Below are 57,671 nucleotides of genomic sequence, written 5' to 3'. Positions count from 1 at the left end.
GTCGTCAATTGCATAATGCAATTGTTTTTTAAGATTAAAGTCAGAGAAAGATTCCATTTATAATATTTTGGACAAAGTTACAAGTTATTTTCTAGTCGTAGAGTGGTGACTATAAAATTAGATTTAAAAAAAACGGTCATATTAACTATGACCGTTTTGCATACAATATGTTAGTATTGTATTATATTCTTTTTACACGAACAGCATTCATACCTTTCATACCTCTTTCTAGTTCATAACTTACTTTATCATTTTCAGATATTTCATCTATTAAACCACTAACGTGTACAAAATACTTTTCGTTATTTTCTGCGTCTATAATAAAGCCGAAACCTTTAGAAGTATCAAAGAAAGAAACTTTACCGTTTCTTACTGGATCTTCTTCTTCCATTTCTTCTTTCTTAGGAATACCTATAACAATACTTTCTGCGTCAACTTTAACTTTTTTAGTTGGATCTGGAGGCGTATCGGTAAGGTGTCCATTTTCATCAACATACGCAATCATATCTTCAAACTCTCCACCTTTAGAGTTTGCTTTTCTTTCTATTTTACGCTTTGCTTTTTCTTCACGTTTTTTTAAACGTTTCTTTTCTTTTTCTTTTTTACCGAATGTCTGTTGCGATCTCGCCATTAAAATTAACTATTTTTTAGAATTGTACTTAGCCTGTATAGCTCTTTAAAAAGGAATGGAGTAAATACGTAGATGGGCGACTTTTGTTTAAGAACCTGTCTAAAAAGATCTAGAATCAGGATTTATAGGGACCACTTGTTGTGTATTTACACTTTCTTTTAGGCTACAAATATACAAAATTTAAAATATAAATTAGTATTTAGGTGTATTTTCAAAGTTAATTTTTTGATACCTAATGGTTTTAAAGCAATTACTTATTACTCTAGTATTGCTTTTACTTGCAATTTTAGTTCTGGTAACACATCTGTAACAAACCATTTATTTTTTGCTTGCCATATATTATTTCTGGGTGAAGGATGCGGTAATACCATATAATTAGGTAAATATGTATGGTAATTTTTAACTGTTTCTGTAAGTGTTCTTTCTTTTTTATTACCTAAATAATAAGCTTGTGCATAGGCTCCTATTAAAAGTGTTAAACTAACATCTTCTATACCTTCTAAAATTTGTTTGTGCCATAATGGTGCACATTCTTTTGTTGGGGGTAAATCTCCAGATTTTCCTTTTCCAGGATAACAAAAACCCATAGGTAGTATGGCTACCTTGTCTTTATTGTAAAAATCATCGGTAGAAATACCCATCCATTTTCTTAAATTTTCTCCGCTTTTGTCATCCCAAGGAATTCCTGTATTATGTACTACACTACCAGGAGCCTGACCAATAATTACTATTTTACTTTTTGGTGAAGCACTTACTATAGGCCTTGGCCCTAAAGGCAATTTTGCACTACAAACTGTACAATTTTTTATTTCTGATAATAATTTTTTCAATTACACATAAATTTATAGCATTAAAACTAATACAAAATATAATTGATGTACTGTAATAGTGTAATAATTATACTTTTTTTATGGTATTAAATTAGAGGTTACACATATAAATATTTAATTTTGTTTTTATAAAATTGAGAAAACACACCTAACAAAACATAAAAATGAGTTTACTTTCTGATAACGTAATACCTGGAAACCACGGAAAAATTTTTACAACTAATGCTAAAGAGCAAGCAGAAATAGCTAAAACTGTAGCGGCAATACTAACTGTTGAAGGTATTAAAGATGTATTAATAAATGCTGATGTTTTTCCTGCAGAACTTACAGTACATACTACAGCAATTGTAGAAATTGAAAAAATTGAAAATGCTGTTAAAACTACAGGATTTCATGCAATTCCTAAAGGTGGTTTGTTTCAACTATAAACAACAATCTTTTATAAAGACTAAAGCAGCCAATATTGGCTGCTTTTTTTATATTATTAATTAATCTGTAACTTCTTCTAACTCTTTTAACAAGGCTTCTGCCGAATTTGTTATCTTTTTATAACAGTTGTATCCCCATTTAGACACAAAAATCATTAATGTTATTAATACTGGTAATAACCAATACCAAATAGTATTTGTTGTTACAAAAACATCTTTGTCTTTAAATAACTTAGAAAAAACAGGAATTACTAACAATATTGCAGCAAAATTTAAATAAATACCTAATTGTTGCGCAAGCATTAATTTATTTTTAGCTTTTACATATTTTTTTAAAGTTGAAGCAAAACTAGCTACATCAATTTTTATTGCTTTTATAGCGTATAAAGACTTTAAAACAAACGCTGGCAATGCAACAAAATAAGTAGTTAAAAGTATTCCGCATAAAATTAAGTACCAAGTATCTAATTTATTAAAGTTTAGTACAATTACAAATGCTGCTATAAAACAAATAAGTGCTCCCAGAGTTTCATAAGTAGCTAATTTGCTAAATTTATTAGTAAAACGCTCTTGTGTCATTTTTAAAATTAATGTGTTTGTTAATTTTTTTTGATGTTCTAAATCTTGTCCCATTTTTTCCCAAACGTTTTGCATATCTTCAATATTCATAGTTATTGTTTTAAAATGTTATTCTTTAACTTTTGCTTAATTCTAGAAATTTTAGTTCCTACATTACTTGCTGTAATACCAATAATTTCTGCTATTTCATCATATTTTTTTCCTTCTAACAATAACAACATTAATGCTTTTTCTAAAACATTTAGTTGCTGTATTTGTGCATAAACTAGTTTTAGTTGTTCTTCATAATTATAATCATAATTTTCTGTTTGCTGCAATACAACCTTTTCTATAGGTATACTTTTAGGTCTTTTAGTATTCTTTTTAAGTTTAGTTAACGCAGTATTTAAAGCAACTCTATACATCCAAGTACTAATTTTAGATTCGTTTCTAAAACCATCAAAAGACTTCCAAAGTTGATACACAATATCCTGGTATAAGTCTTGCTGGTCTATTTTATTATTTGTGTATACTGTTGTTACCTTAAAAATTAATCCTTGGTGATCTTGTATTAACTGTACAAATTGTTCTTCCTTGCTCATAAGCAATATTCATTTATAACATTAGTATAATTTACTATAAAAAAATCACACTTTAGCGTATAAAAAAACCTCTAAAATTTTAGAGGTTCTATAAATACAAGTATTTAAAACAGTATTAATGTGCTATACTATTGTAATCTTGCTGTGTATCTACATCAATTTCTTTACCGTTTGGCTCTACCATTACTATTTCACTTGCGTGTTTAATAAGAATTTCTTTAGCTCCAAAATCCTCATTTAAACCTCTAAGTTCTGCAAAATATTCAGAATCAAAAATTGCAGGTACTCCTACTCTTTCTCCATAATTAGTAGCTACTATTGTACTAACTGATGTTGAAAACAGACTTACCATTTTAGTTAAGTAAGCACTGTCTATAAGTGGCTGATCTGCTAACGATATTAAAACTGCATTGTATTCTTCGTCTAATTTTTGCAGCTCAATAATTCCGTGAGCAATAGAACTCCCAAGTCCTTTTTTCCAATTGTGGTTATTAAAAACTTGTTCTTCTTTAACGTTAATTTGTTTTTTAATTTCATCTGCATTTGCTCCTAAAACTAAATAAACATCTAACAGAGCTGTGCTCTCTGCTTGTTGTATTGCATTACCCAAAAGCGTTGTGTCTTTATAAGGCAATACTTGTTTAGTCTGTTGCATTCTGGTTGATGAACCTGCAGCTAAAATAAGATTTGCTATTTTCATTGTTATAGTTTAGTTGTGTATTTTTCCAATTTTATCTTTTAATCGTATAGGCTTTGTTTTTCTTATGACTGTTAATATTTCTGCTACTATTGATATAGAAATCTCTTGTGGCGTTTCTGCTCCTATATGTAAACCAGCCGGACCATGAACTACATCTAAAAATGCTTCATCTACCTCTGGATAATATTCTATAAACTCATTCAATAATTTTTCTCTTCTTGTTGCTGGGCCTAATAGACCAATGTATACAGGTTGTGTATTTTTTAAGGCTAGTAAATATTGTAAATCCTTTACATAACTATGTGTCATTAAAACAATAGCTGTTTGATTATCAATTTTAGAAACATCTAAATTCTCTGGTATAGTAGCTTGCAAACTCTCTGCACCAGGAAAATCTAAAAGTTGTTTTTCTTCATTTGGAATTACACAAACCATTACTTCCCAACCTGTAAGCGCTGCATAAGATGTAAGTTGTACAGCATCATGTTCTGCACCTATCACCATTAATTTAAAACAAGGTTCTAATTCTTGTTTAAATGTTTGTAACTCTTCATTTAATGTAAATTGACTAAAAACTGGGTTTTTATTATCAAAAAAACTAAAAACAGAGCCAAAACCAATGTTTTCTGCATCCTTTTGCTCAAAATACGATGTAATACTAAAGTTATTTCTACTTTTAATTGTATTCCAAAAATTAGTACAAAATGCTACACTAGGCTCAAAAGGCTCTATTAAAATATATAAAATACCTTCACAACCTAATCTATAACGTCCATCATAAGTCATTACTTTGGCTATACCTGTCTTAAATACAGATGATGCTTGCCTAATAACTTCTTTTTCTACACAACCACCACTAACAGCCCCAACAGTTTCTCCGTTATTTAATATTAGCATACGTACCCCAGGCCGCCTATAAGATGATCCTTTTAAAGCAACAACAGTAGCTAAAACAGTTTTAATATTTTGCTGTTTTGCATTAGTATAAGCAGTGATTATCTTTTTAAGTTCGTGCGTCATTCTAAAATAATCTTCTTGTTTGTATAAAAGGGAGCAAAGATCCTTTACTGTAAACATCTTGTTTAGGAGCAACACATATAAATCCGTCACAGTTGGCTAAACTAGTTAAATCTCCAGATCCATTCTCTACTATTCTATTGGCCAGTAATTTTCCGTTATCAAAACTAATCTTAGCGCGTAAAAATAAGGTTAAACTACCTTTATTATAAAGTTCTTCATTTAAAATAACATAATTGTTAGCTACAGTTAAACCTAAACTTTTTTGTAGCCAAGGTTTAAAGTAAATATGATAATTAGCAAAAGTAGATGCTGGGTTTCCTGGGAACGAAAAAATAACAGTGTTAGTTGCTTTGTGCACACCAAACCAAAATGGTTTCCCTGGTTTCTGTAATACTTTATGAAACACTTTTTCTACGCCCAATTCTTCTAGCACAACAGGTAAATAATCAAACTTACCTTTACTAACACCACCACTTAAAAGCAAAACATCATTAGTTTGCAAGGCAATTTCTAGTTCCCTTTTAAGATCCTCTTTACTATCTTTTAAATGTAGACTTTTAGCTATAATTTGCTCGTTTAATAATGCTGCGTATAACGAGTTTATATTAGATTTACGAATTTGATATGCTAGCGGCTTTTCTGTAACTTCTACCAGCTCATTACCTGTGGCAATAGTAGTTATTTTAGGTAGTTTTTTTACTGATACTTGTGCCTCTCCAACAGCAGATAGCACTCCTATTTCTGCAGCTGTAATTAATGTATTTTTATGTAATACAATAGCGCCTTTAAGTTTATCACTGCCTTGTATATGTATATTTTGACCTTGTACAGGTGCTTTTTGCAATTTTGCAACACCATTCTCAATATTAATATCCTCATACATTACAACAACATCTGTACTATTTGGTACAACTGCGCCTGTCATAATTTCTACACAAGAAGTTGTCTCTTGTAATTCTATAGTTGGATTACCCGCAGCAATCACAGCTTCAATTTTAAAAGAATTCTGACCTTTTTCTATAGCCTCATAAGACAATGCTATACCATCCTTAGTTGACCTATTAAATGGTGGAAAATCCCTATCAGCACTAACATCAATAGCTAAAACTCTACCAACAGCATCTTTTAAAGGTAACTGTTCTACTCCATAATCTACACTATGTTCTAAAACTTTAGTATATGCTTCTTTAAATGTAATCATTTCTAATGTGCTATTTCTAAACTTCTATAGGCGTTAATTCCGCCCTCTACGTTTATAACCATAATTTCTTTTTCTAAAAGCTGATTTTGAGCAATTCTGCTGCGTTTTCCAGACTGACAAATGACATAAACAGCCTTGTTTTTTTCTATTTTAGATTGATATTTATCTAACTCTAACAAAGGAATATGCGTAGCATTCTTTATATGATACTCATTAAATTCTGCCAATGTACGTACGTCTACCAATTGAAAATCTTTATTAGCAGAAATAAGCCCTTTAAAATCATTAATTGTTATTGATAAACCTGTAGAACAGCCATTATCTCCATAGGAATCTTCTAAACTTGTACGCTCTAAATTTTCTTTTACAACAGTAAATTTTATTTTATTATATGCCTGATGCAAACCATTAAACAAGAGTAATTCTCCAGACAATACCTCTCCTATTTCGGTTATTAATTTAACCGTTTCTAGAGCCTGTAAATTACCAATAATACCAGGCACAACACCTAGCACTCCGTTCTCATTGCAATTAGGTATTTCATTAGCAGATGGCATATTAGGAAACAAACAACGGTATGTTGGTCCGCCTTTATAATTAAATACACTTAACTGGCCTTCAAAACCTTGTATTGCACCAGAAACAAAAGGTTTCTTTAAAAGAACACAAGCATCGTTAACCAAATATCTGGTTGCAAAATTATCAGATGCATCTACAACAACATCAAAATTAGAAACTATATCTAAGACATTCTCTTTTGTTAAAAATGTATTGTATGTTTTAAATAGTGTTGTGCTATTTTGTGCTTTTAGCTTATTAACAGCAATTGCTAATTTAGAGTAACCAACCTCAGCCTCTGTATACAATACCTGACGCTGTAAATTGGTAATATCAATAGTATCTGCTTCTACCAAACCCAAAGTACCAACACCCATTGCATTTAAGTATTGCAAAACAGGAATACCTAAACCACCAACACCAATAACTAAAACCTTTGCTTTAGTCAATTTTTCTTGTGCTGCCTCTCCAAACTCTTTTAAAACGGTTTGTCTTACGTACCTCATCATAACTTATATAACTACTTAGTAAGTTGTATCTCTATTTTTTGTAATGCAACTTTATATTCTCCTTTAGAATTTGCATTAAGCAAAACTTGGTCTTGCTCTGGATAAACAAGTTTAACATTAGCATTATTAATTAAAAATTTACGTGGACAACTACCATTACCTTCATTTAAATAATCTACAGACGTTTTTAAGGCATTTGGCTCCCAAATAGCACACAAGGGCTCTGGCAATTTACTCTCTGTTGTTGCAAAAGCTGTTGCTAGTTTAGTGTTATCTCTTTCTTGTTTTAATTGTTCTAATGCAGCAATGTTAAGCAAAGGCAAGTCACAAGCAACTACCAACCATGCAACATTTTTATTGTGTTTATAAGCACTTAGCAAACCATTATAAGGACCTTTAAAGTCATTTTTATCTACAATAACATTGTCATTTGTAAATTCTGTTTGTTGATCTTCTCTTATGCTGTAAAAAGTAGCATCACATACTTGATCTAGTAAATTATATACATAATCTCTTTGTGGAATATTGTGGTAAGTTATAGCTCCCTTATCTGTACCCATTCTGGTACTTTTACCGCCAGCTAATACCAGTCCGTAAAGTTGTGTTTTTTTCAAAGTAAAATAGTTTTTTTTGATTGTAATAAGTTTACCCTCCTATAGATGTCATAGAGTTACTAAAAATACCATCGTATTTCTCTTGAGCTTCAAAACCTGTTTTTGCTCTACTACCAACAGCCTTTAAAATTTGCTCCTTAACAGATTCATCAGAATTCCCCTCTCTTAAAATAGCTCTTAAGTTAGCACTAGGCTTAGCATATAAACAAGTAATAATATCACCAGTTGCAGAAATACGAAGTCTATTGCAAGAACCACAAAAAGTTCTACTAAAAGATGGTATTAAACCAAAGGTACTCTTATGACCTTTTATTTTATAGTTGATAGAAGTTGATGTAGCAGGAGACTCTAATTTTTCAATTTTAGGAAAAGTTGTTTTTATATGATTAAAAATACTTTTGTAATTCCATTTTATGGTTGAAAACTCTTTTGAACCTCCATTAAATGGCATTTCTTCTAAAAATCTAATAGAAACGTTGTAATGCTTCATTAGCTCTAAAATAGGAATAATATCCTCTGTATTTTGGTTATCTAAAACAATAAAATTAATACGTACATTAAAGCCTTCTGTTATTAATTTTATTAAGTTACTATGTACTGTGTCATAAGTATCTCTACGTGTAATTTTATTAAACGTTTGCTTGTTAATTGCATCTAAACTTACATTAACATTTGTAACGCCTAGTTCTTTTAGTTCTGCTATATGTGGGCCAATTAGTGTTGCATTAGTAGTTATAGAAATATCGTTTAAACCATTTAAAGCAGCTAGTTTACGAAGTAAAACCATAAGATCTTTACGTACAAAAGGCTCACCACCAGTAATTCTAATTTTATCTATACCCTGCGAAACAACAATTTCGCTAAGTTTCACCAATTCTTCAATAGTAAAAAGCTTATCGTTTTTTGCAAAATTAATACCCTCAGATGGCATACAATAGTTGCAACGTAAATTACATCTATCTGTAACCGCTAAGCGCAAGTAATTTATTTTTCTATTATGATTATCTATCAGCATTATTCTCCTTTCGTTTGTCTATAATTTATCCGCCACTAACTGGTGGTATTAAAGCAATTTCATCTGTCTCTTGTAGAGTAACACTCTCTTGTGCATAACTATTATTTACAGCTATAGCTAAAGATGACAGTTTTTTTAAATCTGGATATTTTTCTTGCAAATACTGGTGTAACTGTCCAACCGTTGTATCTGCGTTGGTTGCAAAATTAGAAACATCTAATATACTAGAACCAATGATATCTTTTGTTACACCAAACAATAAAACTTTCATAAATTATCCTATTATTTCTTTATTTTTTACTCGCATATGCTCTGGGTTTTTAGCAAAAGGCTGTTGTGTAAACCTATGCCCTGTTACCGCTTTTAATGCATTTGCAACTGCTGCGCCTGCTGGTGGTAAAGTTGGCTCTCCTAAACCTGTTGGTGCTAAAGTGTTTTGCACAAAATGAGTTTCTACAACAGGAGCTTCTTTCATTCTAATTAATCTATATGTATCAAAGTTTTTAGACGATGGAACACCTTTATTAAAAGCAAAGTCCCCATACATTGCATGGCCTATACCATCTACAACTCCACCTTGAGCTTGGTTCTCCGCTCCTATTGGATTAACTACAACACCACAGTCTATAACACAAGTTACTTTTTTAACCACAGGCTCGCCATTTATCACCTCTACATTTGCAACCTCTGCAACGTGAGAGTTGTGACAATAATAAGCTGAAAAACCTTGGTATATATTATTAGGTGTTTTTCCCCAGTTAGATTTCTCTACTGCCAATTTTATAACATTCTCTAAGCGTTCTGGAGAATATTGTATTTTTTCATCTGTAGAACCTTTTACTTTTTGTAACAAATCTAATCTCATTTGCACACGGTCTACGTTTAACTCATCGGCCAACTCATCAAAAAAGCTTTGTTCTGCAAAAGCCAAAAAATTGGTATATGGTGCACGCCAAGCACCAGTGGTTATTTTACTTTGGTAATTAGCAGCATCTACCTTATAATTGGCTATAGCTCCTGCCGGAAAAAAATTAGGTATTAAACCGTACATATTACCATTTACGGCTGCCTCTCTTAAATGATAACCTGTTATTTCACCATTTTTTATAGAGGCTTTTATTTTATATTTAGATGCTGGTCTGTATATACCAGCCGTCATATCGTCCTCTCTAGAGTACACAATTTTTATTGGCTTTTTGACTAAGTTAGATATGGTTGCTGCTTCTATTGCAAAGTCGCCATACAAACGTCTACCAAAACCACCGCCCATACGTGTCATCTCTAAATGTACTTCTTCTGCCTTTCTTCCAAAATTACTTGCTATAACAGCAGCTGTACGCTGTGGTGTTTGTATAGGGCCAACTAAGTGAATTTTATCTTCTGTTACATTAGCATAGAAGTTCATAGGCTCCATACAATTGTGTGGCAAAAAAGGCGCCTCGTATGTACGTTCTAGTATTTTATCTGCTTCTGCAAAGGCTTTATTTACATTGCCATCTTCTCGTAATACCTTAGCTTCTTTATCTTGTAGTAATTCTTTAAGTATTTTATCGTGGTCTTCTGTACTCTCTAATTCTACATCAGCTTTCCATTCTGCTTTAATAGTTTTTTTTGCTTTAAAAGCAGACCAAGTATCTTTTGCTAAAACAGCAATTTTATTATCAAACTCAATTACATCTACAATATTATTAGATGCTTTAGCCTCAGAGGCATCAAAAGAAACAAGTGTTTTACCAAATGCGGGCGGACGTACAACAGCAGCATACACCATACCATCTGCCTTATAATCTATACCAAATAAGGGTTTGCCTGTTATAATTTTATCTATATCTACATTTACCGCATTTGTACCAATTATGGTAAAATCTTTTGGATCTTTTACACTTACATTCTCTGGTACTTCTAATGCAGCAGCTTCTGCTACAACCTCTCCATAACCTAGAGTCTCTCCTTTAGAATTGGTAATTACGCCATTTTTTGTAGTACAGCTACTAGGGTCTACTCCCCAACGAATAGCTGCTGCATTAATTAACATTTGACGAGCCGTTGCACCTGTTTGGCGTAGAGGTTCCCAACCCAAGCGTATAGATTGACTACCACCAGCTACTTGCCTCTGAAAATTTACAGTATCTAAATCTCCTTGCACAACATTTACATTTTTCCATTCCACATCTAACTCCTCAGCTATTAGCATTGGCATAGCAGTTTTAACACCTTGTCCTATCTCTGGATTAGGAGAAAAAATAGTTACTGCTCCGTTCTCTGCTATTTTTATGTATGCATTAAAATCCTTGTAATCTAAGTCTGCTAAATCTACAGGTGCTTTAGCATTGGGTTTACAGGAGTTAAAAAGATTAAACCCTATTAATAATCCACCACTTGCTAAAGAAGATGTTCTTATAAAATTTCTTCTACTAAATGCTATTTTTGAATTTGACATAGTTGTTGCTTTTAACTGTTATTAAACTAATTTAGTTGCAGCAACTTCTACTGCTTTATGAATTCTATTGTAAGCTGCACACCTGCAAATATTACCGTGCATTGCATTTTTAATTTCATCTGAAGAAGGACTCGTATTTTTTGATAAAAAAGCAGAAGCCGTCATAATTTGCCCGGCTTGGCAATAGCCACACTGTGGCACATCTACCTCTTTCCAGGCTTCTTGCACAGGATGTGTACCATCTGCAGACAAGCCTTCTATTGTAGTAACCTCTTTTTCTGCTATTACACTTATTGGAGTAGAACAACTGCGTACCGCATTGCCATTAATATGCACTGTACAAGCACCACATTGCCCAATACCACAACCAAACTTAGTACCTACCAAGTCTAAATGATCTCTTAATACCCATAACAATGGAGTATCTTCACTTACAATTACTTGTTGTTTTTTTCCGTTAATCTGAAGGTTATATGTTGGCATATTTTTTGATTTAAGAAGATTAGTAATAAGGGTAAATCATTAGCAATGACAATTTACTTAAAAAAAAAGTATTGAGTGGCACTATTATAACTATTAATAGCTCTGTAACTATTTAATGTAAAACCTTAACATTTTTTAACAGCGTTTGCTTTAATAGGTCTATAATTTTGTACGTTTACAGCCGTTAACATTAATGAACATAAATTATTATATATGAAATTGAATTGGAAGATTTTTTCACTTTTTTGCCTAACACTTTTATTTATTTCTTGCGGTAATGCAGACGATGATGTAAAGTTTGACTTTAACGATAAAGGTGAATTAGGAAAAGGAACAACCGTAGATGATTGCCTTGGTTTTGGCGAGAATGATCTAATATTATCTATACAAGAACAATACACAGCTAAACCCTCTAAAGTATCAGTGTTTTTTAAAGTATCTGACGCAGACGGCAACCCTGTAGTTGGCTTAGTAGAAGATGACTTTACAATATATGAACAAGGTAGAAATGATGACTGTTTTAATAGAATATCTACTACCGAGTCTTCAAAAGATATATCTCCTAACGGACAAATATTTAATAACAGCACATTACTTGTATTAGATTTAAGTAAAAGTGTATTAGATAGTAGTTTAGATGAATTAAAAGCTGCGTCTATTAGTTTTATAAATAATGTAATGCCAGAAGAAGACAAAAAAAGTGACTCTTTTAAAATGAGTATTCATTGGTTTGATGGTGAAGATAAATTACATGAACTAAACCCTTTAACTTCTTCTAGAGACGAGTTAATTGCTGCTATAGAAAGTATTACAGACAAAATTAGTTCTGATGCCTCTACAGATTTATATGGGGCAGCAATAAGATCTACAGATTTAGCTAGTAAATATTTAAAAGATAATACAGCAAAAGATGTTATTGGCGCAGCGTCTGTAGTTTTATTTACAGATGGTACAGACCAAGCGTCTAGATACACTAAAGCTGCTGCCTTAAAAAAGGTAACAGATGCAGATCCTAACATATCTTTCTTTTCTATTGGTTTGGGTAGTGAAATTGATACTGAAGTTTTAAAAGAACTTGGTAAAACATTTAGTGTATTTGCCACTAATAAAGAAGAGTTAGAAACTACATTTAACGAGATTTCTACTAAAATATCAGAAAGAGCTAATAGTTTTTACTTATTTGAGTACTGTACTCCTAAAAGAGATGGTAGTGGCACAAGTAACCTGGTAATACAAGTTAAAAAACAAAACAGAGAAGGCGCTGTACAAACCAAATTTAGCGCAGACGGTTTTACTGGTGGTTGCGGTCTATAATATTAATTTTATGAATTAAAAAGAGTTTCTAATTTAGAAGCTCTTTTTTTTTGCCTAAAAAGTAGGGTTTTCCTAGCTATAGTTGTTTTAATAATATACCAAGCAATTAGTATTTATACGAAATGCAATTGCAAACCAATTACTAACACTATAACATATAATAAAATGGGAATACTAAAAGAAATTATCCACGAAAGTGCCATTGGCAACAAACCAGCAATTTACAAAGCATTTGTAATAAGTGTATTTATTAGCATAGTATTAATTAGTTTTACAATGCTAACTGCAATACTTAGAAACCCACAACAAGTAATTACTGGATTTGGGTACTAATCATTTTTTAATACCAAACCATTTGTAAAAGTACCTTTACCTGTAGTTAAATCTATTAAATAACCATTAACAACTGCGTAAGCAATTTTACCATTTTTCTCTAAAAAGAAATTAGGATTTTTACCAGGTGTTAATCGTAACGTTTTAGGTAATACATAACCAGTATTAACTATATGTAAGGGTAATTTGGTACTTTTACCTTTACTAAGTATTGTAGCAACAGGAATATACATAAAACCTTCCTTTAAAAGAGAAAGTGCATTTAAACCTAAAAACTGATCTAAATTAGCTATTGTTTTAGGATATACTTTTGCAGGTACTATAGTATAACCTTTTGCATTAAAAGTAAAATACCCATAATAGGTAGATAAGTCTCCCTGATCTGCTATTCTACCTAAATTATAAAACTCGGTGTGTTTAGGGTTATCTATTTCTGTATGGTTAATTCCTATATCTAACTTGTATGTTTTACCTAACAAATTATAACTAACGTTAGTCATTTTTAAGTCGAACATTTTTCTATCGTTCTCAGGGATTTTATTATAATCATCTATAGGAATATTAGCATAGGACCCATTTGCAATAGTGTATATAGCAGATAATATAGATACGTAATTTAGCTTACGTACTTCTTGCTTCTCTATGTCATCATAATTACCACCAGATTCTATTAAAATAGCACTTGTACCCCATTTTTGTATATTATCACCAAAAGCACGCGGTTCAAAATCATCATTATAACGCCCTACTTGTCCTGGCGCATATTTTTGTATAATGCTATTCATAAACACAATTACCTTCATAGCATTACCACGTACGCTATTAATATCTTTTTCGTAGTTATAAGCAGGTGCTAAATAAGATATAGTTGCAGGTTTGTTTGTACGCTCTGCATTGTAGTACGTACTTTGGTCGTGTAAATTAAAGCCAAAATCTGCCTTAAGACTATCTCTAACTCTTTTTAAAACCCTACCCTCTGGAGATTGTAAATGCAAAGCATCTCTATTTATATCTATACCTAAAGTATTTCTACGAGTATAATACTCTGCTCCATCTGGATTAAGCATTGGTAAAAAGTGTAAAGTTAAGTTACTTAATATTTCTTTTTTTTCATCAGTAAAAGAATCTGCATTTAAAAAATTAAGAATATCAAAAATAGCTTGTGTAGCTGTAGGCTCATCTCCGTGCATCTGAGACCATAAAAAGACATTAATTTTACCTGTACCAATACTTACCAAAGATATACTACGTCCTTCTATAGACTCTCCTACTTTAGCAACCTTAAACTTAGTGTTGTTTGCAAACTTCTGCAATAATGGCTGTATGCTTTTATGTTTAATTCTACGCCCTTTTAAACTACCTTCTTTATATGTATCATAAGTACTATATAAACTACTAGTTATTTCTTTTTGTTGCGCATAACTATTAAATACAACACTTAAAGCAACCACAATGCTAAGGACTAAAGACTTCATACTATTATTAATTTATATTACTGCAAGATAATGAATGGTATTAAGTAAAATCCACTATTTTTGAAATAGAGATTAACCCATTCTAAAATGAAAAATTTAAAAAGAGTATTACTTGTTTTGTTAGTTGTTGTAATTGTAGCCGTTGTTTACAATTATCCAAAATTAAATATGATTTCTGGTTATGCAGTTAAAAACATGGCATCTAATGTTTTTATTGCAGATAGAACAGCTGAGGAAATTAATACCGTAGATAACAATGTACCATTAATAAAATTAGCAGACTCTAAGGTTGATAAAAATACCAAAAGTGCTACGTCTTCAGTTTTTGGATTAATGACGCGTAAAGCGGTTTACAGAGATGGTTTAGGGGCTGTTTTAATTAATGATGATTATGACCCAACTAAGTTTACGCTACAACCACATAGAAATTTTACAAAAACTAGTTTGCCTTTTCCTTATGGCGATAAAAAACAAAAAGACACTGTATTTACTACCGTAGACTATACTGCATTACAAAAAGCTATAGATATAGGTTTTTCTAACCCAGATATTCAAAAAACAAGAAGTACAATTGTTATTTACAAAGACCAGATTATTGCAGAAAATTATGCTGGCGGTTTTACGGCTGATACTAAAATTTTAGGTTGGTCTATGACAAAAAGTATTGTATCTACCTTATACGGAATATTGCAGTGTAAAGGAAAATTAAACGTTAACCAATTAGCTCCTATTCCTGAGTGGCAAAATGACGAAAGAAAAAACATCACTTACAATCATCTACTGCGTATGCAAAGTGGTTTAGAATGGGATGAAAACTACACAGAAATATCTGATGCTACTAAAATGCTTTTTTTAGAGTCTGATATGACTTTGGTTCAACAAAAAAAAGAAGCTATTGCTAAACCAACAGAAATTTGGAATTATTCTTCAGGTACATCTAACTTATTATCTGGTTTATTAAAAAAGAATTTTAAAACTCATCAAGAATATTTAGATTTTCCTTATGCTAGTTTAATAGATAAAATAGGAATGCACTCTATGTTAATTGAAGCAGATATGGAAGGTAATTACGTAGGTTCTTCTTATGGCTGGGCAACCACTAGAGATTGGGCTAAATTTGGATTACTATACTTACACAAAGGAAATTGGAATGGGGAAAGAATTTTTGATTCTGAGTGGGTAGACTATGTTTCTAAACCTACTGCACACTCAGACGGTACTTACGGTGGTCATTTTTGGTTAAATGCAGAAGGCAGGTTCCCTGATGTTCCTAAAGATATGTATTACGCTAGTGGTTACCAGGGACAGTATGTTTTTGTAATACCTTCTAAAGATTTAGTTGTTGTAAGAACCGGACTTGCAACATATCCTATTTTTGACTTAAATGGCTTTTTAGGAGCTGTTGTTAAAGCAGTAAAATAATAGAATAAGTTTAAAGTATAGATAAGCCTACAACATACTTATCTACACTAACCACATATTAGAACACGTTGACAACATAAAGTTTTACAAACCTTACAATCACTATATATTTGCTGTATAGTAAGTTAGAATAAAATTTTCATTTTCATATAGTGTTCTCGTAAAAAGAGTCTTGTTTTTGCCGACAAGACTCTTTTTCATTTTAAAAGCTTTTTATATAACACACTAATTAGCTTCAAGTTATTTTTAACTCCAAAAAAGAAACCATTTTTCTGTAGACCTAATAATTGTTTTTTATAACGAAATTAAGAGCACAAAGAGTCCCACAACATAAACTTCTATTTTGACCACAAAAAAGAGCTCTTTTACAACATAAAATTTTAAAACCTTTAAAGTCTATATATATTAGTAGTGTTATTAAAAAAGAATAAATTTTTCATTTTCATATAGTGTTCTCGTAAAAAGAGTCTTGTTTTTGCCGACAAGACTCTTTTTCATTTTAAATACTTTTTAATGAAAAAAATATCACTTAGTATATTCCTATTATTTATACCAAAAAAAAAAGTGCTCAATAATTATTGAACACTTTTAATATTAATAGATTTAGAAAATTAATCTTCTGGTGGATAACCGTGTATTTTTTCAAAATCTCTATCAAAATTCTCTCTTAAATAAGCTGTTAATCTCTTTTTGTAATCATCTTTTAACCAACTCAAAAAGTTAAATGTACTTCTGCTTATACACTTTGCGTACATTTGTATACGGTGATCTATATCACCATCTAATATTTTAGATAAAGCAAGAGCATCATAAACATCTTCACTGTTTTCTATACATATTTTTGCGTGCTGCTCTATAGAACGTTCTAAAACTACTTTAGACGATTCACCTCCAGAAACGGCACTTACATATGTTTCTTTTATATCAAAATAGACCTCTTCGGATTTTGCAAATTGCTCACGAATTTCCTCTGGCATCTCGTGCTTAAAGGTACTTTCTATATCTTCATCGTTCTTTAAACGATCCATATAAAAATTAGGGTTACTAAAGATTGTTTGCCAATCTAAATCTGCTCCCCAAGGTCCAAACCTATGGTAATTGTTACCTAAATCTATTACCGTAAATTTAGATTTATTATTTAAAATACGAGAACCACGACCAATCATCTGATAATACAATGTAAGAGATTTGGTTGCTCTGTTTAATATAATAGTGTCTATTGTAGGCTCATCAAAACCAGTAGTTAAAATACTCACAGATGTTAAAATGGCATCTGGAGTTTCTTTAAACCAGTTTAATATTTGTTTACGCTGTTTTTTTGTGGCCGTATTATCTAAATGCATTACAGGGTAGCCAGCATCTTTAAAAGTATAATATACTTGTATAGATGTGTTAATACCGTTATTAAAAATAAGTGTCTTTTTATTTTTAGAATGCTCTTTATAAGCCTCCATAAGCTTATCTAACATTGCTGTGCTAGAGTATAAATCTTCTGAAGATTTTACGGTATAATCACCATTAGAACCAATTTCTAACGATGTTAATCCCATATTATATTGGTGTACTTCTGCACGAGCCAAAAACTCGTTTTCTATAAGAGAACCAATGCTTTCACCTGTAATTAGCTCATCATAATTATCTTTCATTGGTAAGTTCTTGTTAGAACTTAAAGGTGTTGCTGTAACTCCTAAAATAAAAGATTTATCAAAAAATTTAAAAAGCTTAGTAAAAGAGTTGTAATGTGCCTCATCAATAATTACAAGACCAATGTCAGATATATCTAACATATCATCATTTAAACGATTGTTAAGGGTTTCTACCATTGCAACAAAACAACTATACCTTTCTTGGTCATCTAAATTTGCTGTACTGTTTACTACCTTACTAATTACACCAAAACTATCTAACATTTTAGACGTTTGGTTACACAGTTCTACACGGTGCGTCATAATTAACACCTTTTTTTGGTGGTGCTTAAGGTACTGTCTTACTATTTCAGAAAATATAACAGTTTTACCACCACCTGTAGGCAATTGGTATAGTAAATGATGGTCATCTGGAGCAGACTCAAAGCGCTCAAAAATCTCATTTAAAGCTCCTTTTTGGTAGTCATAAAGCTCTTTGTCTGTCTTCTTTTCTTGTAATTCGAAAGCAGTCTTCGTCATAGTATCCATTTCTATTGGGCTGCAAAAATACATTCTTTAGCGCGCTTTTAACGAATAATTAGCGAAAAAACTATTCACAAATTTCAAAAAAATATAGATATAGTAAAAATTAAGACTTTTTTCCTATTCGGTTAGAGAATCTAGAAAATATCATAATTTTTTTCTTGGTATTAATAAAATAAACTCCTGTTAAAAGTATTACTGCGGCCGCAACAGATTGTGCTGTAATAGTTTCATCTAAAAAATACCATCCTAAAAGTAATGCTATAATTGGGTTTACATAGGTAGAAGTTGCAACTTTTTCTGGTGATACAAACTTTAATAAATAATTAAAAGAGGTAAATGCAACTATACTACCAAAAACAATTAAAAGTAGCATTGCCATTTGTGTTTTTCCTTCCCATTCTGTTGGTAATGACCAAGTTTCACCAAAATAAAAACTAGCAATTAATAAAAAGAAACCACCTGATAACATTTGATAACCAGTATTTACAAAATAATTTTTAGGCAAGTCATACTTAGCAACAAACAAGCTACCACTAGACCAACTAATCATACAAATAAATATCATTATCATACCTAAAAGAGATCCTTCCTGGTTAACAACTTGTTTTTGACTTACCAATAAGTAGATACCAATAATGCCTAAAACAACACCAACAATAGACATTGGTTTTATTTTTTTACCCTGAAAAATTCTCATTAACAATAAAACCACTAGTGGTTGTGCAGATATTTCTAATGCAGCAAAACCACTATCTACATAACGTAAAGCCCACACCACTACTCCGTTTCCTAAAGCTAAAAATAAAAAGCCAGCTATTACTGTATTTAGCAATTGTTTTGCTGTTACTTTTATTTCTATTTTTAAAAATTTACTTATAATAAAAACTAGTAAACCAGCAGTAATAAAACGTATTGCCGCTAACATAAAAGGTGGCAACTCTGTTACAGCAATTTTATTTAATAAATAGGTAGATCCCCAAATTACATAAATAGAGAAAAAAGCCAGTATTATTAAGGTGGTGTTAGAGGATTTATTCATTATAAAAACAACTAGTTTAGAAAAGCACAAAAATAAGTATAACTTTTAAGTTTATAAGAGTAAAATAAAGTCTTAATATAAGTTCTTAACATACATCAATGTAAAATATAGTATAGGTACTTAAATTTGCATTATACTAACATATGGTTATGAAAACAATACTACATAAAGCAGATACAAGAGGACACGCAAACCACGGTTGGTTAAACTCTTACCACACCTTTAGCTTTGCTAATTACCAAGATACAGAACGTATGAATTTTGGTGCATTACGTGTATTAAATGATGATACCGTTACAGAAGGCAGAGGCTTTGGAACTCACCCACATAAAAATATGGAAATAATTTCTATACCATTAATGGGCGATTTACAGCACCAAGACAATATGGGTAATTCTACAGTAATTAAAGAAGGAGACATACAAGTTATGAGCGCTGGTACTGGAGTTATGCATAGTGAACATAACAAAAACCTAGATAAAGCTGTTCAGTTTTTGCAAATTTGGATTATTCCTAATACAGAAAATGTTAACCCTAGATATGATCAAATTTCTACAGCAGATCTACATAAACCTAATAAGTTATACCAAATATTGTCTCCTAATAAAGAAGATGCCGGTGTATGGATATACCAAGATGTTTGGTTTAATTTAGGTGATTTTACTAATGATACAACTACTACCTATACCATAAACAAAAAGGGCAATGGTATATATGCTTTTGTTTTAGAGGGTGATATAGAAATTGAAAATCAACAGTTAAATAAGCGTGATGGTTTTGGTCTTTGGGAAACAGACAGTATTACCATAAATGCTAGTAAAAACAGTAAATTATTACTGATGGAAGTTCCTATGTTTTTTTAATTACTGATTAGGTATACTATTCTGCTTAGCTAAATCTTTACGTATTCTACTTAAACTCTCTGGGGTTATTCCTAAGTAGGAAGCAATCATCCACTGTGGAACACGTAACAAAACATCTGGATACAATTTTACAAACTCTAAATATCTTGATTTTGCAGATGCTCCTAAAAGCAAATGTATTCTTCTGTTTAAATGACGAATGTGATTGTGTAGTAATTTTTCATTTTTTTTTCTAAATGAAGGATTTAATTTTGCTACTAACTCTATAAAATCTTCATCTAATAATACTACAGTTGTATCCTCTAAAGCATCTATAAAATAGTTTGATGGTTCTTTAAAATATACACTATCTCTATCTGTAACAAACCAATTTTCTGTACCAAATTGCAGAATATTTTCTTTGCCATTTTCATCTAATCCGTACAAGCGTAAAACACCTTTTTCTACATAAAATGTATGCAGACATACATCGCCATATTTTAGAATTTGTTCTCCCTTAAAAACAACTTTACTTTTTATGTGAGGCTCTAATTGCTTGTAGGTAGTAGTATCCACTCCCATTTTATCAAAAAGATATGTTTTAAAGTTTTGTAACATTTTGGTCTAAAATATAATTTTTAATCACGAATTGATCTTTAAAACCTAATTTTAAATATAAGTTTTTCCCCATACTTGAGGCTTGTAAAGTTATATACTCAACTTTATATTCTATACTCTTATTTATAAGTAATTTCATAATACTTTCTGCAAATCCTTTTCTTCTCATTTCTGGCGGTATACCTACAGAATGTATCCCCATTACATTGTTAGTTTTATATAACATAGCCGTACCTACAGCAACTCCGTCTTTATACGCAATATAATATATAATGTTTTTTAATGTTTCTTGTATTGTAATAGGACTAATTTTATACCCAAATGACTTAGCAAATATAGTCGACCAAAGTTTAGTATCGTTAATACTTGTAACCTGTTTTATTTTTACATTATTATTGATAACAAAGGATTTATTAACTTTTAAGAACATACCCACTTGCTCAAATTTTAACCTAAAGCCATTACGTATTAAAATAGTATCATCATCTTTATCATAAATGTTCCATAAAGGAACCGTTATATTTTTTGAAATAGTTGTTAATTTTATTTTTAACTCATCTACTATTCCCTGTGTTATATTTTGTTGTAGCCATAATCTATTTGGCCATTCAGAATCTTTAATCTCACAATACTCAAAGTTCAATTCTCTCTTATAGGAACCAAATGCAACTCCAACGGTTCTCCACAGTGATATTAAATTATTTAAGTTACTATTTATTAAGTCTTGTTCTTTTTTCATTTTATATTAATTAAAATAATTCCAAACATCATTACGAAAAACCCTAATAATCTTTTAAATGTTAAAGGTTCTAATGGTAAATTTAACCATCCAAAATGCCCTGCAATAATAGAGAATGTTAACTGTCCAAATAAGCCAAAAGATATCATTGTAGATATTCCTAATTTAGGAATAGTATAATAGTACAGGCTTATTCCTAAGACGCTAAACAAACCTCCTGAAAACCATAGATAAATAGGTATTTGCTTTAAGTCTGACGCATTAGGTAAACTTTTAGTACTAAGTAACACAAAAATTATGGCAAAAATTGTACTAGTTAAAAAAGCAATTACAGATGCTAATAATGGATTCTTTAACAAAACACTTAAAGTTGAATTTAAAGCTCCTTGAGCTGCTAAAAACACACCTCCAATTATTGCCAAAACAGAAAAAGTAGTCTGATTCATATAACCTGAAATAATTGATTAAACGATTTCCTAACTTTTAAACGATTTTGCGTATAATCTTCGCTTGAACGATAACCAATAGTTGCAATTACAGCGGCATTTAGCCCTTGTTCAGAAAGCTCTAATATGTCATTATACTTTTTAGATTCAAAACCCTCCATAGGACACGAATCAATTTTTAATTCTGCACATGCACTTAATAAAATCCCTAACCCTAAATAAGTCTGCCTAAAGGTCCAATTAAAGACTTCAGATACTGTCATTTCTTTTAATTTTTCCTTTATAAAATCTCCGTAATTATTTAAGCTTGTTGCATCAATACCTTGAGTCTCTGCAGTACGCTTTATAAAATCATTTATATTTTGGTCGCTTACGCTGGTGTAATTACAAAAAACAATCAAATGAGATGCATCTGTAACTTGGTCTTGATTCCAAGAGGCGATTTTTAATCTCTTCTTTAATTCAGCTTTTTCAATAATTATAACTTTATATAATTGTAACCCGTATGAAGATGGTGTAAGTTTTATAGCCTCTTTTAATTGATTTAAATGTTCTTGAGATACTCTTTTAGTTGAATCAAATTTTTTAGTTGCATAACGCCATTTTAAGTTTTTTATATATTCCATAATAGTTTTGTTTTAAATTATAAAGCAAAACTATTACGGAAAAAAACCTCTGGCATTTACATATGTTGATTCTAAAAATTATTTTTTAAATCTTTACGAATTCTACTAAGTTGAGTTGGAGTAATTCCTAAATGAGATGCTAAATAAGATTGTTTTATCCTTTCTTGAATGTTTGGGTGCTTTAATAGTAAGTCCAAGTATCTCTTGGTGGCATTCTCCATAACAAGAGATACTTCTCTTTCTTCTTTTTCCACAACCCAGTTATTTTCTAAATAAGCGATATACATATTTTTTAAATCACTATTTGTATCTATAAAATGTCTGTATTTTTTGTAATTAATACTAATAAGAGTAGTATTTTCTATAGCTTCTATGGTAAAACTTGAAGGTTTATTTAGTAAAAATGAAACTGTTGATCCAGCAAAATCAGTTTCTAAAAAAATATTTTTACTATACAGGTTGCCATTATAATCTGTAACATATGCCCTTAAGGCTCCTTTACATACAAAATATATGTTTTTAGCAATCTGTCCGTTTTCAAGTAAAACATCATCCTTTTGTAATTCCTTAAATGTAACTATTGACTTTATTAAATTCCAAGATTCTTCGGTGATTTGATTATAACTTTCAAATTTTAATCTTAGTTCTGAAATGTATTTATCCTCCATCAAAAGCTATTATATTTAAGCAACTCATTAATTTTATAAAAACTTAACTATTTCAACCTATTAAATTGAATTAACCTACAAATAATATTATTTTTATTTATATAATTACTAACTCTTATCATAAAAAAGATAATTTTAGAATATTATTTTTTGAAAAATTAATACTTTTTTATTCTTTTCTTTTCTATCTACAACAGGATAAAACACAATAGCATAACCATTTTCTACTGTTTTATTTACGCTAGATAAAATTAGATTAGACTCTTTTAACTCTAATACTATATTATTAACCAAGTCTTTGTAACCTTTTACATCTTTACTATAAAAAAGTTCTAAAATTTCATCATTTTTTATTGTTATCCATCCATTACCAAATTCCGTATTAAACCTAACTACAAAAGTATTTTCATTAATTTGTACAGGGTTCCAAGTATTATAAAACCTATCTTTAATATCTATTAGAGTTTTAGAGGTACAAACATTATTTGGCGTTATAGTTTCTATACTAATTTTACCTTCTTCTTCACTTAAAACGTAAGAGTTAGACTCAAAAGATAGACTAATAATTTGCCTAAAATAATTTGTAGTAGCATTTAGCTCTCTACTTCTTAACTCAACTCCTTTTTCATCTATTTGCCTATGTAACCACGTACTACCTTTGCTACTTAACAAATGTATTTCATCTCTACCTATAAATATGTTATTGTTTCTTGGGAGTGGAACCTTTTTATTATGCTTCTTTTTTAGAATACCATTTTTAAATTCTATTGCTAAAAGTTTGTCTGGCTTTTTGTCGTTCCAAATATCTACGTCATAAAATATTGAAAACTGATTATAAACTCCAATAAACTTACCTGTAAAAGGTCTATTACCTTTAGGTAGTTTAGTTTCTTCTCTATTAAAAATAGGTATACTAACTTCTAATTCTTTATTTGGATGATATGGAACAACAGATACATAGTTTTCTAAAGACGGACTAAGAAATAAGCTTGGTAAAATGCCATCATCTTCTATAAAGCTTTCTACCTTTCCATTGTCATCTATAATAGTGTATACTAAATTATATCCTCCGTCTTCATTATAAATATAATTAGCCAATAAAGTTTGTTCCTTACAACAAATACTACTTTTTACTGATATCTCGTTATTAGTTTCTAATGTAGTAACAACACCAAAACTCAACTCCTGATTAGTAATATTAAAAGGTGATGTTTTCTCTATATTTTTCATACACTAACATATTGTTTTACCACTTCATTCGTTGCAATCTAACTGCATTTAAAATTGCCAATAAAGCTACACCAACATCTGCAAAAACAGCTTCCCACATTGTTGCTAAACCACCAGCTCCTAAAAGCAAAACAATAATTTTTACTCCAAAAGCTAATGCTATGTTTTGCCATACTATTGCTCTTGTAGATTTACCAATTTTTATAGCTTGCACTATTTTATAAGGTTGATCTGTTTGAATAATAACATCTGCTGTTTCTATAGCAACATCACTACCTAAACCACCCATTGCAATACCAACATCACTAACGACAAGCACAGGAGCATCATTAATACCATCACCAACAAAAGCTACAACAGCGTTAGGGTTGGTCATAATTTCTTCAACTTCTTTAAGCTTCTGCTCTGGTAACAAACCACCTTTAGCTCTTAGAACATTAATTTCTTTTGCTACTTTTTTAGTAATAGAATCTCTATCTCCAGAAAACATATAAAAATCTTTTACGCCAACTTTATAAGCTTCAGAAATAGTCTCTTTTGCGTCTTCTTTAATTTCATCTGCGATAATAACATAACCTGCAAATTGGCCATCTATTGCTATTAAAACACTAGACTCTACAATATCCTCTATCTCTGTTAATGCATCTATTTTATAGTCTAATAATAAGGCCGCGTTACCTACCAAAACTTTTTTATTATTAACAATACCTTTTAAGCCTTTTCCTGCAATTTCTTGGGTATCTGTTGCTTTAAACGTTTCATCTAACGGATAATCTAAAAGTGCTTGTGCTATTGGGTGTGTAGATGTAGCTTCTAATGCTAGTACATACTGCATCATTTTTTTTTCTTCCATAATTAAAGTATGGATTTCCTGAATTTTAAACACACCTTTTGTTATGGTCCCCGTTTTATCCATAACCAATGTATTTACCTTTGCCATTGTATCCAAAAAGGAAGCCCCTTTAAATAGAATTCCATTTTTAGATGCTGCTCCTAATCCTCCAAAATAACCCAAAGGAATAGAAATAACCAATGCACAAGGACAAGATATAACCAAGAAAATTAGTGCTCTATACAACCAATCTTTAAACACATAATTATCTACAAAAAAATACGGAAACAAGGTTAAAGCAATAGCCAAAAACACAACAATTGGTGTGTAGACTTTTGCAAATTTTCTAATAAATAATTCGGTTTTAGATTTACGATCCGTAGCATTTTGAACCAACTCTAAAATACGCGCTATAGAGCTATCTTTAAATTCTTTAGTAGCTTTTATCTCTATTAAGTCTTGTAAATTAATACTACCTGCATACACTGCATCATTTACACCAATTGTATCTGGTTTACTTTCACCCGTTATAGCAGCTGTATTTAAAGATGCTTTAGCAGACAACAACATACCATCTACTGGTACTTTTTCTCCAGATCTTACCTGTATTGTTTCTCCTATTTTTATATCATCTGGTGAAACAGAAACATATTCGCTATCTCTAAACACTAAGGCTTCTTTAGGCCTAACATCTAACAATGCTTGTATATTGCTTTTTGCTCTTGTTACCGCTGCACTTTGGAACAGCTCACCAACAGCATAAAAAAGCATTACGGCAACACCTTCTGGATATTCTCCTATTGCAAAAGCGCCTATTGTAGCAATAGACATTAGTAAAAATTCTGTAAAATAATTTCCTTTTTTTATACTTAACCAGCCTTCTTTTACAACTGGTAAACCTACCGGTAAATAAGCAACTGTATACCAAATTACTCGTACCCATCCTTTAAAAAAGGAAACAAAGTTAAAATAGTCTGCTGCAATACCAATAAACAGCATAGCAAAACTAACTATTGCTGGTATATATACTTTTATACCAGAATTTGCATTAGAATGACTGTGATTGTGTGTATGGTTGTGTGTATTTTTTTCTAGATCTTTTAACTCTTTTCTCTCTTTCATATTCAAATTTCTATAAAATATACGTGCAACAATAGTGCATTGGACTTAACTACATTTGTTACATATTCCTTTTACTACCAAATTTGCATTTTCTGCAATAAAGCCATCTGGAACTTTTATTTGTGGAATTTTATGATCTGTTAAACAGACCGTTTCTTCACAATTATTACAATGAAAGTGTAAGTGCAAATCTGTTTCCAGTTCGCACTTACAATTTGTTTCGCATAAAGCATATTTAGTTCCTGTAGACCCATCATTTATTTGATGAACAACACCTTTACTTTCAAACGTTTTTACTGTTCTATATAAAGTAGTTCTATCTACTTTATCAAAAGCATTTTCTATATCACTAAGTGTAACAGCGCTCTTTTTTTCTGCTAAAAACTTATAAATTAAGAGTCTCATTGCTGTTACCCTAATTCCTTTTTTTGCTAAGTGTTGCTCTATAGTTTTCATATGTTTAATGACTATGTTCTGCCTCTCCTTTTTTCATTTCTGCCAATAAATAATATGCATTATTATAAGCAAATTTGGTATTAGAATCTATAGTTACTAAAAAATTTACAGCTGCCCAAGAATCTACTGTATTTCCTTTTGAAATTTCTACTGGCTTAAAAATCCAATCTTCATTTTCTTTTTCTACTGAAAACACAAAAAATCGTTCTCCGTCTTTAACAATGGCACTTTCTGGTAGTGCTATTCCCTTTTTACTATCAGTCTCTATTCTACCTTCTATATACATACCAGGTATTAAATTGTCTTTCTTATTCTCAATTTCTGCGTGTATATGTACTGCTTTAGGGTTTTCTTCAAAAGTTTTACCAACAGATATAATTTTAGCAGTTAGCTGTTCTCCTGGTACAGATTGCACACTAAAAGTTACTATTTGACCTTCTTTTACCTTATGCACATCTTTTTCAAAAACCATTAAATCTGCATGTATATGGTGTGTATCTACAACCTCAAACAACTGGGTTTGTGGGTCTACATATTGACCAGTTTTAATTGCTACTTTTTGTACATAACCCTCTATAGGACTTAATAATGGCACTTGTTTAAAAATGTTCCCTTTACGAACACTTGCAACATTTATATTTAAAATTTGCAACTGCGCACCTAATCCATTTACTAAAGATTTAGATACATTATAACTTGCTTCTGCTTGTTGGTATGTACTACCAGAACCAACACCAGCATCATACAACTTTTTTTGTCTTTCAAAATCCTGTTTTACAAAATTACTGTTACTGTATGCCTTTAAATAATCTGTTTGCAATTGAATAATATTTGGATGCGACAAATAAGCTACAACTTGCCCTTTACGAACCTTATCTCCTTCTATAACCTTTATAGAAACTACATTAGAACCTATAGTTGCTGTAATAGAAGCTTCATTTTGTGGAGGAACCTCTAATTGCCCATTTGCTTCAACAAAACCACTTATAGTACGTTTTTTTAATGTGTCAATCTCCATTTGTAAGGCTATAAATTGCCGTGCTGTTAACATCACTTCTTCTTCGTGATCATCTTCTCCCTGTTCGCTTTTTTTATGAGTATCCTCTAAATGATTTTCTTTGGTACTACTCGTATTCTTACAACTAGAAATACCAATTGCCAATACTAGAACTGTTATATAAATATATTTTTTCATCTTAATTTTGATTATAATATTGAACTTGAAACAAACTATTCATATAATTTTTAAATGCAGATTGTGCATCTAATTCTGTTTGTATAGCTGCTTTTATTAATTGTGTAAAACCGTTGTAATCCAAAGCTCCTTCTTTATATGCAAACAAAGCTCCTTTACGCTGTTCTTTAGCCAATGGCAAAACTTGATCTTTATAAAACAACCATGATGAACTCCATTTTTTATAGTTTTCTATAGTTTGATAAAATTCAGATTCCATCTGCTTTTTAGCATAAGTAGCTTTAGAAGCTGCAATTTCTTTATCAATTTTAGTTGTTTTAATTTGTGCTTTAGTTACGCCTGATAGAAACGGAATAGACAAACCTGCTTGATAACTGTAGAAACCAGAAGTACCATTTACCCGTTGCATTCCGCCTTGAAGGTTAAACTTTGGTAAATTTTGAGCTTTAGCCGCTTTATAATTAGCATCTGCTAATGATACTGCATTCTCTAACATTGTATATTGCGGGTGATTTTTAAACTCTGGTTGCTCTTCTACAACTGGTAAATTAAATTCATCTGTAACACCATAAAATAAATCACTAGGTAACCATAAGTTTAGCTGTGATAGAGCTACATTGTAATTAGCACTTGCCTTTTTGTACTCATTTTTAACCTCTAAAGCTTGACTTTTAGCTGCCAAATACTCCAATCTAGAAATAGCCTCTACCTCATAATTTAGACTTATAGCTTTATCAAATTTCACATAAATAGAGTCTAACTCTGTATACAACTGAAACCTCTTTTTAGCCTGCAAAGCATTTGCCCAGGCAAGTTTAACTTGCTTTTCTACCTCTAATAATGATAGTTTATATGCCTTTTTAGCTAGCTGTATTTGCTGCTCTTGTACTTTCTTTTTAGATGAAATTCCTAAAATATCTATATTAGATTGCCCAAACCCCACAAGAGTGTAAATCCCGGATTCATCTTTAATTTCCTCACCACCAGTAAAAACAGAAGTTATTCCTAAGTCTACTACGCTACTTTTTAACTGTACTTGTTTATCTACCTCTAAAGCATTTTGTTTTATTAACGGATAATATGTAGCTGATAAAGAAACTGCCTGTTCTAAACCAATTTCTTGTTGTACCAACTTAGCATCCTGCGCCTTTAATCCAAATGATGATAAAAAGAACAATACAAATAACGCAATAACCACAGTTGGTTTCTTTTTAAGTCTAAACTTACCTTCTTCTACCCAATGGTATAAAATTGGTAAAATAAACAAGGTTAATAATGTTGCTGTTACTAAACCTCCAATAACTACAGTTGCTAACGGACGCTGTACTTCTGCTCCTGCTCCAGATGAAATTGCCATTGGCAAAAAACCTAAAACATCTGTAAATGCAGTTAGCATAATTGGTCTAATTCTACGTTTGGTTCCCTCTATAATTCGGTCTTTTAAATTGGTAACACCTTCTTCCTTTAGTTCATTTAAACCACTAACCATAACCAAACCATTTAGCACAGCTACTCCAAAAAGAACAATAAAACCAACACCTGCAGAAATACTAAAAGGCATATCTCTAAGCCATAATGCAAATACACCACCAATGGTTGCCATTGGTATAGCCACATAAATCATTAATGTTTGTGGTAAGGACTTTAATGCAAAATAGATTAAAATAAAAATAAGTAATAGCGCTAAAGGCACTACTGTTTTTAATTTATTACTTGCGCGTTCTAAATTCTCAAAAGCACCACCATACCTTAGGTAATACCCTGGAGGTAGGCTTAATTTTTCATCTAAAATATCTTGTATATCTAATACAACCGATTTAACATCACGATCTCTAATATTAATACCTACGTAAGTTCTACGGTTGGTATTGTCTCTACTAATTTGCATTGGACCAGGCTTGTAACTTATATCTGCTACTTCGCGTAACGGAATTTGAAATCCTGAAGGCAAGTTTACAAACAAGTCTTTTACATCTGTAATATCACTTCGGTTGTCTTTATTTAACCGCACAACCAAATCAAATCGTTTCTCACCTTCAAAAATTACACCTGCTTTTTTACCTGCAAAAGCAGTTTCTACAATACCATTTAAAGTAGTTATATGCAAACCATATTGTGCTAGTTTGCTACGGTTGTAATTAATAGAAATTTGTGGTTGTCCGGTTGTTGCTTCTACTTTCATATCTGCAACACCTTCTACGCCTGCTATTAACTTTCCTATTTCTTCTGCTTTAGAGGCTAAAATACCTAAGTCGTCTCCAAATAATTTAATGGCGACATCTTCTCTAACACCTGTGAGCAACTCATTAAATCGCATTTCTATAGGTTGCGTAAACTCAAAATTAACACCAGGAACTAGACTAACTTCTTTCTTAATTTTTTTTACCAATTCTTCTTTAGATGAAGCCGATGTCCATTCTGATGGATCTTTAAGAATAGCAAAAACATCTGCAATATCCATAGGCATAGGATCCGTAGGTACATCTGCTACACCAATACGACTAACTATAGTTTTTACTTCTGGGAATTTTGCTTTTACAATTTGCTCTATTTTAGTTGTAGTTTCTATTGTTTCAGTTAAAGAACTACCTGGTTTAAGTATGGCGTGAAAAGCAATATCACCTTCATCTAATTGCGGAATAAATTCGCCTCCCATTTTTGTAAAAACAAAGACTGTTGCAACCAGTAAAGCAATAGAAACACATAAAATTAATTTTCCTTTTTTTAATGATTTTTCAAGCAATGGTTGATATCTATCTTCTACCCAATGCACAAATTTATCACCATACGAAAGCTTATCGTTCTTTGGTGCTCTTAAAAACAAAGCCGAAATCATTGGAACATAAGTTAAACACAAGATCATTGCACCAACCATTGCAAAAATAAATGTCAAAGCCATTGGTTTAAACATTTTACCTTCTACACCCTCTAACGCCAAAATAGGAATGAAAACAATTAAAATAATTAGCTGACCAAAGAAAGCTGCATTCATCATTTTTTTAGACGAAGAACGTGCTATTTCATCTCTATCCGTTGCACTAATTTTTTTTCTTTTTAGTATTTGTGATGTTATTAAAAAGACAGTACTTTCTACTATAATAACAGCGCCATCTACAATAATACCAAAATCTATAGCGCCTAAGCTCATTAAGTTAGCCCATACACCAAAAACATTCATTAATATAAAAGCAAAAAGTAGAGAAAGTGGAATAGTAGATGCTACAATTAAGCCACCACGCCAATTACCTAAAAGTAATACTAATACAAATATTACAATTAGACCACCTTCAAATAAATTTTTAGTTACAGTACTTGTTGTCTCTGTTATAAGCTCACTTCTATCTAAAAAAGGCTTTATAGATACACCTTCTGGTAACGATTTTTGTATCTGTACAATTCGGTCTTTAACATTTGTTATAACATCGTTGGTGTTTGCGCCTTTCAGCATCAAAATCATACCGCCAACAGCTTCACCTTTTCCATCCTTAGTTAAAGCTCCATAACGTACAGCACTACCAATAGTTACTGTAGCAATATCTTTAATTTTAATAGGAATGTTGTTTTCCTTTTTTACTACAATATGGGCAATATCTTCTATAGATTTTATCAAACCTTCACCTCTTATAAAGTTAGCTTGATGATTTTTTTCTATATAAGCGCCTCCTGTATTTTGATTGTTATTTTCTAAGGCTTCAAAAACATCTGAAATAGTAAGACCAATAGCCGTAAGTTCACTAGGGTTTATTGCAACCTCGTATTGTTTTATTTTACCTCCAAAGGCATTTACCTCTACAACACCTGGCACCATTGCCATTTGTCGTTTAACAATCCAATCTTGTAACGTTCTTAGTTTTGTGGCATCAAAAATTTTCTCATACCCTTCCTCTACCTCTAAGGTATATTGGTAAATTTCCCCTAAACCAGTAGATATAGGTCCCATTGAGGGTTTACCAAATCCGTCTGGAATTTGCTCTTGTATTTCTGGTAGTTTTTCAGATACCAATTGTCGTGGTAAATACGTGCCTACAGCATCATCAAAAACAATAGTAACAACAGATAAACCAAACCTAGAAATAGACCGTATTTCTTTAACATCTGGCAAATTACTCATTGCCAGTTCTACTGGGTACGTAACAAATTGTTCTATTTCTTCGGTTCCTAAATTTGGTGCTTGCGTAATTACTTGCACCTGATTATTTGTAATGTCTGGTACGGCGTCTATAGGTACTTTGGTAACACTCCAAATACCTGCACCTATAATGGCAAGTGTAAACAAGCCTATTATAAATTTATTATTGATTGAAAAATCAATGATTTTATTAATCATAAAAAAGTATTAATACAGTTAAACTTTTGACGATTTTTAGAATTAATCATCAAACAAATGACTTAAAAAAGCCTAAAACAGGATATAGTTATCCTATTAAAAAAGCTGTATTAAGCCTAGGAGGTTGTAAAAAAGAGCGAGAAATATCTTTTCCTAAACTATTAAAATGAAGGATAAGATTTGCAGAAATCTCTTGTGTAGGCAATTTTACTTCTGCCATTTTATAATATGTTGCGTTTATGTGGCAACAATGGCATTGACAAAAAGGGGAGCATATATCTATATGCCCGTGGTCATCTACCGAAGATTGTACTAACTCTGCTGTATCAGTAGGGTCTTGCACCGCACTGTCTTCACAAGGAATAAAGTTTAGTGTTAGAATATATAATGATAATATGATTGTTAGTACTTTCACACTACAAACTTATAAACTTTTACAATGCAATGTTGTTGCAAAAGCAAAAAAATCTCACGTATTAAATTCTAATTGTAAAAAAAAAGATACTATCACGACCAAAGACACGTTATAGATGCTATTATAAAACCTAAAAATTAGTATTTTTTTATGTTTATAATATGTTTATTATTAAAATGGTAATGTTAAATTTGCAAATTAAAACCTAACCAAAAGTGATTACAGAATACATTATAGCAATATTATGGAGTTTATCCCCATTTGGTGAAGCCAAAGTTGGTATCCCTTATGGTATGTACAATGGCTTAAACATCTATGTTGTTTTTGTATTGTGTTTCTCTGCTAATGTACTTGTTTTTCCTATGATGCTTTTCTTTTTACACAAAATAAACCACTACTTATTAAAGTGGCGTGTGTACAAAAAAGGAGCTATTTTTGTTGCTCGTAAAGCAAAAACAGGATCTGCAGACAAGATTAAAAAATATGGCTTTTGGGGTCTTATCTTTTTTGTAATGCTTCCTGTACCTGGCACAGGCGTCTATGCAGGTACAATTGCTACTTACTTATTTAAAATAGAAAAAAAGAAAGCTTTTTTAGCAAATACTATTGGCATCTTCTTTTCTTCTGTTATTATATGGGTGGCTACTTATTTAGCTATGCACGGTATGTCTTTGTAAACACCTGCTATTACTTTATTCTTTTTTTAAGCTCTTCCATAGATTCTTGTAATTCTTTTAACAATCCTTTTTCTGTAGTAGTATCTAAACCAAAAGAGATTTTACTATTTACTTGCCAAAGCTCTTGTATTTGATCGTTAGCTACTTGATAAGGAGGATATGTTTCATTTAAAGAAATTAAAGAAACGGAGTTACTGTTTGGTACTTTTTCTATTTTTTTAACCAATACAGCATCATACAAAACAACTACATACATTTTATTTGCACTAACATCGTCTAAACTTTCTGTAGCCTTAGCTAAAACCCACTCTCCTGGATATAAATTAGGCAACATACTATCTCCTTCTACTTGGAATCCTCTGTAGGTTGCATTTCTAAATTCTGGAATAGGCAAATCAAACGCAGGTAATTGTTTATACCAACTTGCATCTTGTATATTTTGTGGGTAACCAGCTGCTGCTTTAGCATTAACAAGCACCATATTTTCTCGATCTTCAGCATCTACCGTAACAAATTTTGGAATAACACTATTTTCTTTTGCAGATAAGTATTGCTGATCACTGTCTCCAAAAAGCCATAACGGATTTATTTTAAATTGCTTTAATAGTTCTGTAACAACTTTACCAGACAACTTTGTACGTCCACGCTCTATATCTGCCGTTGTATTTGAAATACCTAGTAATTTTGCAAACTCTGGTTGAGTAAAATTAAGGTCTTTACGCACCTCTATAAAACGCTTTATTTCTATTGTAATCTCTTTTCCCATACGCTAATATACAAATTAAGGAATAAATCCAGCACGTAAATTGGATTAAATCCAATTTAATATTATTTTATGAAGAAAATAAAACCAAGCATAATTTCATTGATAAAAAAAAGAAGAAATACCTTACGTTTTAATACTAAAATAATCCTACGTACGTTTGCAATAACTTAGAAACTTAATTAAATATAATATGAAAAAAGTTAACATTATGCTTGTGTGCTTTTTAGCACTAAATTTTTTCTCTTGTTCGTCTGATGACGATTCCTCTACAAAAAATAATGATGCTGAAATTAATGCGCAAGAAGACGAACCTTTAGAAATAAACAGTGTAACATCTGGCTTTATTATAGAAGGAGCTACTAAAAAGACAGGAACTCTTACTCCTACTGGTGGTTTAGAGTTTACTATGGATTACAGCAAACAATCTGCTTTTCAAAAAAAAGGCTTTGAAATTGAATTTAATTCTGCTTCAGATTATACAGGTGCTTACATACAGTTAAAAGATGAAAACGGAATGGCAGATTCTTATTTTGATGTTCCAAGAGATGAAATTTACGTTTCTGGTAAAGGCGAACAAACTAAGAAAAATAGAAACTTTTTAAAAGGAAAATCTGCAGGTAAAGAAAACGATGCTATTATTGAAGTAAACTTAGCTGAAACTGTTACAGCAGGTACTTTTTGCTATGTTATTTGTTTATACGATGCACAAGGCAACATTAGCGAACCTACAGAAGTTTGCGTAACTATTGAAGCTTGGGGTGGTAATAGTGATTTAGTTGGCTCTTGGGACTATACAAAACAAATTGAAAACGGAAAAGAATTTAAAGTAAAAGAAGAAGATTGTGACTCTGATACTTCTACTATCTGTAATGAAGAATATTCTGTTGATGAGTGTCATAAAATAAACTTTATAAATATAAAATTTAACAATGATGGCACTTTTGAAATGAATAATTCTCAAACTGAGAAATACTTAAACAATCAAGAAAGTCAAGCTAATTGTGGAGTTGTTTACCAAGAGTCAAGCTACACGTATAACGCTAAAGGTAAATGGGCTTACAATGAAGAAGAAAATAGAATTACCATAGTTAATTTTTCTGATGTATATGATTATGGTGATGAAATAGATGCTGAAACATATGAAAACGGAGAGTTAGGCCTAGATGGTCCTTTAGAAATTTCTGATTCTAATTTAAAAATTACAGAATCAGATTCTTATGATGGTGTAGAAATAGATGTTTACGAATATTTCTTTGAAAAAGAATAACTAACTTAAGATTAGTAGATTAAAAGCCTAAAACTAAAACATAGTTTGGGCTTTTCTATTTTAATAATGTAAATAAAAGATGGTATATCCTACATATAAATAATAAATTACTACTGCATTCGTTAATAATTACTTATAACCTTAATCAAATTATTAAATAATGAAAAAAGTTAACCTATTAATAGTATGCTTTTTAGCACTAAATTTTTTCTCTTGTTCGTCTGATGACGATTCTTCTGGAGGAAATAAGGATGCTGAAATTAATGCTCAAGAAAATGAACCATTAGAAATAAACAGTGTAAGTTCCGCTTTAATTATAGAGGGAGCCACTAAAAAAACAGGAACCCTTACTCCTACTGGTGGTTTAGAGTTTACTATGGATTACAACAAACAATCTGCTTTTCAAAAAAACGGATTTGAAATTGAATTTAATTCTGCTTCAAACTATACTGGCGTTTACATACAGTTAAAAGATGAAAACGGAATGGCAGATTCTTATTTTGATGTTCCAAGAGATGAAATTTATGTTTCTGGTAAAGGCGAACAAACTAAGAAAAATAGAAACTTTTTAAAAGGAAAATCTGCTGGTAAAGAAAATGATGCTGCTATTGAAGTAAACCTTGACGAAAGTGTTACAGCAGGTACTTTTTGCTATGTTATTTGTTTGTATGATGGTGAGGGTAACATTAGTGAACCTACAGAAGTTTGCGTAACGGTTGAAGCTTGGGGTGGTAATAGTGATTTAGTTGGTACTTGGAACTTTACAAAAGAAATTTCGGATGGTGATGAAGTAAAAGTGAATGAAGAGGATTGTTTTACTTTTGACTATACTTTATGTAATGAAGAAGTAATTGTTGACGAATGTTCTACCATAAATTTTTTAAAAATAAAATTTAATAGTGATGGAACATTTACATATAATAATTCATTTTCTGATAAAAATATAAATTGGATAGATAGTGACGAAGCTTGTGAAGTTATTTATAACAATGATGAATCTTCTTCAGATACCTCTGGAAAATGGGCGTACAATGAGGAAGAGAACCAGCTTACCTTAGTTACGTTTTCTGAAACAGAAACTTATAATGACGAAGAAGAATCTTATGTTTACGAGAATGGTGCATTAGATATTGAAGGAGTAGCTACAATTTCTGGATCTACATTAAAAATAAAAGAATTATTTGAAAATGTTGGTTTAGAAGAGGATATTTATGAATATTACTTTGAAAAAGAATAACTAATTTAATTTTAGACTCAAAAAAAGCCCAAACTAAAACATAGTTTGGGCTTTTTCTTTTCTTTAATAATAATTTCTATTTATTTGCTGCGCTCACCTACAAAATGATCTTCTTTACTTTTAAATAACACATTAAAAGAAGTTAAACTACCGTAAATACGTGTAATATATTGCTGTAAATCTATTTTTTCTTGATCATCTAGATTTTTACTTGCATTAATTTTTTGCTCCATTACTCTAATTCTGTCACGTACCATAACTATTTTATGAAAAAAAGTATCAATTGGCATTTCCTTGTTAGACGATTTACCATCTCCTGGTTCTAAGATAAGTGTTCCTTTTTTCCATTTATCAGCAATTGGCGTTACACTAGAGGCATCACTCCATTTTCTTAATATCGAAATTAAAGAAGTTTCTACATCAGAAAAACTAACACTGTCCACTTCATCTTCTACCGCTTCAATTACCTCAAAATCAGAATCTATATCTATTGTTTCTAATCCGTTTTCTATAAACGTAACCCAATAATGCTTGCTAGTTACATTGGTGACTACCCCTTTTCCTAATTCTATGTGTTGTATTCTAGATCCTATTCCTAAAACTTGCATTCTTATTTTTTTTGGTTAATATGGCTAATTTAAAATTACAAGAGGAATTAACAAAAAGTAAATAGAACCAATTATTAAATTAAATTCCAAAATCGTAACTTAGCAACTTTGCCATATTAGTAAATGATTACATACGAAGAAAACATAGAGGTTAAAGGTGCACGTGTGCACAACCTTAAAAATATAGACGTTACCATTCCTAGAGAAAAGCTTGTTGTTATAACTGGTTTATCTGGTAGTGGCAAATCGTCATTAGCTTTTGACACTATTTATGCCGAAGGCCAACGTAGATATATAGAAACTTTTTCTGCCTATGCGCGTCAGTTTTTAGGTGGTTTAGAGCGGCCAGATGTAGATAAAATAGATGGTTTATCGCCCGTAATTGCCATAGAGCAAAAGACAACTTCTAAATCTCCACGATCTACAGTAGGTACAATCACAGAAATTTACGATTTTCTAAGACTATTATTTGCGCGTGCTGCAGATGCACATAGTTACAACACAGGAGAAAAAATGGTTAGTTATAGTGATGCTCAAATAAAAGAGCTAATTATAACCGACTTTAAAAACAAGAAAATTAACGTTCTTGCTCCTGTTATTAAATCTAGAAAAGGTCATTACCGTGAGTTGTTTGAGCAAATTGCTAAACAAGGATTTGTAAAAGTGAGAGTAGACGGCGAAATTGTAGACATAGTTAAAGGTTTAAAATTAGATCGTTACAAAGTACATGATATAGAGATTGTTATAGACAGGTTAAAAATATCAGACAATGCAGATTTAGACAAACGCATTTCTGAAACCATTAACACAGCAATGTATAGTGGCGATAATGTATTAATGATCTTGGAAGAAGGTAAAAAAGAACCTCGCTATTTTAGTCGAGATTTAATGTGCCCTACCACAGGTATATCTTACCCAAAACCCGAGCCAAATACATTTTCTTTTAACTCTCCTAAAGGTATGTGCCCTAGTTGTAATGGATTAGGACATAAATACCAAGTTAATACCAATAAAATATTTCCAGACACTAAATTATCTATTAAAGAAGGTGGTATAGCTCCTTTAGGAAAATATAAAAACTCTTGGGCTTTTAAACAGTTAGATGTTATTGCGCAACGTTACAATTTTAAACTAACAGACTCTATTTCTAAAATTCCAGAAGAGGCAATAAATGTTATTTTAAATGGAGGCAATGAGAGTTTTGAAGTAGATTCTAAAACTTTAGGAATTAAAAGAAATTATAAAATTGAATATGAAGGTATTTCTAACTTTATAGAAAGTCAGTTTAACGATGCCAACTCTGCTCCTATTAAACGTTGGGCAAAAGAGTTTATGGACAAAGTAATTTGTCCTACTTGCGAAGGTTCTAGGTTACAAAAAGCTTCTTTGTATTTTAAGTTTGATGATAAAAATATTGCCGATTTAGCAACAATGGATATTGTTGACTTGGCAGATTTTTTTAGTAAGGTTGATAAAAAACTAAGTAAAAACCAGCTTAAAATAGCTGAAGAAGTCATTAAAGAAATTAAAACAAGACTACAATTTTTACTTAATGTTGGTCTAGACTACTTATCATTAAATAGAGGTTCTAAATCTTTATCTGGTGGCGAAGCGCAACGTATACGTTTGGCAACACAAATAGGTTCACAGTTAGTGGGAGTTTTATATATTTTAGATGAGCCAAGCATTGGTTTACATCAAAGAGATAACGAGCGTTTAATAGCATCGTTAGAAGCTTTAAGAGATATAGGAAATTCTGTTATTGTGGTAGAACATGATAAAGACATGATAGAGCGTGCAGATCATGTAATTGACATAGGTCCTAAAGCTGGCAAACACGGTGGAGAAATAATATCTGAGGGTAAACCAGAAGATTTAAAAAACTTTAATACACTTACAGCCGATTATATTACAGGTAAAAGAGAAATAGCTGTACCTAAAAAACGTAGAGAAGGTAATGGTAAAAAAGTAACACTTACGGGTTGTACAGGAAATAACCTTAAAAATGTATCTGTAGAGTTTCCGTTAGGTAAAATGATTGGTGTTACCGGTGTTTCTGGTAGTGGTAAATCTACCTTAATTAATGAAACCCTTTACCCCATTTTAAATGCATATTACTTTAATGGTGTTAAAAAACCAATGCCATATAAAAAAATTACGGGTTTAGAACACATAGACAAGGTAATAGACATTAATCAATCTCCTATAGGTAGAACTCCAAGATCTAACCCCGCAACATATACTGGTGTTTTTGGAGAAGTACGTGCCCTTTTTGCTAAAACACAAGAAGCAGCAATAAGAGGTTACAAACCAGGCCGCTTTAGCTTTAATGTTACTGGCGGAAGGTGCGAAACTTGTCAAGGTGGTGGTTTACGTGTTATAGAAATGAACTTTTTACCAGATGTTTACGTAGATTGTGAAACCTGTAATGGTAAACGCTTTAATAGAGAAACATTAGAAATAAGATATAAAGGAAAATCTATTTCAGATGTTTTAGAAATGACAATAGATGAAGCAGTAACGTTTTTTGAAAACATTCCTAAAATAAATAGAAAGCTAAAAACCATACAAGATGTTGGTTTAGGCTATATATCATTAGGGCAACAATCTACTACATTATCTGGTGGAGAAGCGCAACGTATTAAGTTAGCAACAGAATTATCTAAAAGAGATACAGGCAATACGTTTTATATTCTAGATGAACCTACAACAGGATTGCATTTTGAAGATATACGTGTATTAATGGAAGTTTTAAACAAATTAGTAGACAAAGGAAATACGGTTTTAGTTATAGAACATAATATGGATGTAATTAAAATGGTAGATTATATTATAGATATTGGTTACGAAGGTGGCCGTGGTGGTGGCAAGTTAGTTGCTAAAGGTACACCAGAAGAAATCATCAAAGACAAAAAAAGCTACACAGCTAAATTTCTTAAAAAAGAATTATAACATTAAAAATAATGCATACAGAGTAACGTATGCAGGTAATAAATTAGAATAGAATGAGAAGAGAAAAACACCCAAAAGGCTGGAACGAGATAAAAACAAACGATTCTTGGGCCTTATTTAAAATAATGGGAGAATTTGTACACGGATTTGAAAAAATGAGCGCCATTGGCCCTTGTGTTTCTGTATTTGGATCTGCCCGTACAAAAGAAGGTTCTAAATATTATGAACTAGCTGTAGATGTAGCAAAAAGTATTGCAGAAGCCGGTTACGGTGTTATTACTGGTGGTGGACCAGGTATAATGGAAGCAGGTAACAAAGGTGCACATTTAGCTGGTGGTACATCTGTTGGCTTAAATATAGAGTTACCTTTTGAACAGCATGACAACCCATATATAGATCACGATAAAAGTATAAACTTTGACTACTTTTTTGTTAGAAAAGTAATGTTTGTAAAATATTCTCAAGGTTTTGTTGTAATGCCAGGCGGATTTGGAACATTAGATGAGCTTTTTGAAGCTATTACTCTTATACAAACTAATAAAATTGGTAAATTTCCAATTATACTTGTAGGTACTACTTTCTGGACAGGTTTAATAGACTGGGTAAAAGATACTATGCTTAGCGAAGGTAATATTAGTGCTAAAGATTTAGATCTTATAAAAATAGTAGATACCGCAGATGAAGTTGTAGAAATAATTGATGCTTTCTACAAAGGACATGATCTAAGTCCTAACTTCTAAAGTTATATGATAGCATTAAAATTTAAAAATAATGTAATGTATACAGCAATAGGAATTCTTTTCTTTTGCTGTATACAACTACATGCACAACATACAACTGTTATTAATGCTAACTTGGATACTTCTTGCCATGAAATAACCATAGAGCAAGAGTTTAATTATAAAAACACATCAAAAGACACATTAGAAGTTTTATATTTTAATGATTGGCCTAACGCTTATTCTAGTAAAAAAACTGCATTAGCAAAACGCTTTGCCGAAGAATATAAAAAAAGTTTGCACTTAGCTAAAGCTAAAGAAAGAGGTTACACAAACATATTAAGAGCTAAAGATGGCAAAGGAAATAAATTAGCAAACAAGCATACTAAAAGTAAAGACATTTTAATGTTTATACTTAATAAGCCTCTTGCCCCAGACACTACTTTAACTTTAAAAATAAATTATAAGGTTCAATTACCGCCAAACAAATACACCAAGTTTGGATATAGTAATGATAGTACCTATTATCTAAAAGATTGGTATTTAACACCTGCTTCATACAAAGGCAAATGGCAGCTATATTCTAATAAAAACTTAGAAGATCTTCAAACAGACGCTACAACTACAAAACTTTATCTTACTATTAATAAAGACTTTTTTGTAACTACAAACCTTAACAAAACAAACGAGTATAGCGTTAATGGAAATAAAACCATCGTAATAGATGGTAAAAACAGAAAAAGTGCTGAAGTAATTTTAAGCAATCAAAAAAAGTTTGTTACACACGTTACTCCAGATTTAACTTTAGAAACAGATTTTAAATCAAAAAAATACCCAGAAATATTACAAGGAATTTCTATAAACCGAGTTACTAAATATGTAAAAGATAACTTAGGCGAATTTCCACATAAAAAACTACTTGTAAGCGAGCTAGACTACAAAAAAAATCCATTATACGGTATTAACCAACTACCATCTTTTATAGTTCCTTATTCTGAAGAATTTAATTACGAGCTTAAATTACTTAAAACATCCTTATATAACATTTTAGATGAAAGTGTACACTTAAACCCTAGAAAAGAAAAATGGGTTACAGACGCTATAGTTAATTATTTAATGATTACTTATGTTGATGAATATTATAATGGACAAAAACTATTAGGCAAATTTTCAAAAATTTGGGGAGTCAGAAGTTTTGAAATTGCTAAGTATGATTTTAATGATCAATATGCATTAATGTCTATGCTTACAAGCAGAAAAAACTTAGATCAACCACTAACTGCATCAAACGATTCTCTAATAAAATTTAATCAGCAAATAGCAAACAGCTATAAATCTGGTTTAGGTTTAACCTATTTATCTGAATACATTGGATATGATAATGTAAAAAATAGTATTAAAGATTTTTACAAGAATTACAATCAAGAAAAAGTTTCAACTAAAGATTTCGAAAATATTTTAAAAAAATCTACAGATAAAAATATCGATTGGTTTTTTAATGAATTTATATCTACTAATGATAGAATAGATTTTAAAATAAAAAATATTGAAAAAACTGAGGACTCTTTAAAAATAACTGTAAAAAACAAAACATCAACTAACTTACCTATTTCTTTATTTGGTTTAAAAAAAGATTCTATAGTATCTAAATATTGGATATCTAATATTATAAATGAAAAAAATATAACCATTCCAAGAAATGGTGAAGATAAGCTAGTATTAAATTACGACAAAAAAATACCCGAATACAACCAAAGAAACAATTGGAAGTCTTTAAAGGGCTTTTTGGGAAGTAATAAAAAATTACGTTTTCAATTTTTTAAAGATGCTGAAAATCCTTATTACAACCAAATTTTCTATAACCCAGAAATAAGATTTAATGCTTATGATGGGCTAACTCCATCTATTAAACTACATAATAGTACTTTACTAGACAGACCTTTTACTTTTTCCATAGCACCTGCATATGCTACTAAAGAAAACTCTTTGGTAGGATCTGGTAATTTTACAATTAGAGATCAACACAAAAACAAAAACTTATTTCTTACTACTTATGGGTTTAGTTATTCAACTTTTCACTTTCAAGAAAACTCTAGATACACAAAAATTACTCCTTCTTTTGGTTTAAGTTGGAGACCAAAAGATTTAAGGTCTAACAGAAGTCAAAGTTTTTTTATGCGCTACATAAGTGTTTTTAGAGATTTTGATGAAAATATTATATTAGATACCGAGTTTGAACCGGATTATAGTGTATTAAATGCCAGGTTTAGGGATACTAATAACGGATTAATAAATTATTTATCATGGTTTGCAGATGCACAATATGCAGGTAACTTCTCTAAACTATCTTTTGATCTAGAATACCGTAAACTGTTTCAAAACAACAGGCAATTAAATGTTAGGTTTTTTGCAGGTAAATTTATAAGCAATAACACCGACTCTAATTACTTTAGTTTTGCTTTAGACAGACCTACAGATTATTTATTTGATTACGCATACTTAGGAAGATCTGCTTCTACAGGTATTTATAGTCAGCAAATAATTATAGCCGAAGGAGGATTTAAATCAAAATTAGAGAATCCTTTTGCTAATGATTGGATAGCAACAACAAATGTAAGCACCAATATTTACAAGTGGATAGAAGCCTATGGAGATGCTGGCTACATAAAAAACAAAGGAGCCAAAGCTAATTTTGTTTATGACACTGGTATACGCCTAAACTTAGTAACAGATTATTTTGAGTTATTTTTTCCTATGTATTCCAACAACGGATGGGAAGTATCACAACCTAATTATGGAGAAAAGATAAGATTTATTGTAACCTTAAGTCCAAAGTCCTTAACTGGGTTATTTACAAGAAAATGGTTCTAATTAAATAACATATATTTAATTTAAACTGTATTTTTTAAGTATTTCATAATTTGAAACACCAAAATAGACCTTATTTTATTAAATATTCAATAACATATCGTTCTCAGCTATTGCAAAAACCAATCAAATTTGGTACTTTTGCAGAAATATAACTTCGTAAGCTATGAGCGTAAAACCACAAACAAAAGACGATATTTCTTTCGACGATTTTAAATCGCAAATCATTAAAGATTATGAAGTAGCCGTATTAAGTAGGGAGTGTAGCTTGTTAGGAAGACGAGAAGTCTTAACTGGTAAAGCTAAATTCGGAATATTTGGTGACGGTAAAGAGCTACCGCAATTAGCAATGGCTCGTTCTTTTAAAAATGGAGATTTTAGAAGTGGGTATTACAGAGACCAAACTTTTATGATGGCTTTAGGTTTACTAAACGCAAAGCAATTTTTTCACGGGTTATATGCAACTACAGATATCACTAAAGATCCTATGAGTGCTGGTAGACAAATGGGTGGTCATTTTGGTACACATAGTTTAAATGAAGATGGTAGTTGGAAAAATTTAACAGAACAAAAAAATAGTAGTCCAGATATTTCTCCTACAGCAGGACAAATGCCAAGGTTATTAGGTTTAGCACAGGCATCTAAAATATATAGAAATGTTTCTGGTATTGACGCCACCAATTTTTCAAACAATGGTAATGAAGTTGCTTGGGGTACAATTGGTAATGCAAGTACTAGTGAAGGTCACTTTTTTGAGACTATAAATGCTGCTGGTGTTTTACAAGTACCAATGGTAATTAGTGTTTGGGATGATGCTTATGGTATTTCTGTACACGCAAGACATCAAACTACAAAAGAAAATATTTCAGAAATTCTTAAAGGTTTTCAAAGAGATGAAGACAATAAAGGCTACGAAATTATAAAAGTTAATGGCTGGGATTATACAGCATTAATTCACGCTTACGAAAATGCTTCAGAAATTGCTAGAAACGAGCACGTTCCTGTACTTATTCACGTAAATGAATTAACACAGCCTCAAGGACACTCTACGTCTGGTTCTCATGAAAGATACAAATCTCCAGAACGTTTAGACTGGGAAAAACAAAACGATTGTAACAAACGTTTTAAAGAATGGATTTTAGAAAACAACATAGCAACAGAAGAAGAATTATCTGCTATAGATAAAGAAATAAAAAAAGAAGTACGTACTGCTAAAAAAGAAGCTTGGACAGAGTTTATTAGCCCTAATAAAGAAGCTAAAAAAACATTAGTTGTTCTTTTAGAGAATGTGGCAAGTAAAAGTCCTAACAAAAATTTTATTGCAAAAATTAAGAACGATTTAATTGCTATAGAAGAACCTATTAAAAGAGATTTAGCATCTAGCGCAAGAAAAACATTACGTTATTTAATTGGTGAAGATACAGCAGAAAAACAAGCGTTAATTAATTGGATTTCTTCATATATTGATGAAATACAACCAAAATATAGCTCTCATCTTTATAGTGACTTGCCAAACAAGGCAACCAATATAGAAGAAGTAAAACCAGTTTACTCTGATGAATCAGAGACAGTAGATGGTAGAGTTATTTTAAGAGATAATTTTGATTATATATTTGGTAACAACCCTGAAACACTAATATTTGGTGAAGATGCCGGTGCTATTGGTGATGTAAACCAAGGGCTAGAAGGTTTACAAGAAAAATATGGAGAATTTAGAGTAGCTGATACAGGAATTAGAGAAGCTACTATTATTGGTCAAGGTATTGGTATGGCACTTAGAGGCTTAAGACCTATTGCTGAAATTCAATATTTAGATTACTTAATGTATGCTTTACAAACTTTAAGTGATGATTTAGCAACTTTACTATACCGTACTGTTGGTAAACAAAAAGCTCCATTAATAATTAGAACAAGAGGTCATAGGTTAGAAGGTATTTGGCATTCTGGTTCGCAAATGGGAGGTTTTATTCATTTATTAAGAGGTATGCACATTCTTGTTCCTCGTAATATGGTAAAAGCTGCTGGTTTTTATAATACACTATTAAAGTCTGATGAGCCTGCATTGGTTATAGAATGCTTAAACGGTTACAGATTAAAAGAAGAAAAACCAACAAATTTAGGTGAACACTGTACTCCTATTGGTGTTGTAGAAACTGTTAAAGCGGGTACAGATATTACTGTACTATCATACGGATCTACTTTACGTATTGTGGAACAAGTTGCTAAAGAGTTACTAGAAGTTGGTATTGACATAGAAGTAATTGATGCACAAAGTTTACTACCTTTTGATATTAATCATGACGTTGTAAAAAGTGTACAAAAAACCAATAGGTTATTGGTTGTAGATGAAGATGTACCAGGAGGTTGCTCTGCTTATTTATTACAAGAAATAACAGAAAAACAAGGGGCTTACAAGTATCTAGATAGTATGCCACAGGCTATAACTGCTAATGCACACAGACCAGCTTATGCAACAGATGGCGATTATTTTTCTAAACCTAATGCAGAAGATATTTTCGAAAAAATATATGCTATAATGCATGAAGCTAACCCTGCTAATTTTCCAAAACTTAGGTAATTGTTGTAAATAACACTTTTTGTCTATTTTTATTTGATTATTAGTGATAATTTATCGTGTATTCAAAAAAATATTTCTAAATTTGAGATACATAGAATTTTTTTATCCCCGAGCCTAATAATGAGAGATAACATTAAGACAAATATAGGATTGGCACTACTGCGTATTGTGCCATCTGCAATGATGCTTACACACGGAATACCAAAATTACAGAACTTTTTTAGTGGTGATGAAATAAAATTTCCAGACCCTATAGGTATAGGAGCTAGTCCTTCTTTATTTTTAGCAGTCATAGGAGAAGTTTTATGCCCAATATTTATAATATTAGGTTACAAAACTAGATGGTTTGCTGTGCCAGCAGCCGTAACAATGTTAATTGCTGCTTTTGTACAACATGCTGCAGATCCTTTTAGTGTAAAAGAAATGGCTGTACTTTACCTTCTGTTTTTTATGATAATATTTTTATTAGGACCTGGTAGATTTAGTGTAGACGGTAAATAATTAAAAAACTTTTACTAAAAGTTCTTTAAGTAAATCTGCCTGAGACATATTATAAGCTCCAACTCCTTTACCTTTTAAATCTAAATCTCGTAAAGTAGATATAATTCCGCTTACTTTTTTCATTGGAAAGTTTTTTGCTGCTGTTTGGTATTCTCCAACAAAATAAGGGTTTACCCCTAAAACTCTTGCAACATTTCCTTTAGAGCGGTCTTTTAATCCGTGATATTGTAGTATTTGAGTAAAATAAGTATGTAAAACTGTTACTGTTACTAAAAACGGATTATCCTTAGGGTTTTGAGCAAAATAATTTACTATGCGCGCAGCTTTTAATGTGTTGCGTTCCCCTATTGCTTTTTTAAGTTCAAAATTATTAAAGTCTTTACTAATACCTATATGCTTCTCAATTGTAGCAGGAGTAATTTCTGTATCTTTTGTAATTACAATTTTAAGTTTTTCTAACTCATTATTTATCTTACTTAAACTAGTACCTAAATACTCTACTAATAATTGAGCAGCAATTGGAGTTATAGTATAACCACTTCCCTTAAGTACTTTTTTAATCCAATCTGCTACTTGATTTTCGTATAATTTTTTACTCTCAAATAAAACACCGCTTTTTTGTACTGCTTTATATAGTTTTTTACGCTTGTCTAATTTTGCGTACTTATAACATATTACTAAAACTGTAGTTAATTGCGGATTATTAGCATAACTAGTCAAGTTATCTATAGTTCTAGACAAATGCTGAGCCTCTTTAATTACAACAACTTGTTTTTCTGCCATCATTGGGTAACGTTTGGCATTGGACACAATATCATCTACAGTAACATCCTTACCATAAAGTACCATTTGGTTAAAACCACGCTCCTCCTCTGTTAATACCATTTTTTCAATGTACTCAGATATCTTATCTATATAGTAAGACTCCTCTCCCATTAAAAAATAAATAGGTTTTACGTTTCCGTTTTTAATATCGGAGATTAGTTTTTTTACTTCGTCCATTTAAAAAAAATCATCAAATTTGCAGTATGCAGAAGCTAAATTTTACTACACAAAACTTCCGTTTCAAAAATAGCGAAAATAAAGTCTATATTTTTGATGTGATAAGAAAAAAATTTGTGGTATTACAACCTGAAGAATGGGTAAGACAACACGTGGTACATCATCTTATTTATCAAAAAAAATACCCAATAAGCCTTATAAATGTAGAAAAACAGCTGGTAATTAACAACTTAAAAAAAAGATACGATGTTGTTGTTTTTAACACAGACGGAAGCATAAATATTTTGGTTGAGTGTAAAGCTCCCGAAATAAATATTACACAAACTACCTTTGACCAAATTGCACGTTACAATATGCAATTAGACGCTAATTATTTAATGGTGACTAACGGTTTAAATCATTTTTACTGTCAAACAAATATAACAGAAGATAATTATGAGTTTTTACGTGATATTCCTGATTTTAACCGTTAAATTTGTACAAGAACTTATAAGAAAAGTAAGATTATATTATGCTTAAAATTGCTGTTGTTATTCTAAACTGGAATGGTGTAAAACTACTAGAACGTTTTTTACCGTCGGTACTAGAGTTCTCTGACAATCATAAAATATATGTTGCAGATAACGCATCTACAGATACATCTATAGCATTTATAAAAAAAAACTACCCTACAGTACAAATTATACAAAACACCACTAATGGTGGTTATGCAAAGGGATATAATGATGCCTTAAAACATATACATGAAGATGTATTTTGCCTACTTAATTCTGATGTAGAAGTAACTCCAAACTGGTTAACACCTATAGCTAATTATTTTACAAGTGATACTGAAACAGCTATTATACAACCTAAAATATTAGACTTAAAAAAGAAAACTCATTTTGAGTATGCAGGTGCTGCCGGTGGATATATAGATAGCTTAGGCTACCCTTTTTGCAGAGGTAGAATTTTTGATACTTTAGAAGAAGACAAAGGACAATACAATGATACTGTTCCTATTTTTTGGGCAAGTGGCGCTTGTTTATTTATACGTAAATCTAATTTTACTTTGTTAGGTGGTTTTGATGAAGATTATTTTGCTCACCAAGAAGAAATAGATCTATGCTGGCGAGCACAAAATATGGGACTGAAAATTATGTATGTAGGAGCTTCAACTGTTTATCATTTAGGAGGTTCTACACTTAATGAAATGAATCCCAAAAAAACATTTTTAAACTTTAGAAATTCTCTATTTAGTATTGTAAAAAATATACCTTTTTACAAGGCATTTTTTATAGTTATGGCAAGGTTGTTGCTGGATGGTATAACAGGTTTACGTTTTATGTCACAAATGCGATTTTCTCATTGCTTAGCAATCATTAAAGCACATTTTAGTTTTTATTGGAACTTACCTAAAACGCTCAAAAAGAAACAAGTAAAGAATAAAACAAAAAAATATTATCAAATTAAATCCATTGTGTGGGCTTATTTCGTAAATGGTAATAAAGAATTTAACAATTTAGTAAAAGATTAACTAAATTAAAGTACCAATAGATAGAACATTTTATATAATTTTGAAACAAATAACAATTAATAGTAATATGAATATGAAAAAGATTTTTTTAGGAGCTTTAGGAGCTACAATATTATTATCTTCTTGCGTGTCGCAAAAGAAATATGCGGAGTTAGAAGCAAAAAATAAAGAAACTGAAGATTTATTAAACTCAGCAACTGTTAAATTAAACAGCTGTATATCAGATAAGGCAACTGCAGATGCAAGGTTAAGAACTTTAGAAGATCAGAACGATTTTCTTAAGGCAAACAACCAAGTGCTAGTTGACAATATGGGTAACCTAACAGATTTATCTGCTAAAGGTGCTGAAAACTTAGAAAAATCTTTAGAAAGCTTAAAAGAAAAAGATTTAACAATACGTAAATTAAACGATGCTATTACACGTAGAGATTCTGTTAACTTATCTTTAGTACAGAGTTTAAAAGGTGTTCTTGGTAACTTAGATGATGAGGATATTGAAATTAGCGTAGAAAAAGGTGTTGTTTTTGTTTCTATATCTGATAAATTATTATTTAGCAGCGGTAGTTACAACGTAGCAACAAGAGCTAAAGAAGTATTAGGTAAAGTTGCACAAGTAGTAAACAATAAGCCAGATTTTGAATTTATGGTAGAAGGTCATACTGATGCTGTACCTTACAGAAAAGGCGTTTTATTAGATAACTGGGATTTAAGCGTTAAGCGTGCAACTGCTGTAGTTCGTATATTACAAAAAGAGTACGGTGTAGATCCTAAGCGTATGACAGCTGCAGGTAGATCTCAATACATACCTGTATCTTCTACAGATAAAGCTAAAAACAGAAGAACAAGAATTGTAGTTCTTCCTAAAATTGATCAATTCTATAGTATGATCGAAGAAGGAATGAAAGATCCTGCAATAAACAACTAGTAATACACTTTATTACAATAGAAAAGCCTCGCATTTTGCGAGGCTTTTTTTATTAGGTAAAACTTATATTATATTTATTATTAAAATATATCTATATTTCCTTTCCCCTCTCTTATAATTTCTGGCTCACCTTCTGATAAATCTACTACAGTAGACGCTGTATTATCTCCGTAGCCACCATCTATAACAATGTCAACTAAATTATCCCACTTTTCATAAATTAACTCAGGGTCTGTAGTATACTCTAACAACTCATCTTCATCTCTAATAGATGTAGACACAATAGGGTTACCCAGTTCTTGCACCAACGCATTTGCTATAGAATTATCTGGTACACGTATACCAACAGTTTTCTTCTTTTTAAAATCTTTTGGTAAGTTATTATTACCAGGAAGTATAAATGTATAAGGACCAGGCAAAGCCCTCTTTAGTATTTTAAAAGTTGCTGTATCTATTTGTTTTACATATTCAGACAAATTACTTAAGTCTGCACAAATAAAAGAAAAATTAGCTTTAGCCAATTTTACACCTTTTATACGCGCTATTTTTTCTAAAGCTTTAGTGTTTGTTATATCACAACCTAAACCATACACTGTATCGGTTGGGTATATAACCAATCCGCCTTTTTTTAAAACATCTACAACCTTTTTAATTGCAGTGGGATTGGGGTTGTCTGGATATATCTTAATAAACTGAGCCATAACTTATTGTTTTTTAAAAACTGATTACAGTAATTTTCCTTGCTAATATTAGTCTTGTATTACTGTAAAAACTTACATAAAAACTAGTCTCTATCTACTTCGTAAATAATCTTATCTTTATATAAGCCTTTTAATTCTTCTACTGTGTAACCGTATTGTTCTTTACTGTAATTTTTAGCAATGTCTATTTCGTTAATTCCTGATTGTTTATTTGTTTCATATTCATTCACTTTAAAATAAATACTATCAGAAATTGCTGCTATTTTCATAGTTGAGAAATAACTAGCTTCTGTTTTAAATCTATATACATCATTAACTTGTGGCTGATTAATATAGTCCTCTGTATTTTTTCCATCTAAAAAAGATGAAAAACTTAAACCAGCTATTAAAATTCCTATTATAAATAATGCAGAAAAATGTTTTATAGGTGTTTTGGTTTCGCCCTTAACATTTTTGTATTCTAACTTTAAGTTATGATCCATTTGTCTTGGCTCAAAAACACTATTACAATTAGTACATACTGCTGCACCTGTTTTACCTATTGGAAATATAGGAATCCAATATAAATGGGCATACTTACCGTAGACCTCTACACTAAACTTAGCGCTTTCCTTGCAATTACTACAAGGTATTTGCCTTGTTAATTGGGATTTTAAATGTGATGAATTAGATCCGTAAAAAATCATATTTGATGGTTTTTATAGTTGTTATTTAATTAAATATACTACAAATAAAACCATTTAGTAAGAAAATTACATCCCTGTTTACAGTACTTCTAACTTAGCAAAACGTAGTAGTAATTTTTTTATATCACCTTTATCAAACCTAATCTCTGCTTTTTTGTCATTACCTACACCATCAATTTTTATAATTACACCCCTGCCAAATCTTGTATGATTTACAGCTGCACCTTCTACCAAATCAGGATCTAAGTTTGAATTATTAGCAATAGGCTGTGCTAACTCTGGCTTTAGTTTTCTTAATTTACGTAGTTGGTTTTCATTAGGTTTAGGTGCGCTTGGCGGTATACCAGATACAGGTTTAGCTTGCCTAAGCTTACTTTTATCTACTTCACCAAAAATATTCTTATCAATAAGAGATTTATATTTGTAGTTACTAACTGGTGTTAGATTTTCTATAAACTTCTCGTCTATTTCTTCAATAAACCTACTAGGTTCTGCATCTACTAATTTACCCCAACGGTACCTACTTTCTGTATACGTTAAATAGGCTTGTTTTTCTGCTCTTGTTAATGCTACATAAAATAATCTACGTTCCTCTTCAAGCTCTGTACGGGTATTCATACTCATAGCAGATGGAAACAAATCTTCTTCCATACCTACAATAAATACGTGTGGAAACTCTAGTCCCTTTGCCATATGTATTGTCATAAGCGCAACACGGTCATCATCTCCCTTATCATTATCTAAATCTGTAGCAAGTGCCACATCTTCTAAAAATTCAGCTATATTACCTGTAGCATCAGCAAGTTCCATTTGACCTTCAACAAAGTCTTTTATACCATTTAAAAGTTCTTCTATGTTTTCCATTTTGGCAATACCTTCTGGTGTACCATCTTTTTTAAACTCTAAAAGAATACCTGTTTTTTTGGCAACGTGTTCAGACAAAGAAAAAGCATCTGCTCCTTTGTTCATTATCTGAAAACCTTTGATCATATTAACAAACTCTGTTAATCTACGTTTGGTACCAGAATTTATTTTTAGTTCTATTTTGTCTATGTTCTCCATAACCTCGAACATAGAACGCCCATAATGGTTAGCTGTAACTAGTAGTTTATCTATTGTAGCTTGCCCAATTCCTCTTCCCGGAAAATTTATAACACGCTTTAGTGCCTCTTCATCTTTAGGGTTTATTACCAATCTTAAATAAGCCAAAACATCTTTAATTTCTTTACGTTGGTAAAAAGACAATCCCCCATAAATTCTATATGGTATATCTCTTTTACGCAAAGCATCTTCAATAGACCTAGATTGCGAGTTAGTACGGTAAAGTACTGCAAACTCACCGTTATGCAGCTGCTCATTCATCCTAGTTTCAAAAATAGTACCAGCAACAAACCTACCTTCTTCTGCATCAGTAATACTGCGGTGAACCTTAATTAATGGTCCGTCTTCATTAGAAGTCCAAACAACCTTTTCTAACTGATTTTTATTTTTTTCTATAATAGAGTTAGCTGCATTTACAATATTACCAGTAGAACGGTAATTCTGCTCTAACCTGTACATTGCAACATTATCGTAATCCTTTTGAAAGTTTAGAATATTACTAATGTTTGCCCCTCTAAAGGAGTAAATACTCTGTGCATCATCACCTACCACACAAATATTCTGAAATTTATCTGATAAAGCTTTAACTATTAAGTATTGTGAGTGGTTTGTATCTTGGTACTCATCTACCATTATATACTGAAACCTATTTTGGTATTTTTGAAGTACTTCTGGAAAAACGTTTAAAAGCTCATTGGTTTTTAACAATAAATCATCAAAATCCATTGCTCCTGCCTTAAAACATCTATCTACATAATTTTTATAAATTTCACCAGTACGTGGACGTTTTGCCATTGCATCTGCCTCTACTAAATCTGGATTATTAAAATACGCTTTTACTGTAATTAAACTATTTTTATAAGATGATATTCTATTTTGTATTTGTTTGTATTTATATATATCCTTGTCTAACTGCATTTCTTTAATAATAGAAGCAATTAAACGCTGAGAATCCTGAGTATCATAAATAGTAAAATTGTTAGGATACCCTAACTTATCAGCTTCAAAACGTAATAATTTAGCAAAAATGGAGTGAAAAGTACCCATCCATAAACTCTTAGTCTCTGCGCTACCAGCTATATCTGCAATACGTACTTTCATTTCTCTTGCTGCCTTGTTGGTAAACGTAAGCGACAAAATATTAAAAGGATCCACACCTTGTTGTATTAAATATGCAATACGGTAAGTTAACACCCTTGTTTTACCAGAACCAGCTCCGGCAATTACCATTAATGGTCCTTTTGTATGTAAAACAGGTGCTTTTTGAGCCTCGTTTAGTTGGGCAATAAATTCTTCCAATTGATTTTGTATTAAAAATTTTAGAGAAGTGTAAATTTAACCATAATTACTGCCAGATAAAACAAGTACTATTAATAATTATAAACAATAAAATTTACAATCAGTTTTATTTTAAATATCTTTAGAGAATACTACTTTTAAAACATACATTATATTGGAAAATATTGAAATTAGAATAGCTAAACTTGAAGATTTAGAAACACTTAAGTCTTTTGAGCAAGGAGTAATTTTAGCAGAACGTCCTTTTGATGAAACTTTAAAGCCAGACCCAATTTCTTAATACAGTATTGAAGATTTATTAAAGGATCCTAAAACAATTGTAGCTGTTGCCACATTAAACAATACGCTTATTGGCTCTGCTTATGCTACAATTAGGGAGGCTAAAAAACATTTAAAACACAGTACCTACGCCTATTTAGGTTTTATGTATGTAGATCCCAAGCAACGTGGCAAAGGTGTAAATAAAAGTATAATAGACTTTTTATTTAAATGGATAAAACAGCAAAATACCACTGAAGTTAGATTAGATGTTTATAGTGAAAATGCCGCTGCCTTACGAGCGTATGAAAAAGCAGGATTTAAAAAGCATATGGTAAATATGAGAATGAAAATCTAATTTTAAAGATTGATAAAAACCAAAATAACTGACTAATTACAACTATATGAAAACTAAAACCAATTTATTACTAGCAGTTCTGCTAAGTAGCTTTGCTTTACAAGCACAGAATTACAAATTAGATACTGATTACAAGAATATTGAAAAAAAAGTTATTGAATGGAGGCATCATTTTCATCAAAACCCAGAACTATCTAACCGAGAGTTTAAAACTGCAGAAAAAATTGCTGAGCATTTAAAATCTTTAGGAATAGAAGTACAAACAAAAGTAGCTGTAACAGGCGTTGTTGGTATTTTAAAAGGGAAACATCCAGGAAAAGTAATTGCTTTAAGAGCAGATATAGATGCATTACCTGTAACAGAACGCAATAATTTACCATTTAAGTCTAAAGTTAAAGACCAATTTTTAGGTGTAGAAACTGGTGTTATGCACGCTTGCGGACACGATACACACACGGCTATATTAATGGGCGTTGCAGAAATTTTAGCACAAAACAAAGACAAAATAAATGGTACTATTAAGTTTATTTTTCAACCTGCAGAAGAAGGTGCGCCTCCTGGAGAAGAAGGTGGTGCTGCCTTAATGATAAAAGAAGGCGTTATGCAAAACCCTAAAGTTGATGCAATTTTTGGATTACATATTAATTCTGGTACTCCTGTTGGTGTAATTAAATACAAAACGGAAGGTATAATGGCAGCTGTAGAGCGTTTTGTTATTAATGTTAAAGGCAAACAAACACACGGCTCGCAGCCTTGGTCTGGTGTAGATCCTATAGTAATATCTGCTAAAATTATTGATGGCTTGCAAACCATTATTAGTAGAGAATCTAACCTTACGGAAGAAGCTGCTGTAATAACTGTAGGTAAAATTACTAGCGGCGTACGCTTTAATATTATTCCTGAAAGTGCAGAACTTATTGGTACCATTAGAACATTAAATCCGGATATGCGTGAACTTATTTTACGCAGAATGAAAGAAATGACAGAGACTATTGCTAAAGCATATGGCGGTACAGCAACTTTAGAAGTAGAGAGTCAAACTTCTATTACCTATAATGATGTTGCTTTAGTAAACCAAATGTTACCAACTATGCAGCGTGTAGCAGGCGAAAAAAACGTTCATTTAACAAAAGCTACAACTGGTGGTGAAGACTTTTCATACTTTCAAGAGGTTGTACCTGGGTTTTATTTCTTTTTAGGCGGAATGACACCAGGTAACAAAGAAGCTTATCCTCACCACACACCAGACTTTAAAATTGATGATGCAGGAATGCTTTTAGGTGTTAAAACACTAACAGAAATGAGTTTAGATTATTTAAATAAATAACGTTAGACCAAACAATAAATGACTATAGATTTGGTTATTTTTGTAGCATAATTACAAAGTTAAATTTATATAGAGTTTAACTTTAAAAAACAAATACAGATTAAATGGATTCTTTTTTAAATTTTATATCTAGTATCTCTTGGTGGATATGGTTATTAATTGGGTTAGCACTAGTTGCTATTCGTGACATTTTCTTTCAGAAAAAACATACTATTTCTCATAACTTTCCTATCGTTGGTCATATACGCTATATGTTAGAAAGTATTGGTCCTGAGATGAGGCAGTATTTTGTTGCTAACAATAGAGAAGAACTTCCTTTTAACCGCATAGAGCGTGGATGGATTTACGCTTCTGCTAAAAGTGAAAATAATTACGAGGGTTTTGGTACAGATAGAGATGTATATGCACACCAACATATTTTTGTAAAAAACCAAATGATGGCTTACAAAGTTGCAGACAATCATCCTAATACAATTGATAAAACATTTTTACCTTGTGCTAAAGTAATAGGTGCATACAATAAACGTAAAAAGCCATTTAGACCAGCATCTGCTATAAATGTATCTGCTATGAGCTTTGGTTCTTTATCTGCAGCAGCTGTAGAAGCTATGAACAAAGGGGTGTTAAAAAGTGGCGCATACCATAACACTGGTGAAGGCGGTTTATCTCCATACCACAAACAAGGTGGTGATGTTGTTTTTCATTTTGGAACAGGTTATTTTGGAGTTAGATCTAAAGACGGAAATTTATCTATGGATAAATTAATAGCTTTAACAGAAAATAATCCTTGTATAAAAGCTATTGAAATAAAACTATCTCAGGGAGCAAAACCTGGTAAGGGAGGTGTTTTACCTGGGGCTAAAATTACTGCAGAACTTGCAGAAATACGTGGTGTAGAAATTGGCAAAGATGTTTTGTCTCCTGCAACACATAAAGCATTTAGTACGGTACAAGAATTAGTAGATTTAATTGAAGAAATAGCAGAAAAAACAGGATTACCTGTTGGTATTAAAGGCGCCATAGGTAAATTAGATCAATGGGAAGAGCTAGCAGATATTATGCTAAAAACAGGTAAAGGACCAGATTTTATTACTGTAGATGGTGGTGAAGGTGGTACGGGGGCTGCTCCACCAAGTTTTGCAGACCACGTGTCTTTACCTTGGGTTTATGGTTTCTCTAGCCTATATAAACTATTTTTAGAAAAAAAATTAACAGATAGAATTGTGTTTATTGGTAGCGGTAAATTAGGTTTCCCTGCTAAAGCTGCTATGGCATTTGCTATGGGTGTAGATTGTATTAATGTTGCCCGTGAAGCAATGATGAGTATTGGATGTATACAAGCACAAGCTTGCCACACAAATACATGTCCGGCTGGTATAGCAACACAAAACCAATGGTTACAAAGAGGTGTAAATGTTCCTCTTAAGTCAGATCGTTTAGCGCAGTACTTTAAAAGTTTTAGAAAA

Annotated in this window: 54 protein-coding genes (2 of these 54 cut by a window edge); 20 read left to right on the top strand and 34 right to left on the bottom strand. The window is 31.3% G+C overall.

Annotation, left to right across the window (positions count from 1 at the left end; genetic code table 11):
- The 3 genes from Q4487_RS02085 to Q4487_RS02075 form a co-directional block, all read right to left on the bottom strand.
- Positions 1–57: the start of a DEAD/DEAH box helicase gene (locus tag Q4487_RS02085; RefSeq protein WP_100896069.1), read on the bottom strand. Its footprint begins 1,296 nt before the window's first position; only the first 57 of its 1,353 coding nucleotides appear in the window; it begins with the start codon at positions 55–57; its stop codon lies off the left edge, out of view.
- A 124-nt stretch (positions 58–181) separates the two neighbouring features.
- On the bottom strand, positions 182–631 hold the full coding sequence (locus tag Q4487_RS02080; RefSeq protein WP_013622372.1) for a cold-shock protein: 450 nt from the start codon (positions 629–631) through the stop codon (positions 182–184).
- Positions 632–888: 257 nt separating this feature from the next.
- Positions 889–1,461: a uracil-DNA glycosylase family protein gene (locus tag Q4487_RS02075; RefSeq protein ID WP_303542796.1), complete on the bottom strand. Its 573-nt coding sequence runs from the start codon at positions 1,459–1,461 to the stop codon at positions 889–891.
- Between the two features lie 164 nt (positions 1,462–1,625).
- Between Q4487_RS02075 and Q4487_RS02070 the strand changes: the two genes are divergently transcribed.
- Positions 1,626–1,889, top strand: a complete 264-nt coding sequence (locus Q4487_RS02070; protein WP_100896071.1) for a hypothetical protein — start codon at positions 1,626–1,628, stop codon at positions 1,887–1,889.
- A gap of 60 nt (positions 1,890–1,949) precedes the next feature.
- Here the strand turns inward: Q4487_RS02070 and Q4487_RS02065 are convergent, their stop codons facing one another.
- The 11 genes from Q4487_RS02065 to Q4487_RS02015 form a co-directional block, all read right to left on the bottom strand.
- Positions 1,950–2,558 (bottom strand): hypothetical protein, encoded by a 609-nt coding sequence (locus tag Q4487_RS02065; protein WP_303542793.1) that lies wholly within the window; start codon positions 2,556–2,558, stop codon positions 1,950–1,952.
- Positions 2,559–2,560: 2 nt separating this feature from the next.
- Positions 2,561–3,049, bottom strand: a complete 489-nt coding sequence (locus tag Q4487_RS02060; RefSeq protein WP_303542791.1) for an RNA polymerase sigma factor — start codon at positions 3,047–3,049, stop codon at positions 2,561–2,563.
- A 115-nt stretch (positions 3,050–3,164) separates the two neighbouring features.
- Positions 3,165–3,749, bottom strand: coding sequence for an NTP transferase domain-containing protein (locus tag Q4487_RS02055; RefSeq protein WP_100896074.1), 585 nt, complete (start codon positions 3,747–3,749; stop codon positions 3,165–3,167).
- A gap of 9 nt (positions 3,750–3,758) precedes the next feature.
- Positions 3,759–4,826 carry an XdhC family protein gene (locus Q4487_RS02050; protein WP_336622664.1) on the bottom strand — a complete coding sequence of 356 codons (1,068 nt, stop codon included), beginning with the start codon at positions 4,824–4,826 and terminating at the stop codon, positions 3,759–3,761.
- Positions 4,771–5,970: a molybdopterin molybdotransferase MoeA gene (locus Q4487_RS02045; RefSeq protein WP_303542787.1), complete on the bottom strand. Its 1,200-nt coding sequence runs from the start codon at positions 5,968–5,970 to the stop codon at positions 4,771–4,773. Before Q4487_RS02045 ends, Q4487_RS02050 begins: the two co-directional genes overlap by 56 nt.
- Positions 5,971–5,972: 2 nt before the next feature.
- Positions 5,973–7,037: a HesA/MoeB/ThiF family protein gene (locus Q4487_RS02040; protein WP_336622663.1), complete on the bottom strand. Its 1,065-nt coding sequence runs from the start codon at positions 7,035–7,037 to the stop codon at positions 5,973–5,975.
- Positions 7,038–7,048: 11 nt separating this feature from the next.
- Entirely contained in the window at positions 7,049–7,651 is a 603-nt protein-coding gene (locus Q4487_RS02035) for an NTP transferase domain-containing protein (protein WP_303542785.1), read from the bottom strand.
- 31 nt (positions 7,652–7,682) lie between these two features.
- Complete coding sequence (gene moaA, locus Q4487_RS02030) at positions 7,683–8,666, bottom strand: GTP 3',8-cyclase MoaA (protein ID WP_303542784.1); 984 nt, start codon at positions 8,664–8,666, stop codon at positions 7,683–7,685.
- Between the two features lie 25 nt (positions 8,667–8,691).
- Entirely contained in the window at positions 8,692–8,937 is a 246-nt protein-coding gene (locus Q4487_RS02025) for a MoaD/ThiS family protein (protein WP_100896080.1), read from the bottom strand.
- Positions 8,938–8,940: 3 nt separating this feature from the next.
- Positions 8,941–11,106, bottom strand: a complete 2,166-nt coding sequence (locus Q4487_RS02020; protein WP_303542781.1) for a molybdopterin cofactor-binding domain-containing protein — start codon at positions 11,104–11,106, stop codon at positions 8,941–8,943.
- A 21-nt stretch (positions 11,107–11,127) separates the two neighbouring features.
- Positions 11,128–11,589, bottom strand: coding sequence for a (2Fe-2S)-binding protein (locus Q4487_RS02015; RefSeq protein ID WP_303542779.1), 462 nt, complete (start codon positions 11,587–11,589; stop codon positions 11,128–11,130).
- Between the two features lie 213 nt (positions 11,590–11,802).
- Here Q4487_RS02015 and Q4487_RS02010 point away from each other — a divergent pair, with 213 nt between their 5' ends.
- Together Q4487_RS02010 and Q4487_RS02005 are read left to right on the top strand one after the other, a co-directional pair.
- A complete protein-coding gene (locus Q4487_RS02010) occupies positions 11,803–12,903 on the top strand; it encodes a VWA domain-containing protein (RefSeq protein ID WP_303542777.1) in 1,101 nt (366 codons plus the stop codon).
- 165 nt (positions 12,904–13,068) lie between these two features.
- Positions 13,069–13,236 carry a hypothetical protein gene (locus Q4487_RS02005; RefSeq protein WP_157811133.1) on the top strand — a complete coding sequence of 56 codons (168 nt, stop codon included), beginning with the start codon at positions 13,069–13,071 and terminating at the stop codon, positions 13,234–13,236.
- Here the strand turns inward: Q4487_RS02005 and Q4487_RS02000 are convergent.
- Entirely contained in the window at positions 13,233–14,711 is a 1,479-nt protein-coding gene (locus Q4487_RS02000; RefSeq protein ID WP_303542775.1) for a M14 metallopeptidase family protein, read from the bottom strand. The two genes, Q4487_RS02005 and Q4487_RS02000, sit on opposite strands and share 4 nt — an antisense overlap.
- Positions 14,712–14,798: 87 nt before the next feature.
- On the opposite strand from Q4487_RS02000, the gene Q4487_RS01995 reads away from it, so the two are divergent.
- Positions 14,799–16,133: a serine hydrolase gene (locus Q4487_RS01995; RefSeq protein WP_303542773.1), complete on the top strand. Its 1,335-nt coding sequence runs from the start codon at positions 14,799–14,801 to the stop codon at positions 16,131–16,133.
- Positions 16,134–16,744: 611 nt separating this feature from the next.
- Here Q4487_RS01995 and Q4487_RS01990 read toward each other — a convergent pair.
- Together Q4487_RS01990 and Q4487_RS01985 are read right to left on the bottom strand one after the other, a co-directional pair.
- The gene (locus Q4487_RS01990; RefSeq protein ID WP_198519440.1) at positions 16,745–18,298 is read right to left on the bottom strand and encodes a DEAD/DEAH box helicase; all 1,554 of its coding nucleotides are present in this window, start codon (positions 18,296–18,298) and stop codon (positions 16,745–16,747) included.
- 109 nt (positions 18,299–18,407) lie between these two features.
- Positions 18,408–19,343, bottom strand: coding sequence for an EamA family transporter (locus tag Q4487_RS01985; RefSeq protein WP_100896087.1), 936 nt, complete (start codon positions 19,341–19,343; stop codon positions 18,408–18,410).
- 149 nt (positions 19,344–19,492) lie between these two features.
- Between Q4487_RS01985 and Q4487_RS01980 the strand changes: the two genes are divergently transcribed.
- Positions 19,493–20,206 carry a pirin family protein gene (locus tag Q4487_RS01980; protein ID WP_303542769.1) on the top strand — a complete coding sequence of 238 codons (714 nt, stop codon included), beginning with the start codon at positions 19,493–19,495 and terminating at the stop codon, positions 20,204–20,206.
- On the opposite strand, the gene Q4487_RS01975 is transcribed toward Q4487_RS01980, so the two are convergent.
- From Q4487_RS01975 to Q4487_RS01925, 11 genes are all read right to left on the bottom strand, one after another.
- Entirely contained in the window at positions 20,207–20,803 is a 597-nt protein-coding gene (locus Q4487_RS01975) for a Crp/Fnr family transcriptional regulator (RefSeq protein ID WP_303542767.1), read from the bottom strand.
- Entirely contained in the window at positions 20,787–21,542 is a 756-nt protein-coding gene (locus Q4487_RS01970; RefSeq protein WP_303542765.1) for a GNAT family N-acetyltransferase, read from the bottom strand. Before Q4487_RS01970 ends, Q4487_RS01975 begins: the two co-directional genes overlap by 17 nt.
- Complete coding sequence (locus tag Q4487_RS01965) at positions 21,539–21,988, bottom strand: DMT family transporter (protein WP_100896091.1); 450 nt, start codon at positions 21,986–21,988, stop codon at positions 21,539–21,541. The genes Q4487_RS01970 and Q4487_RS01965 overlap by 4 nt, the downstream gene beginning before the upstream one ends.
- A complete protein-coding gene (locus Q4487_RS01960; protein ID WP_100896092.1) occupies positions 21,985–22,614 on the bottom strand; it encodes an NAD(P)H-dependent oxidoreductase in 630 nt (209 codons plus the stop codon). The genes Q4487_RS01965 and Q4487_RS01960 overlap by 4 nt, the downstream gene beginning before the upstream one ends.
- 71 nt (positions 22,615–22,685) lie before the next feature.
- Positions 22,686–23,282 (bottom strand): Crp/Fnr family transcriptional regulator, encoded by a 597-nt coding sequence (locus Q4487_RS01955; RefSeq protein ID WP_303542838.1) that lies wholly within the window; start codon positions 23,280–23,282, stop codon positions 22,686–22,688.
- A gap of 135 nt (positions 23,283–23,417) precedes the next feature.
- Positions 23,418–24,512 (bottom strand): hypothetical protein, encoded by a 1,095-nt coding sequence (locus Q4487_RS01950; RefSeq protein WP_303542760.1) that lies wholly within the window; start codon positions 24,510–24,512, stop codon positions 23,418–23,420.
- Between the two features lie 16 nt (positions 24,513–24,528).
- Positions 24,529–26,466, bottom strand: coding sequence for a heavy metal translocating P-type ATPase (locus Q4487_RS01945; protein ID WP_303542758.1), 1,938 nt, complete (start codon positions 26,464–26,466; stop codon positions 24,529–24,531).
- 45 nt (positions 26,467–26,511) lie between these two features.
- Positions 26,512–26,922, bottom strand: a complete 411-nt coding sequence (locus Q4487_RS01940) for a Fur family transcriptional regulator (protein ID WP_303542756.1) — start codon at positions 26,920–26,922, stop codon at positions 26,512–26,514.
- Positions 26,923–26,926: 4 nt separating this feature from the next.
- Positions 26,927–28,117 (bottom strand): efflux RND transporter periplasmic adaptor subunit, encoded by a 1,191-nt coding sequence (locus Q4487_RS01935; RefSeq protein WP_303542754.1) that lies wholly within the window; start codon positions 28,115–28,117, stop codon positions 26,927–26,929.
- A 1-nt stretch (position 28,118) separates the two neighbouring features.
- The gene (locus Q4487_RS01930; protein WP_303542752.1) at positions 28,119–32,444 is read right to left on the bottom strand and encodes a CusA/CzcA family heavy metal efflux RND transporter; all 4,326 of its coding nucleotides are present in this window, start codon (positions 32,442–32,444) and stop codon (positions 28,119–28,121) included.
- Between the two features lie 88 nt (positions 32,445–32,532).
- Positions 32,533–32,859: a DUF6660 family protein gene (locus Q4487_RS01925; protein ID WP_303542750.1), complete on the bottom strand. Its 327-nt coding sequence runs from the start codon at positions 32,857–32,859 to the stop codon at positions 32,533–32,535.
- 215 nt (positions 32,860–33,074) lie between these two features.
- Between Q4487_RS01925 and Q4487_RS01920 the strand changes: the two genes are divergently transcribed.
- Positions 33,075–33,536: a small multi-drug export protein gene (locus Q4487_RS01920; protein WP_072302073.1), complete on the top strand. Its 462-nt coding sequence runs from the start codon at positions 33,075–33,077 to the stop codon at positions 33,534–33,536.
- Between the two features lie 10 nt (positions 33,537–33,546).
- On the opposite strand, the gene Q4487_RS01915 is transcribed toward Q4487_RS01920, so the two are convergent.
- Positions 33,547–34,302, bottom strand: a complete 756-nt coding sequence (locus tag Q4487_RS01915) for a LexA family transcriptional regulator (RefSeq protein ID WP_072302072.1) — start codon at positions 34,300–34,302, stop codon at positions 33,547–33,549.
- A 190-nt stretch (positions 34,303–34,492) separates the two neighbouring features.
- On the opposite strand from Q4487_RS01915, the gene Q4487_RS01910 reads away from it, so the two are divergent.
- Complete coding sequence (locus Q4487_RS01910) at positions 34,493–35,569, top strand: hypothetical protein (protein ID WP_303542746.1); 1,077 nt, start codon at positions 34,493–34,495, stop codon at positions 35,567–35,569.
- 160 nt (positions 35,570–35,729) lie between these two features.
- On the top strand, positions 35,730–36,806 hold the full coding sequence (locus tag Q4487_RS01905; protein WP_303542744.1) for a hypothetical protein: 1,077 nt from the start codon (positions 35,730–35,732) through the stop codon (positions 36,804–36,806).
- An 80-nt stretch (positions 36,807–36,886) separates the two neighbouring features.
- Here Q4487_RS01905 and Q4487_RS01900 read toward each other — a convergent pair whose 3' ends face one another.
- Positions 36,887–37,414: a hypothetical protein gene (locus Q4487_RS01900; RefSeq protein WP_303542742.1), complete on the bottom strand. Its 528-nt coding sequence runs from the start codon at positions 37,412–37,414 to the stop codon at positions 36,887–36,889.
- A 123-nt stretch (positions 37,415–37,537) separates the two neighbouring features.
- On the opposite strand from Q4487_RS01900, the gene uvrA reads away from it, so the two are divergent.
- From uvrA to Q4487_RS01875, 5 genes are all read left to right on the top strand, one after another.
- Positions 37,538–40,366, top strand: a complete 2,829-nt coding sequence (gene uvrA / locus Q4487_RS01895) for an excinuclease ABC subunit UvrA (RefSeq protein WP_303542740.1) — start codon at positions 37,538–37,540, stop codon at positions 40,364–40,366.
- A 53-nt stretch (positions 40,367–40,419) separates the two neighbouring features.
- Entirely contained in the window at positions 40,420–41,106 is a 687-nt protein-coding gene (locus Q4487_RS01890) for a TIGR00730 family Rossman fold protein (RefSeq protein WP_100896099.1), read from the top strand.
- A gap of 6 nt (positions 41,107–41,112) precedes the next feature.
- Positions 41,113–43,956, top strand: a complete 2,844-nt coding sequence (locus Q4487_RS01885; RefSeq protein WP_303542737.1) for a metalloprotease — start codon at positions 41,113–41,115, stop codon at positions 43,954–43,956.
- A 163-nt stretch (positions 43,957–44,119) separates the two neighbouring features.
- Positions 44,120–46,531: a thiamine pyrophosphate-dependent enzyme gene (locus Q4487_RS01880; protein WP_303542735.1), complete on the top strand. Its 2,412-nt coding sequence runs from the start codon at positions 44,120–44,122 to the stop codon at positions 46,529–46,531.
- A 120-nt stretch (positions 46,532–46,651) separates the two neighbouring features.
- Positions 46,652–47,032: a DoxX family protein gene (locus Q4487_RS01875; RefSeq protein ID WP_100896102.1), complete on the top strand. Its 381-nt coding sequence runs from the start codon at positions 46,652–46,654 to the stop codon at positions 47,030–47,032.
- Here Q4487_RS01875 and holA read toward each other — a convergent pair whose 3' ends face one another.
- Positions 47,033–48,034, bottom strand: a complete 1,002-nt coding sequence (holA, locus tag Q4487_RS01870) for a DNA polymerase III subunit delta (RefSeq protein WP_100896103.1) — start codon at positions 48,032–48,034, stop codon at positions 47,033–47,035.
- Positions 48,035–48,060: 26 nt separating this feature from the next.
- Between holA and Q4487_RS01865 the strand changes: the two genes are divergently transcribed.
- The 3 genes from Q4487_RS01865 to Q4487_RS01855 all read left to right on the top strand — a co-directional run bounded on the left by Q4487_RS01865 (position 48,061) and on the right by Q4487_RS01855 (position 50,475).
- On the top strand, positions 48,061–48,507 hold the full coding sequence (locus Q4487_RS01865; protein WP_100896104.1) for a type I restriction enzyme HsdR N-terminal domain-containing protein: 447 nt from the start codon (positions 48,061–48,063) through the stop codon (positions 48,505–48,507).
- A gap of 38 nt (positions 48,508–48,545) precedes the next feature.
- A complete protein-coding gene (locus Q4487_RS01860; RefSeq protein ID WP_303542730.1) occupies positions 48,546–49,550 on the top strand; it encodes a glycosyltransferase family 2 protein in 1,005 nt (334 codons plus the stop codon).
- A 73-nt stretch (positions 49,551–49,623) separates the two neighbouring features.
- Positions 49,624–50,475 carry an OmpA family protein gene (locus Q4487_RS01855; RefSeq protein WP_100896105.1) on the top strand — a complete coding sequence of 284 codons (852 nt, stop codon included), beginning with the start codon at positions 49,624–49,626 and terminating at the stop codon, positions 50,473–50,475.
- Between the two features lie 80 nt (positions 50,476–50,555).
- Here the strand turns inward: Q4487_RS01855 and Q4487_RS01850 are convergent, their stop codons facing one another.
- From Q4487_RS01850 to Q4487_RS01840, 3 genes are all read right to left on the bottom strand, one after another.
- Positions 50,556–51,176: an L-threonylcarbamoyladenylate synthase gene (locus Q4487_RS01850; protein WP_100896106.1), complete on the bottom strand. Its 621-nt coding sequence runs from the start codon at positions 51,174–51,176 to the stop codon at positions 50,556–50,558.
- A gap of 83 nt (positions 51,177–51,259) precedes the next feature.
- Positions 51,260–51,862, bottom strand: a complete 603-nt coding sequence (locus tag Q4487_RS01845) for a zinc-ribbon domain-containing protein (protein WP_100896107.1) — start codon at positions 51,860–51,862, stop codon at positions 51,260–51,262.
- 78 nt (positions 51,863–51,940) lie between these two features.
- On the bottom strand, positions 51,941–54,262 hold the full coding sequence (locus tag Q4487_RS01840; protein WP_303542723.1) for an ATP-dependent helicase: 2,322 nt from the start codon (positions 54,260–54,262) through the stop codon (positions 51,941–51,943).
- 154 nt (positions 54,263–54,416) lie between these two features.
- On the opposite strand from Q4487_RS01840, the gene Q4487_RS17040 reads away from it, so the two are divergent.
- The 4 genes from Q4487_RS17040 to Q4487_RS01825 all read left to right on the top strand — a co-directional run.
- Complete coding sequence (locus tag Q4487_RS17040; RefSeq protein WP_336622662.1) at positions 54,417–54,542, top strand: hypothetical protein; 126 nt, start codon at positions 54,417–54,419, stop codon at positions 54,540–54,542.
- Positions 54,543–54,548: 6 nt separating this feature from the next.
- Positions 54,549–54,878, top strand: coding sequence for a GNAT family N-acetyltransferase (locus tag Q4487_RS01835; protein ID WP_336622665.1), 330 nt, complete (start codon positions 54,549–54,551; stop codon positions 54,876–54,878).
- Between the two features lie 46 nt (positions 54,879–54,924).
- Complete coding sequence (locus tag Q4487_RS01830) at positions 54,925–56,205, top strand: amidohydrolase (RefSeq protein WP_303542721.1); 1,281 nt, start codon at positions 54,925–54,927, stop codon at positions 56,203–56,205.
- 104 nt (positions 56,206–56,309) lie between these two features.
- Positions 56,310–57,671 carry the 5' portion of an FMN-binding glutamate synthase family protein gene (locus Q4487_RS01825; RefSeq protein WP_303542719.1) on the top strand. Its footprint extends 219 nt past the window's final position, so only the first 1,362 of its 1,581 coding nucleotides appear in the window; the start codon lies at positions 56,310–56,312; its stop codon lies beyond the right edge, outside the window.

The organism is Cellulophaga sp. 3_MG-2023 (assembly GCF_030546975.1).
Classification (GTDB): domain Bacteria; phylum Bacteroidota; class Bacteroidia; order Flavobacteriales; family Flavobacteriaceae; genus Cellulophaga.
This window is presented reverse-complemented; position numbering and strand designations above follow the sequence as displayed.

Bases quoted from the DNA above. Each gene is read 5' to 3' on its own strand.
- Q4487_RS02080 (WP_013622372.1), bottom strand. From the start codon at position 631: ATGGCGAGATCGCAACAGACATTCGGTAAAAAAGAAAAAGAAAAGAAA.
- Q4487_RS02070 (WP_100896071.1), top strand. From the start codon at position 1,626: ATGAGTTTACTTTCTGATAACGTAATACCTGGAAACCACGGAAAAATT.
- Q4487_RS02065 (WP_303542793.1), bottom strand. From the start codon at position 2,558: ATGAATATTGAAGATATGCAAAACGTTTGGGAAAAAATGGGACAAGAT.
- Q4487_RS02060 (WP_303542791.1), bottom strand. From the start codon at position 3,049: ATGAGCAAGGAAGAACAATTTGTACAGTTAATACAAGATCACCAAGGA.
- Q4487_RS02055 (WP_100896074.1), bottom strand. From the start codon at position 3,749: ATGAAAATAGCAAATCTTATTTTAGCTGCAGGTTCATCAACCAGAATG.
- Q4487_RS02050 (WP_336622664.1), bottom strand. From the start codon at position 4,826: ATGTTTACAGTAAAGGATCTTTGCTCCCTTTTATACAAACAAGAAGAT.
- Q4487_RS02045 (WP_303542787.1), bottom strand. From the start codon at position 5,970: ATGATTACATTTAAAGAAGCATATACTAAAGTTTTAGAACATAGTGTA.
- Q4487_RS02040 (WP_336622663.1), bottom strand. From the start codon at position 7,037: ATGATGAGGTACGTAAGACAAACCGTTTTAAAAGAGTTTGGAGAGGCA.
- moaA (WP_303542784.1), bottom strand. From the start codon at position 8,666: ATGCTGATAGATAATCATAATAGAAAAATAAATTACTTGCGCTTAGCG.
- Q4487_RS02025 (WP_100896080.1), bottom strand. From the start codon at position 8,937: ATGAAAGTTTTATTGTTTGGTGTAACAAAAGATATCATTGGTTCTAGT.
- Q4487_RS02020 (WP_303542781.1), bottom strand. From the start codon at position 11,106: ATGTCAAATTCAAAAATAGCATTTAGTAGAAGAAATTTTATAAGAACA.
- Q4487_RS02015 (WP_303542779.1), bottom strand. From the start codon at position 11,589: ATGCCAACATATAACCTTCAGATTAACGGAAAAAAACAACAAGTAATT.
- Q4487_RS02010 (WP_303542777.1), top strand. From the start codon at position 11,803: ATGAAATTGAATTGGAAGATTTTTTCACTTTTTTGCCTAACACTTTTA.
- Q4487_RS02005 (WP_157811133.1), top strand. From the start codon at position 13,069: ATGGGAATACTAAAAGAAATTATCCACGAAAGTGCCATTGGCAACAAA.
- Q4487_RS02000 (WP_303542775.1), bottom strand. From the start codon at position 14,711: ATGAAGTCTTTAGTCCTTAGCATTGTGGTTGCTTTAAGTGTTGTATTT.
- Q4487_RS01995 (WP_303542773.1), top strand. From the start codon at position 14,799: ATGAAAAATTTAAAAAGAGTATTACTTGTTTTGTTAGTTGTTGTAATT.
- Q4487_RS01990 (WP_198519440.1), bottom strand. From the start codon at position 18,298: ATGACGAAGACTGCTTTCGAATTACAAGAAAAGAAGACAGACAAAGAG.
- Q4487_RS01985 (WP_100896087.1), bottom strand. From the start codon at position 19,343: ATGAATAAATCCTCTAACACCACCTTAATAATACTGGCTTTTTTCTCT.
- Q4487_RS01980 (WP_303542769.1), top strand. From the start codon at position 19,493: ATGAAAACAATACTACATAAAGCAGATACAAGAGGACACGCAAACCAC.
- Q4487_RS01975 (WP_303542767.1), bottom strand. From the start codon at position 20,803: ATGTTACAAAACTTTAAAACATATCTTTTTGATAAAATGGGAGTGGAT.
- Q4487_RS01970 (WP_303542765.1), bottom strand. From the start codon at position 21,542: ATGAAAAAAGAACAAGACTTAATAAATAGTAACTTAAATAATTTAATA.
- Q4487_RS01965 (WP_100896091.1), bottom strand. From the start codon at position 21,988: ATGAATCAGACTACTTTTTCTGTTTTGGCAATAATTGGAGGTGTGTTT.
- Q4487_RS01960 (WP_100896092.1), bottom strand. From the start codon at position 22,614: ATGGAATATATAAAAAACTTAAAATGGCGTTATGCAACTAAAAAATTT.
- Q4487_RS01955 (WP_303542838.1), bottom strand. From the start codon at position 23,282: ATGGAGGATAAATACATTTCAGAACTAAGATTAAAATTTGAAAGTTAT.
- Q4487_RS01950 (WP_303542760.1), bottom strand. From the start codon at position 24,512: ATGAAAAATATAGAGAAAACATCACCTTTTAATATTACTAATCAGGAG.
- Q4487_RS01945 (WP_303542758.1), bottom strand. From the start codon at position 26,466: ATGAAAGAGAGAAAAGAGTTAAAAGATCTAGAAAAAAATACACACAAC.
- Q4487_RS01940 (WP_303542756.1), bottom strand. From the start codon at position 26,922: ATGAAAACTATAGAGCAACACTTAGCAAAAAAAGGAATTAGGGTAACA.
- Q4487_RS01935 (WP_303542754.1), bottom strand. From the start codon at position 28,117: ATGAAAAAATATATTTATATAACAGTTCTAGTATTGGCAATTGGTATT.
- Q4487_RS01930 (WP_303542752.1), bottom strand. From the start codon at position 32,444: ATGATTAATAAAATCATTGATTTTTCAATCAATAATAAATTTATAATA.
- Q4487_RS01915 (WP_072302072.1), bottom strand. From the start codon at position 34,302: ATGGGAAAAGAGATTACAATAGAAATAAAGCGTTTTATAGAGGTGCGT.
- Q4487_RS01910 (WP_303542746.1), top strand. From the start codon at position 34,493: ATGAAAAAAGTTAACATTATGCTTGTGTGCTTTTTAGCACTAAATTTT.
- Q4487_RS01905 (WP_303542744.1), top strand. From the start codon at position 35,730: ATGAAAAAAGTTAACCTATTAATAGTATGCTTTTTAGCACTAAATTTT.
- Q4487_RS01900 (WP_303542742.1), bottom strand. From the start codon at position 37,414: ATGCAAGTTTTAGGAATAGGATCTAGAATACAACACATAGAATTAGGA.
- uvrA (WP_303542740.1), top strand. From the start codon at position 37,538: ATGATTACATACGAAGAAAACATAGAGGTTAAAGGTGCACGTGTGCAC.
- Q4487_RS01890 (WP_100896099.1), top strand. From the start codon at position 40,420: ATGAGAAGAGAAAAACACCCAAAAGGCTGGAACGAGATAAAAACAAAC.
- Q4487_RS01885 (WP_303542737.1), top strand. From the start codon at position 41,113: ATGATAGCATTAAAATTTAAAAATAATGTAATGTATACAGCAATAGGA.
- Q4487_RS01880 (WP_303542735.1), top strand. From the start codon at position 44,120: ATGAGCGTAAAACCACAAACAAAAGACGATATTTCTTTCGACGATTTT.
- Q4487_RS01875 (WP_100896102.1), top strand. From the start codon at position 46,652: ATGAGAGATAACATTAAGACAAATATAGGATTGGCACTACTGCGTATT.
- holA (WP_100896103.1), bottom strand. From the start codon at position 48,034: ATGGACGAAGTAAAAAAACTAATCTCCGATATTAAAAACGGAAACGTA.
- Q4487_RS01865 (WP_100896104.1), top strand. From the start codon at position 48,061: ATGCAGAAGCTAAATTTTACTACACAAAACTTCCGTTTCAAAAATAGC.
- Q4487_RS01860 (WP_303542730.1), top strand. From the start codon at position 48,546: ATGCTTAAAATTGCTGTTGTTATTCTAAACTGGAATGGTGTAAAACTA.
- Q4487_RS01855 (WP_100896105.1), top strand. From the start codon at position 49,624: ATGAAAAAGATTTTTTTAGGAGCTTTAGGAGCTACAATATTATTATCT.
- Q4487_RS01850 (WP_100896106.1), bottom strand. From the start codon at position 51,176: ATGGCTCAGTTTATTAAGATATATCCAGACAACCCCAATCCCACTGCA.
- Q4487_RS01845 (WP_100896107.1), bottom strand. From the start codon at position 51,862: ATGATTTTTTACGGATCTAATTCATCACATTTAAAATCCCAATTAACA.
- Q4487_RS01830 (WP_303542721.1), top strand. From the start codon at position 54,925: ATGAAAACTAAAACCAATTTATTACTAGCAGTTCTGCTAAGTAGCTTT.